General features: G+C 64.2%; 50 protein-coding genes and 1 pseudogene (1 of these 51 running past the window's edge). 17 read left to right on the top strand and 34 right to left on the bottom strand.

From position 1 onward, the window contains the following. Positions 1–162, bottom strand: partial view of a DNA oxidative demethylase AlkB gene (alkB, locus tag MSKU9_RS14250; RefSeq protein ID WP_141262052.1) — the start only. It extends 495 nt beyond the left edge of the window; the window shows 162 of its 657 coding nt (coding positions 1–162); it begins with the start codon at positions 160–162; its stop codon lies off the left edge, out of view. Positions 163–293: 131 nt separating this feature from the next. Then, positions 294–1,055 (bottom strand): DUF2076 domain-containing protein, encoded by a 762-nt coding sequence (locus MSKU9_RS14245; protein ID WP_141262051.1) that lies wholly within the window; start codon positions 1,053–1,055, stop codon positions 294–296. A gap of 210 nt (positions 1,056–1,265) precedes the next feature. Here MSKU9_RS14245 and MSKU9_RS14240 point away from each other — a divergent pair, with 210 nt between their 5' ends. Both MSKU9_RS14240 and glyS read left to right on the top strand, forming a co-directional pair. After that, complete coding sequence (locus MSKU9_RS14240; RefSeq protein WP_141262050.1) at positions 1,266–2,156, top strand: glycine--tRNA ligase subunit alpha; 891 nt, start codon at positions 1,266–1,268, stop codon at positions 2,154–2,156. Between the two features lie 6 nt (positions 2,157–2,162). Beyond that, positions 2,163–4,223 (top strand): glycine--tRNA ligase subunit beta, encoded by a 2,061-nt coding sequence (glyS, locus tag MSKU9_RS14235; protein WP_141262049.1) that lies wholly within the window; start codon positions 2,163–2,165, stop codon positions 4,221–4,223. Positions 4,224–4,332: 109 nt separating this feature from the next. Here glyS and MSKU9_RS14230 read toward each other — a convergent pair whose 3' ends face one another. The 6 genes from MSKU9_RS14230 to MSKU9_RS14205 form a co-directional block, all read right to left on the bottom strand. Next, complete coding sequence (locus MSKU9_RS14230) at positions 4,333–4,725, bottom strand: DUF3293 domain-containing protein (protein WP_141262048.1); 393 nt, start codon at positions 4,723–4,725, stop codon at positions 4,333–4,335. Further along, positions 4,725–5,879, bottom strand: coding sequence for a rod shape-determining protein RodA (rodA, locus tag MSKU9_RS14225; RefSeq protein ID WP_141262047.1), 1,155 nt, complete (start codon positions 5,877–5,879; stop codon positions 4,725–4,727). The genes MSKU9_RS14230 and rodA overlap by 1 nt, the downstream gene beginning before the upstream one ends. 61 nt (positions 5,880–5,940) lie before the next feature. Continuing rightward, positions 5,941–7,860: a penicillin-binding protein 2 gene (gene mrdA, locus MSKU9_RS14220; protein ID WP_141262046.1), complete on the bottom strand. Its 1,920-nt coding sequence runs from the start codon at positions 7,858–7,860 to the stop codon at positions 5,941–5,943. A 36-nt stretch (positions 7,861–7,896) separates the two neighbouring features. Next, on the bottom strand, positions 7,897–8,463 hold the full coding sequence (locus MSKU9_RS14215; RefSeq protein ID WP_141262045.1) for a rod shape-determining protein: 567 nt from the start codon (positions 8,461–8,463) through the stop codon (positions 7,897–7,899). After that, a complete protein-coding gene (gene mreC / locus MSKU9_RS14210; protein ID WP_141262044.1) occupies positions 8,460–9,374 on the bottom strand; it encodes a rod shape-determining protein MreC in 915 nt (304 codons plus the stop codon). Before mreC ends, MSKU9_RS14215 begins: the two co-directional genes overlap by 4 nt. A gap of 144 nt (positions 9,375–9,518) precedes the next feature. After that, on the bottom strand, positions 9,519–10,565 hold the full coding sequence (locus tag MSKU9_RS14205; protein WP_010515049.1) for a rod shape-determining protein: 1,047 nt from the start codon (positions 10,563–10,565) through the stop codon (positions 9,519–9,521). 305 nt (positions 10,566–10,870) lie between these two features. On the opposite strand from MSKU9_RS14205, the gene MSKU9_RS14200 reads away from it, so the two are divergent. After that, positions 10,871–11,395, top strand: coding sequence for a hypothetical protein (locus MSKU9_RS14200; protein WP_141262043.1), 525 nt, complete (start codon positions 10,871–10,873; stop codon positions 11,393–11,395). Between the two features lie 100 nt (positions 11,396–11,495). On the opposite strand, the gene MSKU9_RS14195 is transcribed toward MSKU9_RS14200, so the two are convergent. The 3 genes from MSKU9_RS14195 to MSKU9_RS18610 all read right to left on the bottom strand — a co-directional run bounded on the left by MSKU9_RS14195 (position 11,496) and on the right by MSKU9_RS18610 (position 14,838). After that, entirely contained in the window at positions 11,496–13,070 is a 1,575-nt protein-coding gene (locus MSKU9_RS14195; RefSeq protein WP_141262042.1) for a 2-isopropylmalate synthase, read from the bottom strand. A 348-nt stretch (positions 13,071–13,418) separates the two neighbouring features. Continuing rightward, positions 13,419–14,360: an N-acetylmuramoyl-L-alanine amidase family protein gene (locus MSKU9_RS14190; RefSeq protein ID WP_141262041.1), complete on the bottom strand. Its 942-nt coding sequence runs from the start codon at positions 14,358–14,360 to the stop codon at positions 13,419–13,421. Further along, positions 14,332–14,838 carry a hypothetical protein gene (locus MSKU9_RS18610; protein WP_227001095.1) on the bottom strand — a complete coding sequence of 169 codons (507 nt, stop codon included), beginning with the start codon at positions 14,836–14,838 and terminating at the stop codon, positions 14,332–14,334. Before MSKU9_RS18610 ends, MSKU9_RS14190 begins: the two co-directional genes overlap by 29 nt. 183 nt (positions 14,839–15,021) lie before the next feature. Between MSKU9_RS18610 and MSKU9_RS14175 the strand changes: the two genes are divergently transcribed. Next, complete coding sequence (locus MSKU9_RS14175; protein WP_141262040.1) at positions 15,022–17,949, top strand: Rne/Rng family ribonuclease; 2,928 nt, start codon at positions 15,022–15,024, stop codon at positions 17,947–17,949. A gap of 249 nt (positions 17,950–18,198) precedes the next feature. Here the strand turns inward: MSKU9_RS14175 and MSKU9_RS14170 are convergent, their stop codons facing one another. The 4 genes from MSKU9_RS14170 to MSKU9_RS14155 all read right to left on the bottom strand — a co-directional run bounded on the left by MSKU9_RS14170 (position 18,199) and on the right by MSKU9_RS14155 (position 23,103). Further along, positions 18,199–19,704, bottom strand: coding sequence for an ATP-binding protein (locus tag MSKU9_RS14170; RefSeq protein WP_141262039.1), 1,506 nt, complete (start codon positions 19,702–19,704; stop codon positions 18,199–18,201). Beyond that, positions 19,701–20,957 (bottom strand): TIGR03862 family flavoprotein, encoded by a 1,257-nt coding sequence (locus MSKU9_RS14165; RefSeq protein WP_141262038.1) that lies wholly within the window; start codon positions 20,955–20,957, stop codon positions 19,701–19,703. Before MSKU9_RS14165 ends, MSKU9_RS14170 begins: the two co-directional genes overlap by 4 nt. Further along, a complete protein-coding gene (gene cysE / locus MSKU9_RS14160; protein WP_227002512.1) occupies positions 20,957–21,766 on the bottom strand; it encodes a serine O-acetyltransferase in 810 nt (269 codons plus the stop codon). Before cysE ends, MSKU9_RS14165 begins: the two co-directional genes overlap by 1 nt. A 104-nt stretch (positions 21,767–21,870) precedes the next feature. Beyond that, positions 21,871–23,103 (bottom strand): UbiH/UbiF/VisC/COQ6 family ubiquinone biosynthesis hydroxylase, encoded by a 1,233-nt coding sequence (locus tag MSKU9_RS14155; protein WP_141262036.1) that lies wholly within the window; start codon positions 23,101–23,103, stop codon positions 21,871–21,873. Between the two features lie 205 nt (positions 23,104–23,308). Here MSKU9_RS14155 and MSKU9_RS14150 point away from each other — a divergent pair, with 205 nt between their 5' ends. Beyond that, on the top strand, positions 23,309–23,647 hold the full coding sequence (locus tag MSKU9_RS14150) for a P-II family nitrogen regulator (protein ID WP_010507216.1): 339 nt from the start codon (positions 23,309–23,311) through the stop codon (positions 23,645–23,647). Positions 23,648–23,691: 44 nt separating this feature from the next. Then, complete coding sequence (locus tag MSKU9_RS14145; RefSeq protein ID WP_141262035.1) at positions 23,692–24,174, top strand: hypothetical protein; 483 nt, start codon at positions 23,692–23,694, stop codon at positions 24,172–24,174. Between the two features lie 105 nt (positions 24,175–24,279). On the opposite strand, the gene MSKU9_RS14140 is transcribed toward MSKU9_RS14145, so the two are convergent. Genes MSKU9_RS14140 through MSKU9_RS14130 form a run of 3 tightly spaced genes read right to left on the bottom strand, consistent with a single transcriptional unit; the run spans position 24,280 to position 27,203 of the window. After that, entirely contained in the window at positions 24,280–25,236 is a 957-nt protein-coding gene (locus MSKU9_RS14140; protein WP_141262034.1) for an aspartyl protease family protein, read from the bottom strand. 8 nt (positions 25,237–25,244) lie between these two features. Further along, positions 25,245–26,201, bottom strand: a complete 957-nt coding sequence (gene pip / locus MSKU9_RS14135) for a prolyl aminopeptidase (protein ID WP_141262033.1) — start codon at positions 26,199–26,201, stop codon at positions 25,245–25,247. 12 nt (positions 26,202–26,213) lie between these two features. Next, entirely contained in the window at positions 26,214–27,203 is a 990-nt protein-coding gene (locus tag MSKU9_RS14130) for a tyrosine recombinase XerC (RefSeq protein WP_141262032.1), read from the bottom strand. Positions 27,204–27,468: 265 nt separating this feature from the next. On the opposite strand from MSKU9_RS14130, the gene MSKU9_RS14125 reads away from it, so the two are divergent. Then, on the top strand, positions 27,469–29,718 hold the full coding sequence (locus tag MSKU9_RS14125; RefSeq protein WP_141262031.1) for a primosomal protein N': 2,250 nt from the start codon (positions 27,469–27,471) through the stop codon (positions 29,716–29,718). 107 nt (positions 29,719–29,825) lie between these two features. Here the strand turns inward: MSKU9_RS14125 and MSKU9_RS14120 are convergent, their stop codons facing one another. After that, complete coding sequence (locus MSKU9_RS14120) at positions 29,826–31,511, bottom strand: NAD(P)/FAD-dependent oxidoreductase (RefSeq protein WP_141262030.1); 1,686 nt, start codon at positions 31,509–31,511, stop codon at positions 29,826–29,828. 149 nt (positions 31,512–31,660) lie between these two features. Here MSKU9_RS14120 and MSKU9_RS14115 point away from each other — a divergent pair, with 149 nt between their 5' ends. The 3 genes from MSKU9_RS14115 to MSKU9_RS14105 all read left to right on the top strand — a co-directional run bounded on the left by MSKU9_RS14115 (position 31,661) and on the right by MSKU9_RS14105 (position 35,215). Then, a complete protein-coding gene (locus tag MSKU9_RS14115; protein ID WP_141262029.1) occupies positions 31,661–32,728 on the top strand; it encodes a cation diffusion facilitator family transporter in 1,068 nt (355 codons plus the stop codon). Positions 32,729–32,751: 23 nt separating this feature from the next. Further along, the gene (locus MSKU9_RS14110; protein WP_141262028.1) at positions 32,752–33,654 is read left to right on the top strand and encodes a cation diffusion facilitator family transporter; all 903 of its coding nucleotides are present in this window, start codon (positions 32,752–32,754) and stop codon (positions 33,652–33,654) included. A gap of 205 nt (positions 33,655–33,859) precedes the next feature. Continuing rightward, positions 33,860–35,215: a chloride channel protein gene (locus tag MSKU9_RS14105; RefSeq protein ID WP_141262027.1), complete on the top strand. Its 1,356-nt coding sequence runs from the start codon at positions 33,860–33,862 to the stop codon at positions 35,213–35,215. Here MSKU9_RS14105 and MSKU9_RS14100 read toward each other — a convergent pair. The 9 genes from MSKU9_RS14100 to MSKU9_RS14060 form a co-directional block, all read right to left on the bottom strand. Continuing rightward, the gene (locus MSKU9_RS14100) at positions 35,198–36,235 is read right to left on the bottom strand and encodes a glycosyltransferase (RefSeq protein ID WP_141262026.1); all 1,038 of its coding nucleotides are present in this window, start codon (positions 36,233–36,235) and stop codon (positions 35,198–35,200) included. The two genes, MSKU9_RS14105 and MSKU9_RS14100, sit on opposite strands and share 18 nt — an antisense overlap. 119 nt (positions 36,236–36,354) lie before the next feature. Next, entirely contained in the window at positions 36,355–37,419 is a 1,065-nt protein-coding gene (locus MSKU9_RS14095) for a WD40 repeat domain-containing protein (protein WP_141262025.1), read from the bottom strand. Beyond that, a complete protein-coding gene (locus MSKU9_RS14090; RefSeq protein ID WP_141262024.1) occupies positions 37,416–38,417 on the bottom strand; it encodes a CobW family GTP-binding protein in 1,002 nt (333 codons plus the stop codon). Before MSKU9_RS14090 ends, MSKU9_RS14095 begins: the two co-directional genes overlap by 4 nt. 120 nt (positions 38,418–38,537) lie before the next feature. Next, on the bottom strand, positions 38,538–39,635 hold the full coding sequence (locus MSKU9_RS14085; protein WP_141262205.1) for a glycosyltransferase family 4 protein: 1,098 nt from the start codon (positions 39,633–39,635) through the stop codon (positions 38,538–38,540). A gap of 15 nt (positions 39,636–39,650) precedes the next feature. Next, the gene (locus MSKU9_RS14080; protein WP_141262023.1) at positions 39,651–40,319 is read right to left on the bottom strand and encodes a glutathione S-transferase family protein; all 669 of its coding nucleotides are present in this window, start codon (positions 40,317–40,319) and stop codon (positions 39,651–39,653) included. After that, positions 40,316–41,425, bottom strand: a complete 1,110-nt coding sequence (gene mnmA, locus MSKU9_RS14075) for a tRNA 2-thiouridine(34) synthase MnmA (RefSeq protein ID WP_141262022.1) — start codon at positions 41,423–41,425, stop codon at positions 40,316–40,318. The genes MSKU9_RS14080 and mnmA overlap by 4 nt, the downstream gene beginning before the upstream one ends. A gap of 120 nt (positions 41,426–41,545) precedes the next feature. Further along, a complete protein-coding gene (locus MSKU9_RS14070) occupies positions 41,546–41,860 on the bottom strand; it encodes a ferredoxin family 2Fe-2S iron-sulfur cluster binding protein (RefSeq protein ID WP_025437399.1) in 315 nt (104 codons plus the stop codon). A gap of 35 nt (positions 41,861–41,895) precedes the next feature. Beyond that, positions 41,896–43,083, bottom strand: a complete 1,188-nt coding sequence (locus MSKU9_RS14065; protein ID WP_141262021.1) for a cysteine desulfurase family protein — start codon at positions 43,081–43,083, stop codon at positions 41,896–41,898. Beyond that, a complete protein-coding gene (locus tag MSKU9_RS14060; protein ID WP_141262020.1) occupies positions 43,080–44,216 on the bottom strand; it encodes a cysteine desulfurase family protein in 1,137 nt (378 codons plus the stop codon). Before MSKU9_RS14060 ends, MSKU9_RS14065 begins: the two co-directional genes overlap by 4 nt. A 573-nt stretch (positions 44,217–44,789) precedes the next feature. On the opposite strand from MSKU9_RS14060, the gene MSKU9_RS14055 reads away from it, so the two are divergent. The 3 genes from MSKU9_RS14055 to MSKU9_RS14045 all read left to right on the top strand — a co-directional run bounded on the left by MSKU9_RS14055 (position 44,790) and on the right by MSKU9_RS14045 (position 47,344). Then, a complete protein-coding gene (locus MSKU9_RS14055; protein WP_141262019.1) occupies positions 44,790–45,455 on the top strand; it encodes an alpha/beta hydrolase in 666 nt (221 codons plus the stop codon). Between the two features lie 118 nt (positions 45,456–45,573). Further along, complete coding sequence (gene tyrS, locus MSKU9_RS14050; RefSeq protein WP_141262204.1) at positions 45,574–46,821, top strand: tyrosine--tRNA ligase; 1,248 nt, start codon at positions 45,574–45,576, stop codon at positions 46,819–46,821. Between the two features lies 1 nt (position 46,822). Further along, positions 46,823–47,344 carry a DUF4186 domain-containing protein gene (locus MSKU9_RS14045; RefSeq protein WP_141262018.1) on the top strand — a complete coding sequence of 174 codons (522 nt, stop codon included), beginning with the start codon at positions 46,823–46,825 and terminating at the stop codon, positions 47,342–47,344. Here MSKU9_RS14045 and MSKU9_RS14040 read toward each other — a convergent pair. Next, positions 47,307–47,645 carry a Rieske (2Fe-2S) protein gene (locus MSKU9_RS14040; protein ID WP_141262017.1) on the bottom strand — a complete coding sequence of 113 codons (339 nt, stop codon included), beginning with the start codon at positions 47,643–47,645 and terminating at the stop codon, positions 47,307–47,309. The genes MSKU9_RS14045 and MSKU9_RS14040 overlap by 38 nt on opposite strands. A 126-nt stretch (positions 47,646–47,771) precedes the next feature. Here MSKU9_RS14040 and MSKU9_RS14035 point away from each other — a divergent pair, with 126 nt between their 5' ends. After that, positions 47,772–49,019, top strand: coding sequence for an aminopeptidase (locus MSKU9_RS14035; protein WP_141262016.1), 1,248 nt, complete (start codon positions 47,772–47,774; stop codon positions 49,017–49,019). Further along, the gene (locus tag MSKU9_RS14030) at positions 49,016–49,564 is read left to right on the top strand and encodes a hypothetical protein (protein ID WP_141262015.1); all 549 of its coding nucleotides are present in this window, start codon (positions 49,016–49,018) and stop codon (positions 49,562–49,564) included. The genes MSKU9_RS14035 and MSKU9_RS14030 overlap by 4 nt, the downstream gene beginning before the upstream one ends. 119 nt (positions 49,565–49,683) lie before the next feature. Here MSKU9_RS14030 and MSKU9_RS14025 read toward each other — a convergent pair whose 3' ends face one another. The 4 genes from MSKU9_RS14025 to MSKU9_RS14010 are packed head-to-tail and all read right to left on the bottom strand — an operon-like array spanning position 49,684 to position 54,612. Further along, on the bottom strand, positions 49,684–50,832 hold the full coding sequence (locus MSKU9_RS14025) for a glycosyltransferase family 4 protein (RefSeq protein ID WP_141262014.1): 1,149 nt from the start codon (positions 50,830–50,832) through the stop codon (positions 49,684–49,686). Beyond that, positions 50,829–52,502, bottom strand: a complete 1,674-nt coding sequence (locus MSKU9_RS14020) for a heparinase II/III family protein (protein WP_141262013.1) — start codon at positions 52,500–52,502, stop codon at positions 50,829–50,831. Before MSKU9_RS14020 ends, MSKU9_RS14025 begins: the two co-directional genes overlap by 4 nt. A gap of 37 nt (positions 52,503–52,539) precedes the next feature. Continuing rightward, positions 52,540–53,217: a ribulose-phosphate 3-epimerase gene (gene rpe, locus MSKU9_RS14015; RefSeq protein ID WP_141262012.1), complete on the bottom strand. Its 678-nt coding sequence runs from the start codon at positions 53,215–53,217 to the stop codon at positions 52,540–52,542. Positions 53,218–53,277: 60 nt separating this feature from the next. Beyond that, the gene (locus MSKU9_RS14010) at positions 53,278–54,612 is read right to left on the bottom strand and encodes an RsmB/NOP family class I SAM-dependent RNA methyltransferase (protein WP_193557713.1); all 1,335 of its coding nucleotides are present in this window, start codon (positions 54,610–54,612) and stop codon (positions 53,278–53,280) included. Between the two features lie 70 nt (positions 54,613–54,682). Between MSKU9_RS14010 and MSKU9_RS14005 the strand changes: the two genes are divergently transcribed. Then, positions 54,683–55,366 carry a YggS family pyridoxal phosphate-dependent enzyme gene (locus MSKU9_RS14005; RefSeq protein WP_141262010.1) on the top strand — a complete coding sequence of 228 codons (684 nt, stop codon included), beginning with the start codon at positions 54,683–54,685 and terminating at the stop codon, positions 55,364–55,366. 126 nt (positions 55,367–55,492) lie between these two features. Continuing rightward, entirely contained in the window at positions 55,493–57,496 is a 2,004-nt protein-coding gene (locus MSKU9_RS14000) for a potassium transporter Kup (RefSeq protein ID WP_141262009.1), read from the top strand. Positions 57,497–57,554: 58 nt separating this feature from the next. On the opposite strand, the pseudogene MSKU9_RS18130 reads toward MSKU9_RS14000, so the two are convergent. Further along, positions 57,555–57,671: pseudogene (locus tag MSKU9_RS18130) on the bottom strand (IS5/IS1182 family transposase); the annotation flags it as partial.

The following is a 57,671-nucleotide window of genomic DNA, read 5'->3' as shown; positions in this document are numbered from 1 at the left end:
GCGTCGGAAAGGGGAAAGCCGTGCAATCTGCTTTATACCCGCCAGCATATCCGTCGCCTGCATGGCCGCATGGCCACGCAGCACAGCGGCCCCCGTATCAAGCACCTCATGCTTCGGAACAGGAGAAAGCGGCAGGTCGAGCATGAATTCCCGCTGTGTCATGCCCTGCTCCCCCTCTGCCCTGCTAAGGTTCAAAAACAAACCACTGATAAAAAAAGTTTCAGGAAATACCACTGAAAGAAAAAGGGGCACCCATGATGGATGCCCCTTCCCAATCGCGCCATGGGCGCCGGTCAGAAGCTGTTATCGTCGCCCGCGTCGAAACCGCCCCCATCAAATCCGCCGCTATCATCGCCGCCACCAGCGTCAAAGCCGGGGTCGGCGCTGGTGCCACCACCGGCGAACGGGTCGGCACCGCCGGTGCCCGCCGTGCTGTCGCCATAGTAGTTGTTGATCGTCTCACTCCCCGGCTGCGGCATGCCACTGGCGAATCCGCCCGCGTCATGATGACCGCTGAACAGGCCCGTCAGCGCATTGCCCATCATCATGCCACCAGCGACGCCCGCCGCCGTGGTCAGGGCCGACCCAAGGAAGCCCGAACCGCGCGCGGGGAACATGCCCGGCTGCATACCCGGCGGATAGACCGGCTGCGGCGGCGGAGCAGAGGGTGCTGCACCTCCCCAGCCCGGCGGGGGGGCGGCCTGCTGCGCGCGCTGCCCGCCACCGAACATGCCGCTGAGGAACCCGCCGCCCGATGATGGCTGGGACTGGGCCTGCTGCTGAAGCTGCTGGATCTGCTGCTGCGCCTGCTGCACCTGCCACTGAAGCTGGCGGATCTGGTTCTGCGCCTCCGCCAGCGCGGCTTCCTGCACCACGGCAGTCTGGGTGATGCGGTAGCGGGCTTCAGGATATTTCTGGAACATCTCCCCGATATACTGGTCGGCCTGCGGGTCGATTGGCGGAAGGGCGTTTGCCGTCTGGGGCACGCTGCCGGGGGCATTGCCCCCGACGCGGGCAAAAAACTGTGTGATCAGCTGGCGTTCCTGGTCATTCATCCTGTCTGTCCTGCCTTGGGCTGGGAATACCGTTTCCCTGCCGATGTGGGTCGTGCGCGTGCAATAAGCAAGGGCGGATCCTGCCATACAGGGTCGATCCGGGCTCAGGGCACGCCCTACCTTCCGGTCGGGGCCGCATAACGGTATGCTGTCCGGCGATTTTGCGCCAGATGGTGCATACCTGTCCCCGTTTTGCGGAGCATCTTGTTCATGGACCCGGCCCCTGTGCCCCGATCACCCACATCTTCCCGCCCGCTGTCGTTTCAGGGGCTGATCCTGAAACTACACCAGTTCTGGTCCGATCAGGGCTGCGCCATTCTCCAGCCCTACGACACCGAAGTGGGCGCGGGCACCCTGTCGCCGCACACCACGCTGCGCGCGCTTGGCCCGAAACCGTGGAAGGCGGCCTATGTCCAGCCCTGCCGCCGCCCGTCCGATGGCCGCTATGGCGAAAACCCGAATCGGCTGCAGCACTATTACCAGTATCAGGTACTGCTCAAGCCTACGCCGGAAGACAGCCAGAAGCTGCTGCTGGACAGCTATCGCGCCATTGGCATCGACCCGCTGGAACACGATATCCGCTTTGTCGAGGATGACTGGGAAAACCCCACCATCGGCGCATGGGGACTGGGCTGGGAAGTCTGGTGCGACGGGATGGAGGTGACGCAGTTCACCTATTTCCAGCAGGTTGGCGGCATTCCCACCGTCATGCCTTCGACCGAACTGACCTACGGGCTGGAACGGCTGGCGATGTACGTGCAGGGAATCGAGAATGTCTATGACCTCGATTTCAACGGGCAGGGTCTGAAATACGGCGATGTGTTCCTGCGCGCGGAACAGGATTATTCCCGCCACAACTTCGAGGCGGCGGATGTGGAGATGCTGCACCGTCACTTCATCGACGCCGAGCGCGAATCCAACGCCCTGGCCGAAGCGGGGCTGGCCCAGCCCGCCTATGACCAGTGCCTGAAGGCCAGTCACCTGTTCAACCTGCTCGATGCACGCGGCGTGATCAGCGTCAGCGAACGGGCATCCTATATCGGCCGCGTACGCGCGCTGGCCAAACGCTGCTGCGAAGCGTGGCTGGCGGGCGAGGAATAAGAGATCATGCCCGAACTTCTTATCGAACTCTTTTCCGAGGAAATCCCCGCCCGCATGCAGGCGCGCGCGGCAGCCGACCTCGAACGCCTGGTGTGTGAGGCGCTCAGTCCCCTCAACCCGCGCAATACTACGGCATTTGCCAGCCCGCGCCGTATCGCACTGTCGCTGACGGTGGATGCAACGGTGCCCGGCGGCACGGTGAATGAACGCGGCCCGCGTGAAAGTGCCCCGGAAAAGGCACTGGCAGGCTTCATGCGCAAGCATGGGGTGGACCGTGACGCGCTGGTGGCGGAAAATGGCTTCTGGGTAATGCATCGTGAGATCGCTCCCATCCCGGCGGCCCAGCAGGTGGCCAGCGTCCTGCCCGGCCTGCTGCGCCGTTTCCCGTGGCCCAAATCCATGCGCTGGGGTGTTGGCAGCGCCTTTACATGGGTGCGCCCGCTACGCCGGATCGTATGCATCCTTGATGGTGCGGTCGTGGACTTCACGCTGGCGGAAGGCGAGGATAACGGCCATGGCCTGAAGGCTGGCAACCTGACCGAAGGCCACCGTTTCACCGCGCCCGGCGCGTTTGCCGTCAGCAGCACGAAAGAATGGCTGGATGGCCTGCGCGCCCATCAGGTCGAGCCCGACGCCGCCGCACGGCGCACCATCATTGCCGAAGGTGTGGCACGCCTTGCGGCCGAGGAAGGGCTGAGCGTCGTGACCGATCCCGGCCTGATTGACGAAGTCGCGGGCCTGACCGAATGGCCGGTGCCATTTCTGGGCCAGATCGACGACGAATTCATGACCCTGCCACCCGAAGTAATGCAGGTTTCCATGCGCGTGAACCAGCGCTACTTCGCGCTGCGCAATACCGATGGCTCTGCGGCGCCCCGCTTTGCCTTCGTCGCCAACCTGCTGCCCCGTGATGGCGGTGCGCTGACCATCGCGGGCAATGAACGCGTGCTGCGCGCGCGTTTTGCCGATGCACGGCATTTCTGGGATCTTGACCGCGCCCGCACGCTGGAAAGCCGCGTGCCCGCGCTGGACAGGATCGTGTTCCATGCATCGCTTGGCAGTCAGGGTGCGCGCGTGCAGCGCATTGTTCGCCTTGCCGGGCTACTGGCCCCGCTGACAGGTGCCGACACGGCACAGGCCGAACGCGCGGCACTGCTGTGCAAAGCGGACCTGACCACCGGCATGGTAGGGGAATTCCCGGAACTGCAGGGTATCATGGGGGGCTATTACGCCCGTCATGATGGGGAAGCGGATGCGGTAGCCGATGCCATTGGCGCGCATTACATGCCCCGTGGCCCGCAGGACGACGTGCCCCGTGCCCCGGTTTCGGTCACGGTCGCTCTGGCGGACAAGATCGACATGCTGGCCGCCTTCTTTGCCGTGGGTGAAAAGCCGGGTGGGTCGGGCGACCCTTACGCCCTGCGTCGCGCGGCGCTGGGGGTAATCCGCATCATCCGTGAAAACGGGCTGCGGCTGGATCTGGCCAAGGTATTCTGGGAAGCGGCACAGGGCCTGCCCGAAGCCCTGCGCCTTGCACCCGATCTGGACGTTCTGCCAGAATTCGTGGCTGACCGCCTGCGCGTGCAGCTGCGTGGCGAAGGCGCGCGGCATGACATCCTTGCTGCCGTATCGGTTGGCAACACGGATACGGACATCGTGCGCCTGCTGGCGCGTGCAAAAGCCATTGCCGACATGCTGGAGACCGAGGACGGGCGCAACATGCTGGCGGCGACCAAGCGCGCAGCCAATATCCTGCGCATCGAGGACCGCAAGGACGGCCCGCATGAGGGCACGCCCAATCCGGCGCTGTACACCCAGGCCGAGGAAAAGGTGCTGGCCGAGCAGTTGCAGAAAACCATACCGGCCGTCGAACAGGCCATCGCACAGGAACGCTACGAAGATGCGATGCGTGACGTGGCGACCCTGCGCCCGGCCCTTGACCAGTTCTTTGACAAGGTCACTGTGAACGACACCGATCCCGCCGTACGCGCCAACCGCCTGCGCCTGCTGTCGGAACTGTGCCGCATGACGGTGCTGATCGCCGATTTCAGCCAGATTGAAGGCTGATACCAACTGATAAAAATAAAGTAGTAAAAGTTTTTGGGTGCCGCATTTTTTCAAAAAGGCGGCATTTTTTTAAGCTTTTTGCAAAAAGCTTAACCAAAAACTTCTTTCCTTACGCCAGATACACCAGCCGCGCGGGTCGCGTGCCATGCAGCACGACCACCGCATTCTGCCGGAACAGGCGCGCAAGCCGCAACCCGCGCGCCAGCGGCACCCGCACCGCGTAAAGCGGTTCGGACCATCGACCTGACCGCCCTTCGCCCAATGCATGGGGCACGCCACGCAGATGGCGGGCCAGTTCGCGCATCATCCGCCGGTTCCAGCCATCCGCACGCAGTCGCCCACCGGGATTACATGCGCTCAGCAGCACGATGTCACCTTTCGGCGCCCTGCCCCGCCAACGGGGCGGCTGGTCAATACGGATAACCGGCAGGCCATGCGCATGGTACGTACTCAGCCGATAGGCACGGTGAACAGCGGCCGTAGGCGGGACAATGCCCGTCATCAGTCCCTGTTCTCCACCGTTTCGCCAAATGTATCGTTGCGATGCACCCATGCGGACATGAGCAGCCCGAAACCGAACATGACCATCAGCATGGCCGAACCGCCATAGGAAATCAGCGGCAGCGGCACGCCCCCCACGGGGATCGCACCCATCACCATGGACAGGTTGACCGCGCAGTACAGGAAGAAATTGACTGAAATGCCCAGCCCCAGCAGTCGCCCGAACTGGTTGCGGCTGCGCATGGCGATCAGCATGCCGCCAAAAACCAGCAGCAGCAGCATGCCGATAACGGTAATGCCACCGACATAACCCCATTCCTCGGCAATCATGGTGAAGATGAAGTCGGTCTGCTTTTCAGGCAGGAAATTCAGCTGCCCCTGCGTGCCATGCAGGTAGCCCTGCCCCCACATGCCCCCCGACCCCAGCGCAATCTTGGACTGGATGATGTTGTAGCCCGCCCCCAGCGGGTCACTTTCGGGATGCAGGAAGGTCGTGACACGCGCCTTCTGGTAATCATGCAGGTGGCCATAGGCAATCTTGGCCAGAAACGGCATGGGCAGGATAAGCAGCGCGATCTGCCACAGCCGCATACCTGCGGCAAAGAACATGCTGGCCCCCACCGTGCCAATGATGACGGCGGTGCCAAGGTTTGGCTCCTTGAGCACAAGGGCGACCGGCACAAGCACCATAAGGGCGGGCGGCAGCAGAAACAGCGGATTGCCCATGCGGCGGTAACTGATCTTGTGAAACCATGCCGCCAGCATGAGGACGAGGGCGATCTTGGCCAGTTCCGATGGCTGCACCTGCAGCCCCCCCAGCATGAGCCACCGCTCCGCCCCCTTGCCTACATGCCCCATGCGCAGCACGGCAACGAGCAGGATGAGCGAGAAGATGTAAAGCGGCCACGCCATGCGTACCAGTATGCCGGGACTCATCAATGAAATGCCCAGCATCATGACCACGCCAAAGCAGAAGCGGATGGATTGCGGCCCCGCGAACGGACGCGACGTGCCCCCGCCCGCGGAATACAGCGCCCCATAACCCACAACCGCCAGTGCGCAGATCAGCAGCACATACAGCCAGTTGACCTGCCACAGCTTGGTCAGGATCTGGAAATTGGGTTCGGCGCGCAGCAGGCGCTTCTGGAATTTCATTCCATTCTCCACAACAGGCACGGCAATGGCATGGCCCCAAGCGGGGTCACCGGCGGGTGGGTCAGTCCACCTCGGCCTGCGCCACTTCCTGCCCCGGCGGTTCACGGTGGTTGACCGGATCACGACGCAGGGTATCGGTCATGATATCACGCGCAAGGGGGGCGGCGACATCCGCACCCGCATTGCCATGCTCGATCACCACCGCCGTGGCGTAGCGCGGTGCGTCATACGGGGCATAGCAGATGAACAGCGCATGCGGGCGATATTCCCATGGCAGGTTGGCGGAATTGAAGTGCCCGCTTTCGCGCATCGCGCGCGAGACGCGACGCACCTGCGCCGACCCGGTCTTGCCCGCCATCTGCACGCCCGGAATGTCCAGCCGGGCCTTGGGGGCCGTGCCGCCTTCCTCATTCACCACGGCGAACATGCCCGCACGGATGTCCTGAAAGAAGTGGTCAGGCATGTCCATGCCCGACGCATGGCCAAGATCGGTCAGCGCCGCCGTGCGCCCCGCGATGGAACGGATCAGGTGCGGCTGCACCTCACGCCCAGTGGCGATGCGTGAGGCATAGGTCGCCAGTTGCAGCGGCGTGACCTGCACGAATCCCTGCCCGATGCCACTGACAATGGTATCACCGCCATTCCAGTGGTGCCCGTGCCTGCGCCGCCACGTCGGCGTTGGGATCAGGCCCTGGCGCACATGGGGCAGTTCGATTTCGGGCAGCTTCGCCCCCAGCCCGAACAGTTCGGACGTGGCCGCGATCGCGTCCATGCCGGTGCGGCGCGCGACTTCGTAAAAGAAGACGTCACAGGAATACTTGAGGCCCTGCCGCAGGTTGATCGACCCATGCCCATAGCGTGACCAGCAGTGGAAGCGCGTGCCGCCCACATCAATGTAGCCGGGGCAGGAAATCCGGTCGGATGGCGACAGCGTGCCCGCGCGCAGCGCCGCCATGGCCACGGCGGGCTTGAAGGTGGAACCGGGCGGGTACAGCCCCGATACCGCCTTGTTGATCAGCGGGGTCTGGCTGTTGTTGGTCCATTCGATCCACTGGGCCTGGCTTACGCCACTATCGAACAGCGAGGGGTCGAAGGACGGGTTGCTGACCATGGCCAGCACTTCGCCATTGCGGCAGTCCATCACCACTGCACTGGCCGACTGGTCGGCAATGCGGCCAAGCACCTGCTGCTGCAGGCCGCTGTCGATGGTCAGGGCGATCTCGTCACCTGCCAGTCCCTCGTCACGGTCCAGTTCGGCCATGACTCGGCCAACGGCGTTGACCTCCATCTCGACCGAACCAACCTGCCCGCGCAGGTTGCCGTCCTGTGTCTGCTCGATCCCCGAACGGCCGACACGCATACCCGGCAGCGCCAGTTCGGCATTATGCACCACGTCCTTTTCCGCGGGCGGGGCGACATAACCCACCACATGCGCCAGCAGCGGGCCAAAGGGATAGACGCGCGTCGTGCCCACATCGATCAGCACGCCGGGCAGCGAGGGCATGTTCAGTTCCAGCCGCGCCATGTCATCCCATGACAGGAAATCACGCAGCATGATCGGGATGAACCGCCGCTTGTGCCGCAGTTCATGCTCGATACGCGTAAGGTCACGCGGTTCCAGCGGCACAAGCTGGCCAAAACGTTCCAGCGTCCCGGCAATGTCGGTGGTTTCTTCCGCCAGCAGAAGCGCACGCCAGTTGATGCGGTTGGACGCGACCGAAATGCCGAAACGGTCCGTGATCCGCCCGCGTGGCGGCGCGAAGAAGCGTTTGCTCAGACGGTTGTTTTCCGCAAGCTTCGCATAATGGCTGCCGTTGAGAACCTGAAGCCCGTACAGGCGTTCCCCCAATGCCCCCAGCACCGCGCCCTGTGCCGCCATAAGCACAAGCGCACGACGGGTGAATACGCCACGGGAAGGGTTCTTGCCTTCCTCGGGACGGGACATGAGCCGGTTGCCGGATTTCTTCTTACGAAACTTCATTCATTTATCCGGCGCGGAGGCACGATCGCATCCGCTTCAGGAAGGGTCCGCGTTGTTGACGACAAAACGGTAGGTCCAGACAAACCCCGTATACAGGACAGGAAAACTGCCGAAGGCCAGGACTGTCTCGAAAACAAAGGGGAGAAACTCCACAATATGCAATGCCAGTGCGGAACACAGTACCCATTGTAGCGCCGTAACGCCCACCATCACCACGCCAAACACAAACCAGAGTACAAAAAAATTGACCCGTGCCAGTGTGTAACGTCCCGACAGCGCGATCCCATGCACGATCAGCATCGTAAGCAGCATGACCCCCGCAGGTCCGAAGCTGAGGATATCCACCCATATGCCCAGCATGAACACGGCGATAGAGGGCATGAGCACCGGCACGAAAACCGACCACAGGAAAATCGCCGCCATGATGATGGCGGGCATCAGCTCCACCTGTCCCGGCAGGTTAAGCGGTGCGGACAGCACCAGCGCCACGAAAAACACGAACAGGCACGGCACGCTGCTGCGCATGCCATGATCGATGCGGTAACCCAGCCCTGAACGCGGGTGGATACCGGGCCGGATGGGGGGCGGCGTGAAGTTTTTCATCCATGCAGCCCCTGATCGGGACGGGACTGGAACTGTGATGGCAGGGACATGGTCCGCCCGACATTGGGCAGTGGCACGCGGCCCGGGGCATCGGGCGGGGACACGGTATCCTCATAATCGAATATGCGCAGGATATCGATATGATCCAGCGCCGCCGCCGGTACCACCACCGGCTGCCCCGGCCGCACGTAATGCACATGCCCCACCGGCAGGCCCGCCGGCAGGCTTTCGATTTCCCCGTTGGTCACGACACGTTCCCCTTCGATCGGGACGTTATCCTGCGGATAGAAGATGATGCGCGGCAGGGCGGTATTGTCCCCCGCCATGATCGCCGCCGCATGGCTGGATTCCAGCGTGACCGGCAGGCGACTGGACGAATCGGTAATCAGCAGCACGCGGACAGAACGCTTGCCGACTTCGGTCACCCGGCCCACCAGCCCCGATCCATCCAGCGCGATCCCCCCCTTGCGGACCGCCGTGTCGGGATTGATCGCCAGCAGGACAGCGCGGGCGTACAGCCCACTGGTGTCACGTACCACACGCCCAGTGACAAAGGCGGGCGCGTTATCGGGAATCCAGTGCAGGTTTGATTTCAGCGCGGCATTTTCATCCGCCAGCGCTGCCGCCACGTCATACCAGTGGCGCAGCGACACGTTTTCGGCGCGCAGGCGGATATTCTCGGCCTCAAGGTTGCGGATATCCTGCAGATTGCCTGACAGCCAGCGCAGCTTCGCCTGTGGCCACGCCACCAGCCCGTAGGCCGGGGCCAGCAGGTCAGCGGTCTGCATGCGCAGTTTCTCAATCAGTGGACGGTCCGCCTTGCCCAGCAGGATCACGCCACAGGCCACAAGAATAAGCGCGGGCAGCACCAGCTTGCCAAGCGCCTGACGGAACTGGATGGAAACAGGCATCACCTTACCCTTCCACGCGCAACGGTTACGTCACGCCTGCCGGGCCGTCCAATACTGCCTGGTCGCCGGACCTGCATCGTCCTGCGTCTCCCCCATCCGCACGCTGCCCTCCCTACGCAGCAGGCAGCGCACCTGTCCCGTTCGTCAGTACATACTTGTCAGTACGTTGCGCAGGCGCTTCATTTCCTCAAGCGCGCGGCCGGTGCCCATCGCCACACAGGACAGCGCGTCCTCACCCACCGTAACCGGCAGGCCGGTTTCACGCCGCAGCACTTCATCCAGACGGTAAAGCAGCGCCCCGCCACCGGTCAGGACAATACCCTTGTCCACGATATCGGCTGCCAGTTCCGGGGGCGTATTTTCCAGCGCGGTGGTCACCGCATCCAGGATCTGGCTGACCGGCTCGGCCAGGCTGTCGGCAATCTGCGCCTGCGACACCACGACTTCACGCGGGACACCGTTGATCAGGTCACGTCCCTTGACCTCACGCCACGGACCCGGGTCATCCGGGTCATCCGGCGGCATGGCGGAGCCAAGGTGGATCTTGATCTGCTCGGCCGAGCTTTCACCGATCAGCAGGTTGTGGTTGCGGCGGATGTAGGAAATGATCGCCTCATCCATCTTGTCGCCACCCACCCGCACGGACCGGGCGTACACGATGCCACCAAGCGAGATCACGGCTACTTCCGTCGTGCCACCGCCGATATCGACGATCATGCTGCCCGAAGGCTCGGTCACCGGCAGGCCCGCACCTATGGCGGCGGCCATGGGTTCCTCGATCAGGAAAACCTTGCGCGCGCCAGCACTTTCGGCACTTTCCTGAATGGCGCGGCGTTCCACCGCGGTCGAGCCTGATGGCACACAGACGATGATGAGCGGGCTGGCAAACATGCGGCGGTTATGCACCTTGCGGATGAAATGCTTGATCATTTCTTCCGCAACTTCAAAATCCGCAATCACGCCATCACGCAGGGGGCGGATGGCCGTGATGTTGCCGGGGGTACGGCCAACCATCTGCTTGGCTTCCTCACCGACCGCAAGAACCTGCTTCTTGCCCCGTACCTCTGCCAGCGCGACGACCGACGGTTCATTCAGGACGATACCACGTCCCTTGACGTAAACCAGCGTATTCGCCGTGCCGAGGTCGATCGCCATGTCAGCGGAAAGCAGACCCAGTACACGAGCAAACATCCAGAACTCCCGACATCAACACCAGACAGGACTGTCCCACATCCCGACCGGCAGTGCATGCCCTGATGACATGCCTTGCGTACTGTCGAAAACCGTCTGGATCAGCTTGAGGGATTACCGGCGCAGACAGGGAGGGGCAAGGGGCCAGACAATTTTAATTTGTTAAAATCTTCACACTTTTGGCGATTGTTACAAAATGCCCCGCTTTCGTCATGGCCAAACCATCTATGCCATACCATTTTGTAGCGACAGGCGGCTGGGGTGTCATCGTGCCACCCATGTCCGCAATACCGGAAAAGACATACATGAAAACGACATTTCCCCGCATGACCTTCCGCCCGACGGTACTCCTTGCCGCGGGGCTGTGCCTTGGTCTTGGCGCGTGCGAGGACACCCGTGACCCCGGCCAGCGCGCCATTGGCGGCGGCCTGCTGGGGGCTGGGGGCGGTGCACTGATTGGCGGCCTGGCCGGTGGCGGACGGGGGGCGGCCATTGGCGCACTTGCCGGTGGCGCAGGCGGGGCGGCGATCGGGGCGGCAACGACGCCGCCACGCCGCCCCCGTGCCGAAGCCCCGTCCACCATATGCCCTGACGGACGCGTACTGCCGCCGGGCTATTCACCCCAGTCCTGCCCGCAGCGCGCCGCCTATCCCGCACAGCAGGGCGGATATGGCTATGCCCAGCCCAGCTATCCCCAGCAGGGCGGGTATTACGGCCAGCAGCAGGGTGGCTATTATGGCCAGTCTGGCGGATACGGTCAGGAAGGCTACCCGCAGCAGGGCGTCTACCCGCAGGAAGGTGCCTATCCCGAAGGATACGGCGGGTACTGAACACCCCCACCTGCCCCGACAGCAAAACACCCCGCCACGGACCATTCCGTGACGGGGTGTTTTTTCATCAATGCGGCGGGATTACCCGCGCCCGCGGAGATCAGGCATCCAGGGCCGCGGGTTCGGCACGGTCACGCTTGACCAGCAGCTTGTTCAGCGCATGGACATAGGCCCGCACGGCGGACACCAGCGTATCGGCATCCGCACCCTGACCATCCACCAGCTTGCCACCTTCTTCCAGCCGGACCGAGGTCCGCGCCTGCGCATCGCTGCCTTCGGTCACGGCACCAACGGAATAAAGCTGCAGCGTGGCGTCATGGGTGACGATGGCGCGGATGGCATTGAACGCGGCGTCAACCGGCCCCTGCCCTTCGGCGCGACCTTCCTCACGCTTCCCGTCGACCTCCAGCACCAGATCGGCGGTGGCGGGGCGGCGGGAACCGGCGGTCACATCCAGCGAAACGAAGCGGATGCGGGCGTGATCGCGTACTTCATCATCAACCAGGGCCACCAGATCCTCGTCGTAGATGACCTTCTTGCGGTCAGCCAGATCCTTGAAGCGTGAGAACGCTTCGTTGAACTGCGCTTCTTCCAGGTTGTCGTAGCCCATCGCCTTCAGCTTGTCGCGGAAGGCGGCGCGCCCCGAATGCTTGCCCAGCACCAGCGATGACCGGGTCCAGCCAACGCTTTCAGGCGTCATGATTTCATAGGTGGCGGCGTTTTTCAGGATACCGTCCTGATGGATGCCACTTTCATGCGCGAACGCGTTGCGGCCCACGATGGCCTTGTTGGGCTGCACGTCAAAGCCGGTAATGGTGGCCAGCATGCGCGAGGTGCGCAGCAGGCGTTCGGTATGGATGCCGGTGGTGAACGGCAGCACGTCATGGCGCGTGCGCAGCACCATGATGATTTCCTCCAGCGCCGCATTGCCCGCGCGTTCGCCAATGCCGTTGATGGTGCATTCCACCTGCCGCGCGCCCGCCTTCAGCGCCGCGACCGTGTTGGCCACACCCAGCCCCAGATCATTGTGGTTGTGGGTGGAGAAAATGACGCCATCCGCACCCGGCACGCGGGCGCGCAGGTCGGCAAAGATGCGGGCCATGTCCTCGGGCGTGGAATAACCCACGGTATCGGGAATATTGATGGTGGTCGCACCCGCGCGGATGGCGGTTTCCACACAGCGGCACAGGAAATCGGGATCGGTCCGCGAACCGTCTTCCGCCGACCACTCCACGTCATCGGTAAACTGGCGGGCAGCCCGGTTACCGGCCTCGATCACCTCCAGAACCGTTTCGGGCTCCATGCGCAGCTTGTATTTCATGTGCAGCGGCGAGGTGGAGATGAAATTGTGGATACGCCCGCGCTTCGCCGGCCTGATCGCCTCACCTGCACTGGCGATGTCGTTCTTGCCCCCGCTGCGCGCCAGTGCGCACACGACGGTGTTCTTCACCTTCTGCGCGATCTGGTGGACGCTGTCGAAATCTCCCCTGGACGCCACGGGAAAACCCGCCTCCATCACGTCCACGCCCAGTTCCTCCAGCGCTTCGGCCATGCGCAGCTTTTCCGCGAGGTTCATGGAAAAACCGGGCGACTGTTCCCCATCACGCAGGGTGGTGTCGAAAATGATGACGCGGCTGGGGTCGATACGGCCAAAGGAAGGATGGTCGATGCTCATGGTAATAACCTCGGACTTGGTCCTGTTGTGTGACGGGAGGCGGCACGGCTGTCACGTGCCCCTGTCATATTCGTGTTCGCAAACCGGCGTGAGACGGCCTGATCAATCCCCTGGGCGCGCCGGCACGCAGCCGGCCCTGATCGCTCAGGGGCGGATAAGTCGAAGACGAAGAAGCCCGGCACCGGCACATGCGCGCGTGGACAGGTGCGCATGTGCGCCCGTTCCAGCCCCAGCAATGTGCGCTATCGTTACCATGGCGCGCACAATACAGGCCCAAACCCTGATTGCAACCGTAAAAGCACGCCCGCACCATCACGCGGATGGACGGACGGACCGCCATGCGCCATTTCAGCCCGTGGCATGGGTCACCATGCTGTCGGTCGCGAAATAGCGGTCGATCGCCTGCACCATCGCCCCCGCCACCACCATGCGGTGGGCCGCCTGCCGCAGGGCTGCCTCGTCCATATGGTTGGACATGAACCCCATCTCCACCAGCACGGAAGGGATATCGGCCGATTTCAGCACCACGAACGAGGCATGCCGCGACGGGTGCTGCAACAGCCCGATGCGCGGACGGAAGGATGTGACGATACTGCTGGCCATGTGGGCGGCGCCGTGGCGCGTTTCCTCGGTCACGAGGCTGGCGAGGATTTCCTGCACTTCGGGCGAATCCGCGTGCACCTGCGGGCCGCCATAGCGGTCGGCGCTGTTTTCCGTCTGCGCCAGCATGGCGGTCTGCCGGTCCGACGCCTTTGACGACAGGGTATAGACACTGGCCCCGCGCACGGCGCGGTTGGTCAGGGCATCGGCATGCATGGATATGAACAGCGACGCCTTGTGGGTATGGGCGATGTCCACCCTGCCTTCCAGCGGGATGAAACGGTCATCCGCGCGGGTCATCGCAACACGGTAGCGCCCGCTGGCTTCCAGCTGGCGCTGCAGTTCGCTGGCCGCTGCTTCCGCCACATGCTTTTCATATGTCCCGGAAACGCCGATCGCGCCGGGGTCCTTGCCGCCATGGCCGGGGTCCAGCATGACCAGCGGCTTCGGCGGGGCGGCCCGACCGACAATGGCGGGAGCATGCAGCGGCGCATGCGCCACGTGGGCGGCATGATGTGTGGCCCCGGCGTGGACCGGGACATGCGCCGCAACCCGCGCCAGTGCCGTCGTGGGCGCAAGCCCCGCCAGGCCGCCCACCAGCATGCGCCGCGTCAGATCGGGCACGCCTGCACCATCGTGCCGTGACATTGACTGCAGGGCATCATTTCCATCCGGCCGGCCTTTGAGCATGCATCTTGTTCCGGTCAAAACAGTTACGGGTCTGTCCGCTTTCCTTATCACCGTACGGGCTGGCAGTCAGCGGGATAAACGCAAGGCCCCTTGCAGGAATGGATTCATTGCGCCATGCTGCCCAGCCGTGATGGACCACGCCAAGTCCGGCTGCCTTGCGGGCATGTCCGAAACGGCCCGATGCCAGCAGGCATGACTTTCTCCATCCGGCATGCATCATGCATGCGCGGCATACGCTTACCGGCCTTTCATACCGGCCACGCCACGGCGTGGGGGCAGATGCCACGCACGACCTGACGCTGCCGCGCCGGTGTTCCCCATCGACAGGAAACCGGATGGCATACCAGTCGATACGGAAGGTCCCGCCCCGGCAATCAGGCCGGGCCGCGCCCTCCCCAGCCATGACCGAGGATGGATTGAACACCACGCGGGTTTCCGCCGCACATGCGATGACACCATGCCCCGCTGCGGGCGGCACGAATACGCCGCATCCGCAGGGCAGACATGGCCTGTCCGCCCGCGCGCCGCGCGGTGGTGTTCCGTCCGGGTCCGGTCGCCTGTTTTTTTATGTTTCTGTCCGTTCCCCCTGCCTCCCCCTGCCGCCACGGATCGCGCGCGCAGCCCGGATGCCGGAACGTGACATACCGGAGTGCGCCTATTTATGAGCAAACGCATGCTGATCGACACGACCCACGCGGAAGAAACCCGCGTGGTCGTGATGGATGGTAACCACCTGGAAGATTACGATGTTGAAGCTGCATCCAAGAAGCAGCTCAAGGGCAACATCTATCTGGCCAAGGTTATCCGCGTGGAACCCAGCCTGCAGGCTGCGTTCGTGGATTACGGCGGCAACCGCCACGGGTTCCTCGCCTTTAGCGAAATCCACCCCGACTATTACCAGATACCCGTAGCCGACCGCGAAAAGCTGCTGGCGCTGCAGGAAGAGGAACGCCGCGCGGAAGAAGAACGCCGCGCGCGTGATGACGAGGAAGAAGACGCCCCCCGCGCCGAGGACGAGGCCGACGCCCCGACCGGCGAGGAAGGCGACGAGCCCGAAACCGTGGGCGGTGAAAACGACACCGGCGACGAAGCACAGGCCCAGCGCCGCATCGCGCGCTTCCTGCGCAACTACAAGATCCAGGAAGTCATCCGCCGCCGCCAGATCCTGCTGGTGCAGGTGGTCAAGGAAGAACGCGGCAACAAGGGTGCCGCGCTGACCACATACGTATCGCTGGCGGGCCGTTACTGCGTGCTGATGCCCAACTCGCTGCGTGGCGGGGGCGTATCACGCAAGATCACGTCGGTTACCGACCGCCGTCGCCTGCGTGACATCATTACCGAACTGCAGATCCCGCGCGGCATGGCCATGATCGTGCGCACCGCCGGCGCCCAGCGCCCGCGCGCCGAAATCATGCGCGACTGCGAATACCTGCTGCGCCTGTGGGACGACATCCGCCAGCACACGCTGGAATCGGTCGCACCCGCGCTGATCTATGAAGAAGCCAGCCTGATCAAGCGCGCCATCCGCGACATCTATACGCGCGAAGTGGGCGAAATCCTGATCGATGGCGAGCCGGGCTGGAAGTCCGCGCGTGAGTTCATGCGCATGCTCATGCCCCAGAACGCGCAGAAGGTGCGGCTGTGGCAGGACCATGAACAGACCCTGTTCTCCCATTACAAGGTGGAGGGACTGCTGGATTCCATGCTTTCGCCGTCCGTGCAGCTGAAGTCAGGTGGCTATCTGGTCATCAACCAGACCGAGGCGCTGGTTGCGATCGACGTGAACTCGGGCCGCGCCACGCGTGAGCGCAATATCGAGGAAACTGCGCTGCGCACCAACCTCGAAGCCGCCGAGGAAGTCGCCCGCCAGCTGCGCCTGCGCGATCTGGCCGGCCTGATCGTCATCGACTTCATCGACATGGAAAGCCGCAAGCACAATGGCATGGTCGAGCGGAAGCTGAAGGACGCGCTGCGCACCGACCGCGCGCGCATCCAGGTGGGCCAGATCTCGCATTTCGGCCTGCTGGAAATGTCGCGCCAGCGCCTTCGTCCCTCCATTGCCGAATCCGCCTTCATGCCCTGCCCGCACTGTCAGGGCACCGGCATCGTGCGCGGGATCGAAAGCTCGGCGCTGCATGTGCTGCGCGCGATCGAGGAAGAGGGCATGCAGCGTAAGGCCGCGGAAATTTCCGTGGGCGTCGCACCGGAAATCGCCTTCTACATCCTCAACCACAAGCGCAGCTGGCTGTCAGAAATCGAAACCCGGCACAAGATGCAGGTTGCCTTCGCACCCGACGCTGCCCTGCAGCCGCAGGAATGCAAGATCGAGCGCGTGCGCCAGCAGACGGCCCGCTTTGACGCGCCCGTAGTCGAACAGGCCCCGGCTGAAACCAGTCATGTGCGTGAAATCCAGATCCAGGCCGAACCGCCCGTGACCGACGCCGCCCCCGAGGCCCCGACCAGCACGGAAGAGGACGAGGATATCGCGTCAGGCACCGACCATCGTCGCCGTCGTCGCCGTCGTCGCCGTCGTGGCAATGGCACCGCAGCGCAGGGCACCCAGACACAGGCAACCGAGGATACGGCACAGGAAGCACCCGCTCCGGTCGCAGCCTCCACACCCGCGCCTGAACCCGCACCGCGTGAAGCCTATCGTGGTCCTACCCCGGCCGATCCGTATGGCGATGCGATCATCGACATCTTTGACGTGATCGAACAGACGACCGCACCCAGCGAAGTGGTTGTGGAAGCCGATCCGGTCGTGGTCGAAGTGGAAGAAGCTGCTCCGGTGGCCGAGGAAGAAAGCGCCAAGCCGCGCCGTACGCGTCGCCGCACGCGCCGTCGCGCCACCCCGGTGGAAAACGAGGCGGCACCGGCAGCACAGGAAGCCGAGGCCACACCCGCCCCGGTCGCCGAGGCAGCAACCCCTGTCGTGGAACCCGAAGCCGCCCCCGCACCTGCGGAACCGGCAGCGGAAGAAGCGACCAAGCCACGCCGCCGCCGTGCTGGCACGACCACCACGCGCCGTACCAGCACACGCCGCAAGGCCGCTGATACGGCCGTAGAGGCTGAAACCCCGGTAACGGAAGCCGAAGCGAAACCGGCAGAAGAGCCGGCAACCGAGGAAGCCGCCCCCGCCAAGCCCGCGCGCAAGCGTGCGGCCAGCCGCAGCACGGGCACGACGGCCACCACGCGCCGCCGCACCACCCGCACGGCGGCAAAGGCTGCGGACAAGGCCGAGGAACCGGCGGTGGAAACACCCGCCACGACCGAAGCCGAAGCTACGGTCACGGAAGAAGCCCCCAAGCGTCGTCGCACCACGCGCCGCAAGAAGGCTGAACCCGCGACGGAAGCGGCCCCTGTGGAAACCGTAACCGAAACGGCGGAAACCGCACCGGAAAAGGCTGCAAAGCCGGCCCCGAAAAAACGGACCACAACCCGCAAGACGGCCACGACCACGACGGCGACCCGTCGGCGCCGCAAGAAGGCCGATGAGGGAACCGAACCCACGGCGGATACCGCCCCCGCCCCGATCGACGTGGACGCCACCCCGACCACGCACCGTCGGACGGGATGGTGGAAGCGCTGAGCAGCCTCAGCCCGCCAAAAACAGAAAACCCTGCCTTCGCAAGAAGGCAGGGTTTTTTATTGGCCCGGCATCCCTGCCGGAAACCGGTCCATCGCTTCATACGCACGACAGGCAGCAGGCTTTGGCTTGGCCTGATAAGGCTTTTTCAAAACAACATATTGATAAAAATACAAGTTTCCGGGTATCGCCTTTTCCAAAAAGGCAGGGTTCTTCGAAACTTCCTGAAAAAAGCTTCACCAAAAACTTTTATTATTTTTCACCATTTCCATCCGGCATCGCAGGGGCGGTTTCCCAGCCCGGGCCGATAATGGCGGCGCTACGGCGGCCCAGCCCGTCATTACGCAGGACGATCATGTTCTGCTCCTCCAGATAGGCCAGTTGCCGCCGGGCGCGACCCAGCGAATGGGTGCCATAGGTACGGGCAATCAGGCTGTCGGACGGGCAGGGCTCGCCATGCAGGGCGGCGCGGGCAATCAGCAGGAAAATACCCTGTACATCATCAGGCAGCACGCCTGCCATCTGTTCAGCCTGCCGCCACTGCCCGCTTTCCGCGGTCTGGGCGTCTACCCCGGCCTTGGCCACCGCCAGCAGGCGGCGGAAGCGCGGCATGTCCAGCGCGTCGCGTCCCATACCCTCGATCCGGCAGCGGACAAGGAAATCCTGATACAGCACATGCACGGGACGAAAACCCGCATCCTCGTCGCGCAGGATATCACTCAGGATCTCGATGAAACGCAGCCTCTGGGCCGCCGCGTCCACGGGTGGGCCATCCGGTTCTTCTTCCACTGTGTCCACGGTCGCGGTTTCGGCGTGGGCGGCAAGCTGGGACAGGATATCGGGTGGCGGACTGAAGCTGCGCGCAGGGCGGGCGGGGATTTCGCGTTCAGGCACGGGGGTCAGGATCAGTTCACGGATCTCATCACCCGCAGGTACCGGCTCGAACGGCATGAGTGTGGGACCGGCCGAGCGGCTTTCGGTTTCCACCGGGCCGATCTTCACCGCCAGCGGCCTGCGCGATACGGCGGGGCCAAGGGCCACGAAATATCCCCGCTCCAGATCGCGGAAACTCTCGGCCTGCCGCCGTTCCATACCCAGCAGATCGGCAGCACGCATCATGTCGATATCGAGAAAGGTGCGGCCCATGAGGAAGTTCGAGGCTTCGGCCGCGACATTCTTCGCCAGCTTGGCCAGGCGCTGGGTCGCAATCACCCCGGCCAGTCCCCGCTTGCGCCCACGGCACATGAGGTTGGTCATGGCGCCCAGTGATGCCCGACGTGCCTCGTCCGATACCTCGCCCGCCGCCGCCGGCGCAAAAAGCTGGGCTTCATCCACCACGACCAGCACGGGGTACCAGTAATCGCGCGGCACCTCGAACATACCGCCGAGGAAGGCGGCGGCACGACGCATCTGCACCTCCGCGTCCACGCCTTCAAGGTTCAGCACGACGGAGGCCCGGTGCATGCGCATCCGCTCACCCGCCGCCTGCAGGGCGGCTTCGGTATGTTCGGCCGCATCAATGACCAGATGGCCGTAACGTTCGGCTATGCTGACAAAATCGCCTTCGGGGTCAATGATCGCCTGCTGCACCATACGCGCGGACTGTTCCAGCAGGCGGCGCAGCAGGTGCGACTTGCCCGACCCGGAATTGCCCTGCACCAACAGGCGGGTAGACAGCAGTTCCGCCAGATCCATCGTCACGGGGGCATCCGTCGCCATGGCCCCGCGCCGTTCACCAATCGTGATTGCAACACTCATGGCGCTGACGGATACCGCCCGCGCTGCGAGTCACGCAACCATTCCCATGCGCCTTGCCCCGCCATGCGGCCGGTCGCAACACAGCCCTGCAACAGGTACCCGCCGGTAGGCGCCTCCCAGTCCAGCATTTCACCGGCGGCGAAAACGCCGGGCAGCGCGCGCAGCATGAAGTGATCATCCAGCGCGGACCACGCGATTCCCCCCGCCACCGAAATGGCATGGTCCAGTGCCGCCGGCGCACGCAGCACCACTGGCACGGCCTTGACCAGACGGGCAAGGGCTGCGGAATCACGCGGCGGTGGTCCTTCCTCCCCTTCACGCAGCAGGGCAACAGCCACGGGCGGCAATCGCAGCGCCTTGCGCAATGTGTTGGACAGACTTTCACGCGAGCGCACGCGGGCGATGCGGGTGGCGATTTCCGCCACATCCAGCGCAGGCCGCAGGTCGATATGGACCTGCGCATGGCCGTCACGGGCAATCCGGTCGCGAATCGCAGCCGACAGGGCATAGACCGCGCCGCCTTCAATCCCCGTGCCAGTCACCACGGCCTCACCCCGCACCGTGTCAGCGCCATCCAGCGTAAGCGCAATGCCCCGCAGCGGCGTGCCGGCAAAGCGGGCGGTGAACGGATCACTCCACCCGGTTACGAAGCCACAATTGGCAGGGGCAAAGGACGTGACATCAACACCCAGCCCCAGCAGACGTTCCCGCCATGCGCCATCCGATCCCAGCCGCGCCCAGCTTGCGCCACCCAACGCCAGTACCGTGGCGTTAACCCGCCACGACGCCGGACCACCGGGGCCTGATACAAGCAGCCTGCCATCCACGTCCCACCCATCCCAGCGGTGGCGCGTCAGCAGCCGCACGCCGCCTGCGGCAAGCCGCGCCAGCCATGCCCGCAACAGCGGCGATGCCTTCATGGCGCGGGGAAAGATACGTCCGCTGCTACCGGTAAAGCAGGGCTGGCCCAGTCCTTCGGCCCACCGCACCATGTCCTGCGGGGTAAAGGCCCGCAGGGCGCGTTCCATCATCGGGCGGGCATTACCGTAACGGGCGGCAAAAGCATCAGCCGGTTCGGAATGGGTCAGGTTGAGGCCGCCCCGCCCGGCCATGAGCAGCTTGCGCCCCATGGTAGGCATCTGTTCCACCACGCTGACGCCACACCCGTGAGCGGACAGGATTTCGGCTGCGGCAAGGCCCGCGGGGCCGCCGCCAATGACCGCCACATGTGGCCTGAAAACGAATTCGGTCATCAGATGATATAATCGATCGGCGGCAGCATCTGGTCCATGGTGAAGGCTGGCAGGCTGGAATGCCGCGTGCCCACGATACGGGCTGGATTACCCACCACGGTGGTATAGGCCGGCACGGATTCCAGCACGATGGAGCCAGCGCCAACCTTCGCCCCCTCGCCGATTTCGATATTGCCCAGGATCTTGGCCCCGGCCCCGATCAGCACGCCACGGCGCACCTTGGGGTGGCGGTCGCCCACGTTTTTGCCGGTACCGCCCAGGGTCACGCCCTGCAGCAGGGACACGTCATCTTCCAGAACCGAGGTCTCGCCTATGACGATACCCGTGCCGTGATCCAGCAGGATACGCCGTCCCAGCCGTGCCGCGGGATGGATGTCGACGGCGAACAGTTCAGAACACCGGCTTTGCAGGTGCAGGGCAAGGTAGCTTCGGTTGTTGTGCCACAGCCAGTGCGCCACGCGGTAGCTCTGCACCGCGTGATACCCCTTGAAGAACAGAAAAGGGGTGACGTAATTGGCCGTGGCCGGGTCACGTTCACGAATGGCCACAAGGTCCGCCGCCGCCGCACTGACGATATCGGGGTCGGCGTCGAATACCTCGCTCACCAGTTCGGCCAGTGCGTCATCCGCCACCGAACGGTCCCCCAGCTTGCGCCCGATCAGGGCGGCCAGCGCACAGCGGAAGGACGCATGGTTGCGGATGCCGGTAGCCAGCAGCCCCTTGACCAGCGGGTCATTGCACCCGCACGCGCCGTTCACGATTTCCTGCCACAGCGCAATGGGGTCCACATGCCCCAGTGTTGGCGGCATGACGGGGCGTGTGCGTGTATCCATGGGAATGCCAGCAGGCTGCTTTTCAGACATAAGCCATCCGTTCCGGCCCTTGGGGCCTGTTAATCGTCGCGATCTCCGTTTTACAGGCCCATGGCGTGCCGGGCAAAGCTGCGGCGCAGCGGGGTGATGCGGTTGACGGTCGCAAGCCCCACGTCACGCGCCAGACGCAGGACCGGGTTATCATTGCCGAACAGGCGTTCCAGCGCATCGGTCGCCACCAGCATGAGCATGTTGGCGGGACGGCAGCGGGCCTGATACGTGCGCAGCACATCCGCAGCCCCCACATCCCCGCCGCCTGCATGCACGCGGCCCAGGATATCAGCCATGGCAATCACGTCACGGAAACCGAGGTTCAGCCCCTGCCCCGCGATGGGGTGGATACCATGCGCCGCATCCCCCACCAGGGCGAGACGCGTATCAATATAACGCTGCGCGTACTGCGCGGAAAGCGGATAGACCCACCGCCGCCCCACCGGGTTGATGGCACCCAGCCAGTCATCGCCCATGCGACGGCGGATTTCGTGTGCAAACGCGTCATGTGGCAGGTCGGCCAGACGGTGGGCGACCTTCTCGCTTTCGGTCCAGACAAGGGCGGACAGGTTGGGATGTTCGGCCGTTCCCGCCATGGGCAGTTGCGCGAACGGACCGGCGGGCAGGAAATGTTCCAGCGCGCGGCCTTCATGCGGGCGTTCATGGGCCACGGCGCACACGATGCCACACTGGTTGTAGGGCAGGCGTGTAACCGTAATGCGGGCCTGGTCACGCAGCGGGCTGCGCCGTCCTTCGGCCGCGACCACCAGGCGTGCGTGGATGACACGACCGCTGGTGGTGCGGATCACCGCGCCATCGGGGCTGCGCGTCACGACCCCTTCGTCAGGGGCGAAAACATGCAGGCCGGGCGTTGCGTGCAATGACGCATTCAGCGCCACGCGCAGGGCACGCGCCTCGATCATGGCACCGAAGGGCTGGTCGGCATCGCCACGCCCGAATTCAAGGAACAGGCGAGAGGGCGGCTGCCCCGGCCTGCCATCGGTCACGCGGATTTCGCGTATGTCGCACGATTCCATGGGCAGGCGCTGCCACACGCCGGCTTCTTCCAGCAGGCGGCGCGAACCTGCGGCGATGGCATAGGCGCGGCCATCGAAGGCGGGATGTTCCATCGGCGGCAGGGCCGCACGGTCGATGATCGCCACCTTCATGCCATCAGCGGCAAGACGGCAGGCAAGTGTCGCACCCACCGGTCCCGCCCCCACGATGCAGACATCGACCTCAAGAGGTCCGGGCGCGGTGTGGGATGGCATGTTCGCGGTCATTTCGTTTCCTGTTCTGGCCCGTGCGGGCAGGGACGGCAAGCCTGCCGGATTTACGCCCCTCCACGGGGCAGGCACAAGCGCGCTTAACACATCAGGTAAGCCAAGGCGGATGACATGCATCACCCGATCAGGGTATAGATGGGATGTTACTTTATCTTTCACACACGGTCAGCCCGGCCGGACAGCAGAATGGAGACGCGGTGAGATGAAGCTTGTCACAGCCATCATCAAGCCTTTCAAGCTCGACGATGTGCGTGAGGCCCTGACCCCGTTGGGGATACAGGGGCTGACCGTATCGGAAGTCAAGGGCTTTGGCCGACAGAAAGGCCAGACCGAAATCTATCGCGGGGCGGAATACCACGTCAGCTTCCTGCCCAAGATCAAGATCGAGGTCGCCGTGACCGACGATCTGGTGGAACAGGCGGTGGAAACGATTCTGGAAGCCGCCCACACTGGCAAGATCGGCGATGGCAAGATCTTCATCTCCCCCCTCGACAGCGTCATCCGCATCCGCACGCGGGAAACGGGCGACAGCGCCCTGTAACCTCTCTTTTTTTTACAACCATCATTTCAGGACCGACCCACTCCATGGCCACATCCTTCCGTTTCAAGGTCGCAACCGCGTCCGTACTCGCCTTCGCACTGTCCACCGGTGCGGCACACGCCCGCGAAACCTCCAAGTCATGCCACCAGAAGTTCACTACAGCCCGCACCGCAGGCACGCTGAACGGGCAGAGCTACAAGGATTTCAAGACCGCCCAGTGCGGTGACGCCGCCAACGCGGATACCAGGACCGCTGAAACGGCTGCCCCCGCAGCCAGCCCCGTCGCAGCACCAGCAGCACCCGCCCCCAAGGCTGCGGCCCCAGCTGCGGCCCCCGTATCCACCAGTGCAACGCTTCCCGACGCCATTTCCGCGAAATACAGCAAAGAAGCTGCGGGCAAGGCCCGCATGCACACCTGCCTTGACCAGTACAACGCCAACAAGGCCGCCAACGCCAATGGCGGCCTGCGCTGGATCCAGAAGGGCGGCGGCTATTACAGCGTATGCAACGCCAAGCTGAAGGGCTGATCCACCCCGATCACCCCCGACGGTTATATCTCGGGCCCGGCAGAGCATGCCGGGCCTGATTTGTTTAGGGACTGCTTGAAAACAGCCTGTTTTTCAATTCATCCCTTATCTGGTGACCTGCCGTGGCGCGGGCCGGATGAAAATCTGGTTCGTGGCATAGGATATCCACACCCGGTGGGTGGCAAACCAGTCCGACCCCAGCAGCATTTCCAGATGTTCGCGCAGGGGGGCCACGGTCAACGTGACATTGCGCTCCAGTTCATGACCGACCTGCAGGCTGTCAAAACGATGCCAGTGATAGATATCCCTGTGCCCGTCCACGCTTGCGGTCACGCCGCCGGGATCGCGGTCAAGCTGTGACTGGCTGACACCAGCGCGACGTGCGACTTCTGGCGAGACAATGCGCGACCGCGCGCCACTGTCCAGCAATGCCGTAACCGGCCTGCCATCCAGCCTGACTTCCAGCAGGAAACGGTTGTCCTGCCTGCGCAGCGGCACGGTTTCATACGGTCCGTCCCATGCCGGTGGCGGCGCGCAGGCCATGGAACCATGCTGAATGTTCCATAATGTCAGCATGCCACCGGGTACATCCATATCCAGATCGAAGCGCGACAGGATATCTCCGCCCAGCAGCCCCGCCACGGGTGGATGGATCATCGGCTGTCCCGGCAGTTCGCCCACCGGCACCGAACGTGCGCCGAAATCGACATTCCCCACCCGCAGGTCCGGCACCAGGGCGTTCGGCGTCGCCTGCGCCGTCCCGCCCGTGCCATGGATGATGGTTTCATGGTCGGGATCAAGCCGCAGCCGCAGGTAACCGACCATGTCAGGTGTCAGCAGGCCGCCATCCGATCCCGTATCCACCAGCGCGCTGAGGTCATGGCCCGCAATGCTTATGACAATGGACAGGTAACCCCCGTCATCACGCAGCGGCACCTGGGCCACGCGTTCATGGTTACACAGACGCGGCACGGTATCCTGTGCTGCCATGGCCGATGTCACCGGCGACCCGTAGCCCAAAAGGGCTGCGGCAATGCCCCATGTCGCAAACCATGTACGCATTCTGGCCACTACGCCAGTCGCCCGGCCATGGTGTCGGTTGCATCCAGCAGGGCGGACAGGATACCCGGCTCGGTCATGGCGTGGGCGGCCGTATCGACAATCCGGAAATCCGCTTCGGGCCACGCGCGGTGCAGGTCCCATGCAGTGCGCATGGGCGTCGTGACATCATACCGTCCCTGCACGATGACGGCGGGAATATCGCGGATACGCCCCACATCACGGACAAGCTGGCCTTCGTCCAGCCATCCGGCATTGATGAAATAATGATTTTCGATACGTGAAAACGCCAGCGCGTAACGCGGGTCGGCATGCTGGATGATGGTATCGGACGCAGGACGCAGGGTAATGGTGCGCCCTTCCCATACACTCCACGCAATGGCGGCCTTCATCTGCACATCCGCATCAGGACCGGTCAGCTGGCGGTGATAGGCCGCCATCAGGTCGCCACGTTCAGCCGGGGGTATAGGTGCTACAAACTGTTCCCACAGGTCAGGAAACAGCCATGATGCACCGTCCTGATAATACCACAGCAATTCCGCCCGGCGCAGGGTGAAGATACCGCGCAGCACCAGAGCGCTGACATGGTCGGGATGTGTCTGTGCATAGGCCAGCGCCAGCGTGGACCCCCACGACCCGCCGAACACCATCCATTTTTCCGCACCGGTCATGATACGCAGCCGTTCGATATCGGCCACAAGATGCCATGTCGTGTTGTTGACCAGTGATGCATGCGGGGTTGATCGCCCGCAGCCACGCTGGTCGAACAGCAGGATGCGGTATAGCGCGGGGTCGAACATCTGGCGCTGGAAGGCCGAACAGCCGCCGCCGGGACCACCATGCAGGAAGACCACCGGGATGCCATCGGGATTGCCGCACAGCTCCCAGTAAATGCGGTGTCCCTCGCCCGTATCAAGCCAGCCGTGATCGTAGGGGGCGATCGGGGGATAGGGGAACCGCTGGGACATGGGCAATCCTGTTCATCGTGCAGTATCGGGCGGGGTATCGGTGGCATGGGGATGCGCACGTGTCCAGACATCCATAAGCCTGGCTTCGTCCGCCAGCGTATAACGCTGTGTGGTGGACAGGCTGGCATGGCCCAGCAGGTCCTGTATCACGCGCAGGTCGGCGCCACCTTCCATAAGGTGGGTGGCGAAGGAATGCCGCAGCGCATGCGGGGTTGCATGGTCGGGCAGACCCGCCATGTGTCGCCATGTCCGCATGGCGCGCTGGGCAATACCCGCCTGCAGGCGGCCACCACGTACGCCCACGAACAGCGGCGCATCGGGCTGCGGCAACGGATGCACGCCCCGCCAGCGCGCAAGGGCCTGCATGACCTGTGGCAGCACGGGCACCATGCGCTCCTTGCCACCTTTGCCGCGTATGCGCAGCACGCCGTCGCCTTTCGCGCCATCACCAAGGGTGCGGGCCTGATCCAGATCGCGTACATCCAGCGTCAGGGCTTCGGAAATACGCAGGCCACATCCATACAGCAGCATGAACAGCGCCCCGTCGCGCACCTGCGCCATGGGGGTACGGGCGATGTCCGATACCCCTTCGGGCACCTCCAGCGCCTGTGCCTGTGGCAGCGGGCGGGGCAGCGGGCGGCGCGTGCGCGGCGTTGCCAGCAGGCCCGGCGCGGGGTTATCGACACCATGGTAGCGCGCAAGATAACGGTAAAAGGACCGCAGCGCCGAAACCCGGCGTGCCCGTGTCCGCGCGGCACGATCCTGCGTGGTGGGGCGGCGGCCGCTCAGAGCCATGGCATGTTCATGGGCAAGCCACGCACGCAGGTCGGCCAGCGACAGGCCCGCCAGCGTCCCCATATCCGGTTCCGCGCCCAGATGCATGGTCAGGAACGCAAGAAACCGGTCCAGATCCCCCCGATAGGCCGTAAGCGTCAGGGCAGAGGCACGGCGTTCGGTTTCCATCCATTGCAGGAAGGCGTCACGTGCTTCGGTTGCCGTCATGTCCTGCACCCTTTCATCCTGCTGCCATGTAACCCGGAACTTTCTTGAAAAACGCGATGATAAAAATAACAAAAGTGTCCAGACACCACCTTTTTTCAACAAGATACTGTTTTTCCAAGCTTTCTGGAAAAAGCTTCACCAAAAACTTCCTCATGATTGCAGGATGTCTGAAAGACAGACCTTTCACACAGTTTCTTATGACGGTGTGTGCGCCATGCGCAAATGATGGACAAGACACGGACGATGCCTGACGGTAGAAAAACACATGCCGCATCGCAATCCTTCACAACCGGACCTGCTGCCCACCCCTGTTGATGGTCGGGTGCGGGTCATGCTGACCCTGCCTTTTGCCGGGCCGCTGGACTACCTGCTACCGCCCCGTCTGGCCGATGTGCGCCCTGGTGACATCGTAAGCGTCCCACTGGGGCGCCGCACCGAAACGGGCGTGGTATGGGACGCGACATCCCGCCTGCCGCCCGAATTTACCCCCCCACCCCAAAAGGAAGTGGCGACAGCGCGCCTGAAACCCGTGGCAGCCCGTCTTGACCTGCCGCCCCTGCCCGCGCAGTTGAGACAGTTCGTGGACTGGGTGGCGGCCTATACCCTGTCGCCGCCGGGCATGGTGCTGGCCATGGCGTTACGGGCCAATGCGCTGGCCCCGCTGCCGCGTCCTGCCTCCGGGTGGGTAGCTGCCCCGGCGCTGCCTGCGGACCTGCGCCTGACGCCCACAAGGCGGAAAGTGCTGGATACCGCTGCCGAAGGCCCGCCCTTGACCACCACGGAACTGGCCCGCCGGGCAGGCGTGGGCGCTGCCGTCATACGCGGACTGGCGCAGGCGGGCGCATTGCAGGCGATTGAAATCGCCCCGCCACCGCCCTTCAGCATTCCCGATCCCACGCACTGCCCCCCGGTGCTGGAGGGCGATCAGGCGGCGGTCGCCACCGAACTGCGCGCCCGCGTGGCGGAAGATGGCTTTTCCATCACCCTGCTGGAAGGGGTAACCGGGTCCGGCAAGACCGAGATTTACATGGAAGCCATAGCCGCCTGTATCGCCGCCGGACGGCAGGCGTTGGTGCTGCTGCCGGAAATTGCGCTGTCGGCCCAGTGGACCGGGCGGTTTGCCCGCCGCTTTGGCGCGGAACCCGCCCTGTGGCATTCCGACCTTGGATCGCGCCTGCGCCGGGTAACATGGCGGGCGGTAGCCGACGGCACGGCACGGGTGGTGGTCGGCGCGCGGTCGGCGCTGTTCCTGCCCTTTCACCAGCTTGGCCTGATTATTGTTGATGAGGAGCACGAAACCGCCTTCAAACAGGAAGATGGCGTGACCTACCACGCCCGCGACATGGCGGTGGTCCGCGCGCGCATGAGCAGCGCGCCCGTCGTGCTGGTCTCGGCTACCCCCAGTCTTGAAAGTCTCGCCAATGTCGGCGCGGGCCGTTACCGGCACCTGAAGCTGGGCGCACGCCACGGTAATGCCAGCATGCCCGATGTGGAAACGCTGGACATGCGCGCGGACCCGCCTGAACGCGGGCTGTTCCTGTCGCCTGTGCTGACGGATGCGATCAATGATGCGATCGGGCGCGGGGAACAGGCGATGCTGTTCCTCAACCGCCGGGGCTACGCGCCGCTGACGCTGTGCCGCACCTGTGGCCACCGCATGCAGTGCCCCAACTGCACCGCGTGGCTGGTGGAACACCGCGCGCGCCATATCCTGACCTGCCACCATTGCGGGTATGACGAACCCATTCCCCAGACCTGCCCCAAATGCGCCGATGCCGACAGTCTGACCCCCATCGGCCCCGGCGTGGAGCGGATAACCGAAGAAGCACGCGCCACCTTCCCCGATGCGCGGATACTGGTCATGGCCAGCGATACGCTCAATGGTCCCGCGGCCACCGCCGCCGCCGTCGAGCGCATAGCACGGCGCGAGATCGACCTTGTGATCGGCACGCAGATCGTGGCCAAGGGCTGGCATTTCCCGCACCTGACGCTGGTGGGAATCGTAGATGCAGATCTGGGCCTGGGCGGTGGCGACCTGCGCGCATCCGAACGCACGGTGCAGCTGTTGCATCAGGTCGCAGGCCGCGCGGGCCGTGCCGAGGCACCGGGCCGCGTGCTGCTGCAAAGCTACGTGCCTGACCACCCGGTCATGCAGGCGCTGGTATCGGGCGATTTCGCAAGCTTCATGGAACAGGAAGCCGAACAGCGCCGTCCCGGCTTCTGGCCACCTTATGGCCGGCTGGCGGCCCTGATCGTCAGTGCCGAAATGCCCGATGCGGCAGACCTGACCGCGCGTGCGCTGGGCCAGAATGCGCCCCGGATGGATGGCGTGCAGGTGCTTGGTCCGGCACCTGCGCCACTGGCCATCCTGCGCGGGCGGCACCGTTTCCGCCTGCTGCTGCGCGCGCGGCGCAATATCGCGGTGCAGCCGATCATGCGTGAATGGCTGTCGCGCGTGAAGCCCGAACGCGGGGCACGGATCGACGTGGATATTGATCCGGTTTCGTTTTTATAAAAAACTGAAAAAAAGAAGTTTTTGGGTGCTGCCTTTTTTTAAAAAAGGCAGCGTTCTCCGAAGCTTTTTTGAAAAAAGCTTCACCCAAAACTTTTATTTGTTTTCATTTACTGCGCATCGGTTGCGTGCGTCATGTCGCGCTGCATGGCCTGCTCAACCGGGCGACCAGCCAGTGACAGGGCCACAGCTTCGGCAATGCGGATACCGTCAATTCCCGCCGACAGGATGCCCCCGGCATAGCCTGCCCCTTCACCCGCCGGGAACAGGCCGCGCATGTTCACGCCCTGCCCGTCCACCCCGCGCGGGATGCGCAGGGGGGAGGACGTGCGTGTTTCCACCCCCGTCATGACGGCATCCCGCATGGAAAAGCCGGGGATCTTCCGCTCGAACGCGGGCAATGCCTCCCGCATGGCGGCCACCGCGAATTCCGGCAGGCAGCGCGCAAGGTCGGTGGGGGTAACACCGGGTTTGTACGATGGCACGACATCGCCCAGCGTGGTGGACGGCCTGCCGTCAAGAAAATCCCCCACCGTCTGCGCCGGGGCGAAATAGGCGCCGCCGCCAGCTTCGAACGCCTTGCGTTCCCACTCACGCTGGAAGGCGATACCGGCCAGCGGGCCTCCGGGATAATCGCGTTCCGGTGTCACGCCCACCACAATGCCCGCATTGGCGTTGCGTTCGGCGCGGGAATACTGGCTCATGCCATTGGTCACCACCTGCCCGACCTCCGACGTGGCTGCAACCACCGTGCCGCCGGGGCACATGCAGAACGAATAGACCCCGCGCCCGTTGGCCGCATGGTGCACCAGCCTGTAATCTGCCGCCCCCAGCAACGGCACGGTTTCGGGCTGGCCATAACGCGCGGTATTGATGACGGATTGCGGGTGTTCGATCCGCACGCCGATCGAAAACGGCTTTGCCACCATGTTCACACCTGCCGTGTGCAGGGATTCAAAGGTGTCACGCGCACTGTGGCCAATGGCCAGCACGACGTGGCCTGCCGCAATTTCATCCCCGTCCGCCAGCCGCAGGCCAGTGATACGCTGGCCACCCGTGCCATCACCCTGTGTCACGAAATCGGTCACGTGCGCGCCAAAACGGTATTCGCCGCCCAGGGCCTCGATCTCGGCACGGATATGTTCCACCATCGAGACAAGGCGGAAGGTGCCGATATGCGGGCGGGAGAGGTAGAGAATTTCCTCCGGCGCGCCCGCGCGCACGAATTCCGTCAGCACCTTGCGCCCGTAATGCCGGGGATCGCTGACCTGGCTGTACAGCTTGCCGTCCGAAAACGTTCCGGCCCCCCCTTCGCCAAACTGCACGTTACTTTCAGGGTTAAGGATGGATTTGCGCCACAGGGCAAAGGTATCGACCGTACGCTCACGCACCACCTTGCCACGCTCCAGCACCAGCGGGCGCAGTCCCATCTGCGCCAGCACCAGTGCCGCCATCAGTCCGCATGGCCCGGCACCGATCACCACCGGGCGCACGAAACCCGCCCCCCGCGCCATGGCGGGTCCATCATCCACCACGAAATGATAGGACGTATCGGGGGCGGGCATGATGTCACGCGCGCCGCCATGCGCCGCAAGGACGCTGGCTTCATCCCGCACGGTGCAGTCCACCGTATAGACCAGCACGATACGGTGCCTGCGGCGGGCGTCATGCCCCCGGCGGAATATGCATATGTCCGTAATATCCGTGACAGGCACGCCCAGCCGTTCGGCCACGGCCTGCGTCAGGGCAGCGTCATCATGGTCGATGGGCAGGCGCAGTTCGGTCAGTCGGATCATCGGGTCGCGTTTCCATGGCAATGGGGCTGTGGCGATGCCATATCACGGTGGCCCCCTGCACAAAATGCGCTAAGTGCTGGTGACGTGCCGCAACCTTCTGCTAGGAAGGCGGCACACTTTCAATCCCACTGCTGAATGGATGCTGCCCCATGGGTGAGTGCCAGCACAATCATGGCGACCATGACAGCCATGACCATAACCACGATCATGGCCATGATACCCACAGCCACAACGGCCATGCGGGCCACGACCATAATGACCATGACCACGCGGACCATGACTGCGGGCATGCCCATGGCGGACTGTTTGGCCACCATCATGTCCACACGCCTGCATCCTATGGCCGGGCGTTTGCCATCGGGATCGCGCTCAACCTTGTCTATGTCATCGGGGAAGCGGCGTGGGGCGTGCGCAGCCATGCGCTGTCGCTGCTGGCGGATGCGGGGCACAACCTGTCGGACGTGCTCGCACTCGGGGCAGCCTGGCTGGCGGAAATCCTGTCGCGCCGTTCCCCCAGCCGCAATTTCACGTACGGGCTGCGCCGGTCGTCCATCCTCGCCGCCCTTGGCAACGCGGTGGCCCTGCTGGTCGTGACCGGCGGCATCATGTGGGAAGCCGTGCTGCGCCTGATCCATCCGCACCCGGTTGCCGGCGTCGCGGTCATGGTGGTGGCGGGCATCGGCATCGCGGTCAACGGGATGACGGCCATGCTGTTCGCAAGCGGCGGGAAAACCGACCTGAACCTGCATGGCGCGTTCCTGCATATGGCGTCGGATGCACTTATGTCGCTGGCAGTAGTAGCCGGTGGGGGGCTGATCCTGATGACGGGATGGCTGCGAATCGACCCCATCATCTGCCTCGTCGTGTCAGTGTCCATTATCGTCGCGACATGGTCGCTGTTGCGGGATTCGCTGGACATGGCGCTGGACCGCGTGCCGCGTGGCATCAACGCAGCCCAGGTGGATGCCTTCCTGCGCACCCTGCCCGGCGTGTGCGACCTGCATGACCTGCATATCTGGCCGATCAGCACCACCGAAACCGCGCTGACGGTCCACCTGGTGCGCAATGCCAGTGAAAACGGCCATGCCCCCGACGGGCTGCTCAACCGCGCCGCGCGTGAACTGCGTGAACGTTTTGGCATCGTCCACCCCACTCTCCAGATCGAAACACTGGGCGATGCCGACCACTGCGTCCTTGCCGACGCCCATACCGTCTAGGTTTCAAGAGTCCCCTGTCCGATATGTTTTCCAACACCAATACCAAGATACGCGCGGCATGGTGCAGCGTTGTGGTCAGCATCATCGCGCTGGGCATGAAATACGCGGCATGGCGGGTGACAGGCAGCATCGCGCTGTATTCCGATGCGATCGAGACGATCATCAACGTGGTTTCCGCCGTGGCGGGGCTGTGGGCGCTGCGGGTGGCCAGCCTGCCGCCCGACCACAACCATACCTATGGGCATTACAAGGCCGAGTACCTGTCCGCCGTGGCGGAAGGGGTGCTGGTGGTCATCACCGCCTTTACCATCGCGCATGAGGCATGGGTGGGCTTTACGCACATGCACCCGCCCGAGGATTCGCTAACGGGCATTTCGCTCAATGGCGGGGCCGGGCTGCTCAATCTGGGGTGGGGGCTGTTTCTCATGCGCATGGGACGTGCGCATCATTCCCCCGCCCTTGTGGCCAGCGGGCACCATGTGCTGTCCGATGTGTGGACGTCGGCAGTGCTGATTGGCGGCTTCATCCTGATCCCGCTGACGGGATGGCTGTGGCTGGACCCGCTGCTGGCCGCGCTGATCGCAGTGAACGTGCTGCGCACGGGATGGGACATGATGCGCACCTCCATCGCGGGGCTTATGGACGAAGCCCCCGATTCCGGGACGCTGGCGGAAATCCGTTCGATCATTTCCCACACAGCCACCGGCGCGATAGAGGCCCATGACATCCGCGCGCGTATCGTGGGCGCCATGACATTCATCGAATTCCACCTTGTGGTGCCGGGCACCATGAGCGTAGAGGATGCCCATCATATCTGCGACCATATCGAGGACGGCCTGCGCGCGGGCGTGGGTGATGCGCTGATCAACATCCACGTCGAACCCGAACGCAAGGCCAAGCACACCGGCGTGCTGGTGCTGCCCTGATCCCCCCGTCCCATGCCCCTGACCGGGCGGCCACGGGCCGGGAAACCACAGACCGGACGTGTCAGGAATGGCCGTCCGGGTTGCGATAAATGCTATCCTTGTCCCGCAACCGGACTGTTCCCGCCCGGTTTTAACTGTCAGTGCCGTTGCTGAAAGTACATTACCGGTAATGCGAACCGACCTTACTGAAATCCGCAGGAAGCATATGCGCCACCTGCGTCGTTCCGCCCGCATCACCACCGAACAGTGGCGGCGCAAGCTGGCGTGCTGGGCGGCGGCCGTGGTGGTCGGCGTGGTCGCGGTGGGCTTCGCCATGGCGGCGGATGCGGCGGCCACGGTGCGTAACCACATCATCGCCATCAGCCCGTGGATCATGCTGGTCCTGACACCGGGGGGACTGGCGCTGTCCACGTGGCTGACACGCACATGGTTCCGGGGCGCGCAGGGCAGCGGCATCCCGCAGACCATCGCCTCCCTGCACCTTGAAAACTTTGCCATCATCGACCGCCTGCTGTCCCTCCGGGTGGCGGCGGGCAAGATCGTGCTGACCACGCTGGGGCTGGTGGCGGGTGGCTCCATCGGGCGTGAGGGGCCGAGCGTGCAGATCGGCGCCGCCATCATGCATGCCTGCGGGCGGTGGCTGAACCTGTCCACCGTCAGCATGCGGCGCGGGCTGATCCTGGCCGGCGGGGCGTCTGGGGTATCGGCTGCGTTCAATACGCCGCTGGCCGGTATCGTGTTCGCGATCGAGGAACTCAGCCATTCCTTCGAACAGCGCACCAGCGGCACCATGCTGACCGGGGTGATCCTGTCGGGTGTGACGGCCATCGCCCTGGTGGGAAACTACAGCTATTTCGGGCATACGGACGTGGTGGTGCCGATTGGCATAAGCTGGATCGCGGTGCCGACCTGCGGCATCCTTGGCGGGATCGGGGGCGGCGTGTTCTCCGCCATCCTGATCCGGGCCACGCGTGGCCTGCCCGGCGGACTGGGACGCTTTGCCCGTAGCAGGCCAGTGGCGTTCGCCGCCACCTGCGGGCTGCTGCTGGCGGTGATCGGCATCGCGTCGGACGGGATCACCTATGGCACCGGTTACGAACAGGCGCATGAAATCATTGAAGGCAAGACGCATTATCCTGCCTCCTTCTTCATCCTGAAGTTCATCGCCACCATCATTTCCTACTGTTCGGGCATTCCGGGTGGACTGTTTGCGCCGTCGCTTGCCATCGGGGCGGGATTTGGGGGCTGGGTCGCGCAGTTCCTGCCGCATACCACGCCGGGGGCGGTGGTACTGCTGGGCACGGTGGCCTATTTTTCCGCCGTGGTGCAGTCGCCGCTGACCGCATCCGTCATCGTGATGGAAATGTGCGACAACCAGCAGGTAACGCTGGCGCTGCTGGCCACGTCGTTCCTGGCCTATGGCGTCTCGCGCATGATCTGTTCACAGCCGCTTTACGCAGCCCTGGCCGAAGCCTTCCTTGACGGCATGGCCACAGCACCCAAGCCCCCGATCGTGACGCCCCGCCCGCCGCCTGCGCCGCCGCTACCTGTCGCGCGCTGACAGCACGCGTTCATACAGCGCAAGCCACTGTTCCGTTACGGCCTGACGGGTAAAACGCGCCTGATAATCCTGCCTGCCGCCCGCCACGATGCGTGCGAACAGCGCCGGGTCATCCAGCACGCACTGTATGGCGGCAGCCAGCGCGGGCGCGTCATCAATCGGCACCAGCATGCCATTATCACCATCACGCACATGCGCCCGGGGACCGGCGGCGGCACACGCCACCAGCGGCACATCCGCCGACCATGCATCCAGAATGACGGTACCAAAAGGTTCATAACGCGACGGCAGCACGCAGATGTCGGCCGCCGCCAGCAACGCCCCGCGATCGGACCGCCAGCCAAGGAAGTGCACCCGGTCCGCAATGCCCAGACGGACCGCCTGTGCTGCAAGCGCGTCCTTCAGTTCCCCTTCCCCCGCCAGCCACACATGACAGCGCGGCAGCAGGGTCAGCCCATCCAGCAGCGTTTCCAGCCCCTTGGCCGGATGCAGCCGCGACAGCACCAGCAGCACCGGCGCATCATCCGGTGTATCCAGCGACCGGCGGGAGACCGGCTGCCGGGCCGTGACAGAGGAAAAGGTAGGCACATAGGCCACCCGGTCTTTCGGCGCGCCGCGTTCGCGCATGGACTGCGCCATGTCGGGCGTGCAGCCCACAAACCAGTCACAATGCGCGAAAGGGCGCAGGTCCTTGTAATTACCAAACCAGCCAATAACCGGGACACCCGTATGCGCGGGCACCAGTTCCGCCGCACGGCGCAGCCAGCAATGGATCAGGTCGGGCTGCATGCGTTCGATCAGGCCCCGCAGCGCATGGCGGATCAGGGGCCGCAGCGGCAGGCGCAGCGGCCATGTCTCCACCGCCATTCCTGCCTTTTGCAGTTCCCTGCCGCGGGGGGCGGCAGGGTGCATGACCACACATTGCATAAGCCCCGCCGCATGCAGGCTGAGCATGACATCAGTGGAATACAGTTCAGCGCCACCATTGCCCCGGGCCGCCATGATATGGAGTACGCGCATAACGCCCCGCAATTCATGAAAAGTTTTTGGTGAAACTTTTTTCAGAAAGCTTCAGCGAACGCCGCCTTTTTGAAAAAAGGCGGCGTCCAGAAAAAACTTTTATTACTTCTTATCCGGCTTTATTTGGCGCTCAGGTCCACCACGCACGCGCGGCCATCTTCCGAGCCAAAGGCAAGGCAACAGCCATCGGGGCTGAATTCCAGCGCCGTTACCGCGCCGGAACCCCCAATGCATACCGGCAGGATACGCTGTGCCCCGGTATCGGCCATCAGCACCGACCCGTCGGCAAACCCCGCCGCCACGATATCGTGGACGGGGTGGCAGGCGACACGGGTGCACATGACACCCGGCAGGCCACCGGCCTCCGCCGGGGGCTTGCCCATCGGACCGCCGCCAAAGAACGGCCACATCACGATCGTGTCCGCCCCGCTGGTCACCAGCCATTTGCCATTGCGGGTAAAGGCCATGGACTGCACCTTGGACGGATAACCGCTCATGCGCATGTTGTGCCCGTCCGACAGCCGCCAGCCATGCAGTTCCGATTCCTGCATGGAGGTCACCAGCGCCTCGCCCGCCGGGTGAATGGCGATGCCGATATGGCTGCCCTTCCATTCCAGCGGCCGCACGGTGTCCACCTTAGCCTGTACAAACCACATCGACGCGCCATTGTAATGCGAAGCCGCGATGCGCTTGCCCTTGGCGTCGAACACGATGCCGCTGACGGTGGAGGGATGATCCAGCACCTTCAGGGTCGTGTGCCCGTCGGCGTCGCGCAGTTCGACCTGCTTGCCCGATGAAAAGGCAATCACGCCGCCCTTGCCGTTGCTCCATGTCGTGATGTGCTCGACCCAGCGGCGACCTTTCGCAAGGTCGCTTACGCTGCCATCAGCAGCCACGCGGCGCAGGGCATTGTCATCGCCACCGGTCAGGAAGCCGGTAGGGGCGGCATCAGGCGCAATGGCAAGGATCGCGCCGTCATGCACGGTCATGACATTCCATGCATCCGACTGTCCCCAGTCGGCCCGGTCCGCCACGGCGATATCGCCCTCACCGGTGGCGAAGGCCACCTGCTGGCTGTCGCGTGAGATGGTGCAGCCGGTGATCTGGCCTTCCAGCTGGCGCATGGCCCCACGGCGTTCCAGCAGCCCGGTGGCGGGGATGGTATCATTCACGGTATCGCTCATTTCGCACGGCAGCTTTCAAAACCGCGGCGAAGCTGCGGACGATTGAGATTGCGGCCAATGAAGACAAGGCGGGAGACACGCGGCTCGCCTTCCTTCCATGGACCGATGAAGCCGCCATCGGCCATCATGTGTACGGCCTGAAAGGCGAAGCGCTGGTCCTCGCCCGCATAATTCAGGATCCCCTTGGCACGCAGGATATCGGCCCCCTGTTCCTGCAGCACCGCGCCGATCCATGCCTGAAACTTGGCCGCGTCCAGCGGTTCTTCCACTTCATAGGACAGGGAGGTCACGTCCGCTTCGTGGGAATGGCTGGTGTCCTCAAGAAAACGCGGCGCATGTTCCAGCGCGCGCTGCAGGTCGAAGCCGCCCTGATCCAGCACATCGGACAGCGGCACGTCGCCGCGCTGCGCACGATGGAGGCGGGCGACGGCGTTGATGGACCGAATGCGCGATTCGATGGTCGCCAGCGCCACTTCATCCACAAGGTCGGTCTTGTTGAGGATGATGACATCGGCAAACGCGATCTGGTTCACCGCTTCAGGGCTTTCATCCAGCGTCTGGATGACGTTGTAGGCATCAACCACCGTAACCACGGCGTCCAGCCGGGTCTTGCCGCGCACGTCCTCGTCAACAAAGAAGGTCTGGGCGACGGGGGCGGGATCGGCCAGGCCGGTTGTCTCGACAATGATGCCGTCAAACTTCGCCCGACGTTTCATGAGGTTGCCGAGAATGCGGATCAGGTCGCCGCGCACGGTGCAGCAGATGCAGCCGTTGTTCATTTCGAACACTTCCTCATCGGCATCTACCACGAGGTCGTTGTCCACGCCGAGTTCACCGAACTCGTTCACCACCACGGCGTATTTGCGGCCATGTTGTGCCGTCAGGATATGGTTGAGCAGCGTCGTCTTGCCAGCGCCCAGGAATCCCGTCAGCACCGTAACCGGTACAAGGGTGTTCTGGGCTGCGGCGTCGGGCGACGCCTGAACGGTATCGGACATGTGGCCTCCGGTCTTTTCAAATTGCCTGCATCATGCGTGGCGTAAGCCTTGTCTGCCCAGATATAGGGCCATGGGGCGGCGTGTCCCATACCCGGCAGCACAGAAAAACGGAAAAGAAGGTCAGGCCCCGCGCCGGTGCAGGGCTGCATCGCGCATAGCCGCCCGGCATGCACGGGCGTGTTCGATACTGAAACGCGCGGCCTGCACCCGACCGCGTGCGGCAAGGTCTTCACGCGCGGGCAGGCTGTCCATCAACCCGGCCATGGCACGGGCCAGCCCCGTTGCGGGTTCGGGCGCATACAGCAGGCCGCCATTGCCCACCACTTCGGGCAGGCCGCCCACCGGGGCCGCGATCAACGCCGCGCCGGCAGCCATGGCTTCCAGCGCCGTCATGCCGAATGGTTCGGGCCAGCGGCTGGGCACGACCACGATGGCAGCCTGCCCCATGGCCGCCAGCACATCCGCATGGGGCCTGTATCCTGCCATGTCCACCCCAGCCGCCGCAGCCCCGGGCCGCAGGTCGGACACGAACGGGGTCAGTGGTGCATCGGCGCGAAAACGGTCGGCGCCGATCATGCTGAAACCCCAGTCAGGATATTGAGGCGCAAGCTGCGCGCAGGCCGCGACAAACAGGTCCGCTCCCTTGTCCGCCACCACGCGCCCGGCAAACAGCACCCGGCGCGCACGCTGCGCCATGGGGGGCACCATTGCAGGCAATATCACGCCATTGGGGGACAGCCCGACCTGTCGGGCGCAGGCTGCGGGCAGACCATCAAGAAACCGGCTACGCACCCAGCCAGATACGCAGGCCACATCCATCAACCGCAGCAGATCGCGGCGCGACAAAGGAGTTTCGGCCCCGCGCATACCCTGCGGGTCATTATGCAGCACCAGCAGCATGCGCTGTCCGGGTCGGTGACGGGCAATGTACCGGGCGGTATCAGGGCGGTTATGGACCTCCACAACGGCGGCACCCATGTCGGCCACCGCGCGCGCAGCAGCCGCGGCATAACGCACGCTGCGACGCCCCGGTGGCCACAATCCGGGTGTGACCGCACGGTATTCATGGTCCGGCAGCAGGGATGGCCCGTCCAGCGGAGGCCCCACGATCACATCCTGCGCCCCCGCAAGGGCTGCCACCTGCAACCCGATCGCCCCCACGGCACCGGGAGAGAATCCTTCACGCGCGGGCAGTACCACCGCCACGCGCCATGGCATGATCATGGACGGGTCTCAGTCAATGTCCTCAAAACGGGACTGCTGCCATTCCTTTGGTTCCTGCAACGCCTTCTGGTACCAGTCATCCACCAGCGGATGGGCGCGCACGGCGGTCATGTAAGCCCGCGATTCCGGTGACGGGCTGATGCCATAGGACAGGAAGCGCGATACGATGGGCGCAAACATGGCATCCGCCATGCCGAACGTCGCACCGAACAGGAAGGGACCATCCTTGCCAAAGTCCAGACGAGCCTCGGTCCAGATGGCGTCAATGCGGGCGATGTCGGCATCAATGTCCGGCGTGGTGCCCGCCGCAAGCGGTCGGTTGTCGCGGCCGATATTCATGGGCATGGCCTGCCGCACCGCGCGGAAGCCTGCATGCATTTCAGCCGAGATGCTGCGGGCATAGGCGCGCTGGCGCACATCACCCGGCCACAGGCCGGGGGCCTGTTCGGCGCAGTATTCACAGATCGCGATGCTTTCCCACACCGCAACGCCGTTATGTTCCAGATAGGGCACCTTGCCATTGGGGGAAATGGTGCGGATGGCCGGGGTTTCCCCGTTATCGGCCAGCGGGATCAGCTGTTCGCGCACGTCCAGCCCCGCCAGACGCACCGCCAGCCACCCGCGCAGCGACCATGACGAATACCGTCGCGTGCCAATGACCAGAATACCATCACTCATGACGCCGCCTTCCCTTCACTTCCGGCCTGCACAGCTTCCGCCCGGCGGATGAAGCCACCGCCCAGCACCCGTGTGCCATCATACATCACGCAGGCCTGTCCCGGTGCGGGCACGGCCCCATCATCCAGTTCCACCCGCGCGCCATTGCCGGCCGCCTGCCATACGGTGGCAGGGCGGGCGGCTTCACGCGCGCGGATCTGCACCGCACAGCGCATGCCCTGTGGTCCCGGCGGGGGCACCAGCCAGTTCATGTCACGCAGCATCAGCGTATGGGCCACGGCCTGCGCCCGCGGGCCAATCACCACGCGCCTGCTGGCGGGCTCGATTCCCACCACCATCTGGCGCGCGCCATCGCGCATGGCGGCGTTGCCCAGCCGCCTGCTCTGCCCCACGGTGTAGCGGGTCACACCTTCGTGCTGGCCCACGACATGGCCGGACTGGTCCACGATTTCACCACCCCCCATTACGTCCGGGCGCAGTTTTTCAACCAGTCCGGCATATGAGCCGTCGGTTACGAAACACAGGTCCTGACTGTCGGGCTTGGCTGCGACCGCCAGGCCAAAGCGTTCGGCTTCCGCCCGCACGGCGGCCTTATCGGGCATGTCACCCAGCGGAAAGCGCAGGAAATCAAGCTGGTCGCGGGTTGTGGCAAACAGGAACCATGACTGGTCACGCCCGGCATCAACGGGGCGGTGCATTTCCACGCCATCCGGCCCGTCCACGCGGCGGACGTAATGACCGGTCGCCATGGCGTCCACCCCAAGGTCGCGCGCCATGCCCAGCAGGTCGGTAAACTTCACGCCCTGATTGCATGCAACGCACGGCACCGGGGTTTCGCCCGCCGCATACGCATCGGCGAAGGTGCCGATGACGCTGTCATGGAAGCGACGTTCGGCATCGATGACGTAATGGGGAATGCCCAGCCGGTCGGCCACCCGCCGGGCGTCGTGAATGTCGCGACCCGCGCAGCATGCACCCTTTTTCGTACTTTCGCGCGAATCATACAGCTGGAGGGTCGCGCCGATCACCTCGTGCCCCTCGTCCACCAGACGGGCGGCAACGACAGAGCTGTCCACCCCGCCGGACATGGCCACAAGAATGCGCATGGCTTGGTTCCACTTCCCAATGACAGGCAATGCCCGCAGGACTATCCGCCCCCGGGCATCGCACGTCAAACATCATGTTGCGCGCATCTTATGACGCGCGGTGTATCATCAGGCCGCCGGTCAGGACGTGCGCGGCAGGCGCACCACCAGACCGTCAAGTGCCTCGGTCATCACGATCTGGCAGCCCAGACGGGATGTCTTTTCCAGACCGAAGGCCAGGTCGAGCATATCTTCCTCGTCCTCGGTCGGCGGTGTCAGCTTCGGCGCCCATTCGGGGTCCACCACCACATGGCATGTGGCGCAGGCCAGCGAGCCTTCGCATGCGCCCTCAAGGTCGATCCCGTTCTTGTGGGCGATTTCCAGAACCGACAGACCCAGCGGGGCCGCAACTTCGCGGCGGGTGCCGTCACGCTCGATGAATGTTATATGCGCCATCTTTGTCATCCTGCCTGCTACCATTCGCCCGTTACTCATGACGAAGAACTGCCATCCGCGCGGCAGCGTGCCACAGCCTGGCACAGGATCGCCGCCGCGCGATCCACGTCGGCGGCTGAGGTATAGCGTCCGACGGCCAGACGCAAGCCTCCGGCGGCCTGAACTCCATCCAGCCCCATGGCCGTCAGCACATAGGATGGCATCATTTCGGCCGAGGAACAGGCCGATCCCGTGGACAGGCACAGCCGTGGCGCTGCCGCCATCAGGTCCAGCGCCCGCACACCATCAAAGCGCAGGTTCAGGTTACCCGCCAGCCGCCCACCTTCCGACATCGCGCCATGGACATGCACACCGTCGCATCCCGCCCTTAACGCCGCCAGCAGCCGGTCACGCAATTGCGCAACCCGCGCGCGTTCCGCGGCGCCTTCGTCACGCGCTATGCGGCATGCCGCCCCGAATCCGATCACAAGCGGCGCGGGCAGCGTGCCCGAACGCAGCCCGCGTTCCTGCCCGCCGCCGGAAAACAGCGGGGTCAGCCGCACGCGCGGCCTGCGACGCACGAACAGCGCCCCCACCCCTTTCGGCCCGTACAGCTTGTGTCCCGACACGGACGCCAGATCGAGATCCCATACCCGCACGTCCACATCCACCTTGCCCACCGCCTGCGCCAGATCACTGTGCAGCAGCGCGCCCGCCCTGCGGACAATCGGCGCAAGGGCCGCGATGTCCTGAACTACCCCGGTCTCGTTATTGGCGGCCATGATGCTGACCAGTAGCGTTGGCACGGACAGCGCTTCGGCCAGCACGGCGGGGTCCAGCGTGCCATCGGGCCGGACCGGCAGGATCACCGGCTCGCACCCTTCACGCGCCAGGTCACGCACCGATTCCAGCACGCATTTATGCTCGGTCGCCAGCGTAATCACCCGCCTGCGCGCATCACCGCGCTCCAGCAGGTGACGCACCGCGCCCTTGATGGCGATGTTGTTGGCCTCCGTCGCACCGGATGTCAGCACGATTTCACGCACGTCCGCACCCAGTATCGCAGCCACGTCGGCACGGGCCTGTTCCACCGCGTCATGCGCCGCACGCCCCGCCGCGTGGTCAAGGCTGTGGGGATTGGCGAAGCTGTCGGTAAACCACGGCATCATTTCCGCCACCACGCGCGGGTCGCACGGCGTGGTGGCCTGATAATCGAGATAAATCAGGTCGGAAGATACAGTCATGCCGCCCCCGCCTGCAGCGCGGGCAACCGGGCGGCCATGGCCGTATAGGCCGCGATGAAGCCATCCACCTGCCCCTGTGTCACCGACCATGGCAGGGACACACGGATTGCGCAGCCTGCGTCATCCCCGAACCCCATGGCATCCAGCACATGTGAACGCGTGACCTTGCCCGATGAACATGCCGACCCGGCAGAGACGCAGTACCCCGCCATATCCAGCGCGATCAACTGCGTCTGCGCCCGCCGCCCGGGCAGCAGCAGGCTGGTGGTATTGGCCAGACGTGGCGCGCTTTCACCGCACACCTGCGCGCCAGCGGCCACCGCCGCCGCCTCGATCCGGTCGCGCCATGTGGCAAGCCTGCCGGCCTGCTGCGCCATGTCCGATACCGCCATTCGGGCTGCGGCAGCCATGCCGGCAATGGCGGGCAGCGCGGGAGTACCGCCGCGCCGTCCCTGTTCCTGCCCCCCCCCGGCCAGAAGCGGGGTCAGGGCATGGAACCGCGACCCGGCCAGCAACAGCGCGCCAGCCCCCTTGGGCCCGCCGAATTTATGGCCTGAGATCGCGATGCTGTCCGCGCCCAGTTCCCCGATGCTGAAGGGAATGCGCCCTGCCGCCTGCACAGCGTCCACATGCACCAGCGCGCCATGGGCATGGCACAATGCTGCGATTTCCCGCACGGGGTTGATGACGCCGGTTTCGTTATTGGCCAGCATGACACAGACCAGCGCGGGCGTACCCCCATCGGCTGCCAGCATACGTTCCAGCGCCCCGTGCTCCAGCACGCCATCGGGCCGCACCGGCACCACCTGCGCCCGCACGGCACCGCGTACGGCGTCGTGTTCGGTCGCCCCCACCAGCACGCGCCTGCCCTGTGCCTGACCGGTGATGGCCAGCACGTTCGCCTCCGTCCCGCCGGAGGTCAGGACACAGTTTTCAGCCGCTACCCCGAACAGGGTGGCCAGATCCTCCCGCGCGGTTTCCAGCACGGCGCGCGCGGCCCGTCCCGCACGGTGAACGGATGACGGATTACCCACCACTCCAGCCGCCGACACCATGGCCGTCAGGGCCTGAGCCCGAAGCGGTTCGGACGCGTTGGCGTCAAGGTAGGTCAAACTGTCGCGTCGGGTGTTCATGCTGTCCAGCCATATGGTTACGCCAAGTCGTTTTGCGAGGTGGATTACGATTTATCTGGCATTTTGTGAATCCACACCGCTATAAGGCAGCGCAACATAATATTTATTGCAACGTGTTATGGTGGGTGTCAGCACCTTTCCCATACCGCTGCCTCAATGTCGCCCGCCCGTGATCCGGGCCATGGCAAGGAGAGCGAACCGACACGACACACCCGGCCCGACACGGAAAACCTTTCCCCCTGCCGGGTGAACACGACGCATTACCATATCTGCCCCCCGCGCAGGGCACGCCTGCCAAAGACGCACTTTATGTCAGGTAGGCAACAGGCCCATTATCTGGCGGGTTGGTATACTTTCGGTCTGGCTGACCAGACCGGATCAATTCTGTTTTTCGTGCCACCACCACCGGACGAATACACGGCGTATTCCTGCTTCCGGCACGGATGACACCGGAAGACAGCATTTTCTCTGCCTGCCGACCTGACGGGGCATCGCCGGTCGGGCGGGCTGTAACAGCAACCTTTCCCGCTGCAATGCCTGGAATGCGCGGGGAAATGCAAATGCGGGATACCTATGCCTGAGGTCATGTTTGCCGGCCCTGATGGCCGCCTGGAAGGTCGATACCATCATTCAAGCGCGCCCAACGCGCCGCTTGCGCTGGTACTTCATCCCCACCCGCTGCATGGCGGGACCATGAATAACCGCATCACCTATGCGATGTACCGCGCGTTCGAGAAAATGGGCTTCTCGGTCATGCGTTACAATTCGCGCGGCGTTGGCCGCTCGCAGGGGCGTTATGACGGTGGCATTGGCGAGATTTCGGATGCTGCAGCAGCCCTTGACTGGATGCAGATGGTCAACCCGAACGCCAGCGGCCTGTGGATCGCGGGATATTCGTTCGGTGCGTTCGTCGGCATGCAGCTGCTCATGCGCCGCCCCGAAATCACGGGCTGGATCAGCGTGGCGCCCCCCGCCAACCACTATGATTTCGGCTTCCTTGCGCCGTGCCCGTGTGGCGGGCTCATGATCGCAGGGGAAAACGACGAACTGGTGCCCGAACCCGCCGTGCGCAAGCTGGTTGACAAGCTGAACACCCAGAAGGGTGTTACCGTGGACTATCGCATATTCAAGGGTGCCGACCACGTCTTCGCCAACCATGCCGATGAGGTGGCCGAGGCGCTGGAAGACCATGTCAGCACGGTCATGAACCGCAAGGCGCTGGCGCTGGCCGCTGACTGACGCCCATAACCCATCCCGGTCGGGCCGGGCTGTTCCATGATGGGCCGTGAACATGCTAGAGGCTGGTCCGCGCCGGGGCGGCCCGGCCAGCGATGCCTATCACAGCGCGGAACAGATCATGCCCAAGAGTGAATTCCTCCGGGAAGCCGAAGCACGCGGCTTCATTTTCCAGTGCACCGACATGGATGCGCTTGACGCCGCCATGCAGGCCGGTCCGGTGGGGGGCTATATCGGTTTCGATCCCACGGCGGACAGCCTGCACGTGGGCAGCCTGATCCAGATCATGATGCTGCGCCTGATGCACCGCCATGGCCACCGCCCCGTGGCTCTGGTGGGGGGCGGCACGGCCAAGATCGGCGATCCCTCCTTCCGGGAGGAAGCGCGCAAGCTCATGACGGTGGAAACCATCGCCACCAACATGCGTGGGGTGGAAGCCTGCCTGAGGCAGTTCCTGCCGCTGGGAACAGGCCCTGCCGACCCCTTGCTGGCCAACAATGCCGACTGGCTGGACAGACTGTCCTACATCGACCTGCTGCGTGATGTGGGCATCCATTTTTCCGTCAACCGCATGCTGTCCTTCGACTCGGTCCGGTCGCGGCTGGAGCGTGAGCAGGGGCTGACGTTCCTGGAGTTCAATTACTCCATCCTGCAGTCCTACGATTTCCGTGAGCTCAACAGCCGTCATGGCGTGACCCTTCAGATGGGGGGATCGGACCAGTGGGGCAACATCGTATCGGGTATCGACCTGGTGCGCAGGATGAATGGCGCGCAGGTATTCGGCCTGACAACGCCACTGCTGACCACAAGTTCCGGCGCAAAGATGGGCAAGACGGCGCAGGGCGCTGTCTGGCTGTCGGCACAACGGCTGCCCATATTCGATTACTGGCAGTTCTGGCGCAATGTGGAAGATGCGGATGTCGGTCGCTTCCTCAAGCTGTTCACCGAACTGCCAATCGGGGAATGTGACCGTCTGGCCGCCCTTGGGGGCGCGGAAATCAATGAAGCGAAAAAAGTCCTCGCCACCGAGGCCACCGCCCTGTGCCACGGCCGTGCCGCCGCCGAAGAAGCCGCCGAGGCCGCACGCCGCACGTTTGAAGAAGGGGCCGTGACCGCGAGCGCCCTGCCCACCGTTCATCTGCCCGCCGCCCTGCTGACCGAAGGCGTGCCCGCCTTCCGCCTGTTTGTGGAAGCCGGTTTTGCCGCAAGCAACGGGGAGGCCCGTCGCCTGATCCGTGGCGGGGGGGCGCGGGTGAATGACGTGGTGGTCAAGGACGAGGCGCAGGTCGTGTCCGACAGTGACCTGATTGACGGGTCGCTCAAGCTGTCATCGGGCCGCAAGCGCCATATCCTGGTCCAGCCGGCCTGAAATGACACGCAGGCGGGCAGGACGGGACAGGGCACAGGCGCAACAGCCCGACCTGTTCGCACCCGCCGCGCCACCGTCCCCTGCCCCACCACAAAGCCCACGCCCGGCCACGCCTGACCTGCTGTCCCTGCCTGCCGTGCCACGGGAATTGTGGGGCCGACTGGCCCATTCACGTTTCCGCGCACGCTTTCACCTTGGGGCAAAGGAACGGGATTATCTGGCAAAGCGGGGACTACCGGAAGTCATGGCGCACGCGGCGGATTTCATCGCCACCCGACTCGCCCCCGCCCACCCGGACAGGGACGGCCGGCAGACCCCGTGGCGGGGACACCCGGTCTTCATTGCCCAGCATGCCACCGGCACCTGCTGCCGGGGCTGTGTTGCCAAATGGCACGCCATGCCTGCGGGCCAGCCACTGGATACGGAACAGCAGGCCTATATCCTGTCGGTCATACAGGAATGGATCAGACATGATGCGGCAGCCCCTACGCCCCAATCCGCGCCCAGACCTGATCCCCGCTGATCCAGCATTCGTATGATTGCGGCATCGGTCCTGCCGCCTCCATCCGGCCACCGGGGGCCTGCGCACGTCCATCGGGGCCGAAGGTCCACATATGCAGCGGGCAGACGATACGGCCATACAGCACGTAACCGGCGGAAAGCCGGGCATTGCCGTGGGGGCAGCGGTCATCCAGCACGGCAGGACGGTCGTCTTCCACCATCCACACCACCAGCGCCCGGCCATCGCATATGACCCGCCGGGGTTCTTCCCGCGCGGCGGATACTGCGCACAGGGGACGGGAACCCGGTAACGTCTGTTTCATTGAACTCATGCCTTCCGCCTGCTTCGCAGTTACCATCTTACGTGAATGGGGTGCGTCGTCTATCGTGCCTGCGCCCTGTCGCAGGCATGCGGCGTACCGGCCAACATTAACAGGATATGATGACGCATGGTTCTTTCCCCCCAGCATGAACATCTTCTGGACCGTCTGGCTGAAGTCGCCGTCCGGGTTGGCGTCAATATCGCACATGGCCAGCAGTTGCTGATTACGGCCCCGCTGGACGCCGTGCCGCTGGTCCGCCGTATAACCGAACATGCCTACAAGGCAGGCGCATCGCTGGTGACGCCATTCTATGCCGATGACGTGGCGACACTGGCCCGCTTCCATCACGCCGCCGACGATACGCTGGATACCGCCGCCGACTGGCTGCAGGATGGCATGGCCAATGCCTACCGCAAGGGGGCCGCGCGCATGGCGATCACGGGGGCCAACCCCGTGCTGCTGGCCAATGAAAACGCCGAACGCGTCTCCCGCGTTGGCCGCGCCGCATCGCGCGCGGGGCGTCCGGCCATGGAACTCATCACCCGCTTCGCCATCAACTGGAACATCGTGGCCTTCGCCACGCCCGCATGGGCGCAGCAGGTCTTTCCCGACCTGTCGGCAGATGCGGCGGTCAGCCGGTTGTGGGATGCGATTTTCCAGGCATCCCGCGTCATGGTGGATGACCCGGTGGCCGAATGGAAAACCCATAACGCCCGCCTGCACAAGCGCGCGACGTGGCTGAACGAACGTCGTTTCGCGGCCCTGCATTTCAGCGGGCCGGACACGGACCTGACCGTGGGACTGGCCGACGGGCATGCATGGGCCGGAGGCGCGGAACCCGCGGGCAACGGCATCATATGCAACCCCAACATCCCGACCGAGGAAGTGTTCACCACCCCCCACGCCCGCAAGGTCAGCGGGACAGTGCGCGCGACCAAGCCGCTGTTCCACCAGGGTACGCTGATTGACGATATCGCCGTACGTTTTGAAGACGGCCGCATTGTCAAAGCCCACGCCCGCACCGGGCAGGATGTGCTCGAACGCATACTGGATACCGATGACGGCGCGCGCAGGCTGGGTGAAGTAGCACTGGTGCCCGCGTCATCCCCCATTTCCGAAAGCGGCATCCTGTTCCGCAACACGCTGTTTGATGAAAATGCGGCAAGCCACATCGCCCTTGGCCAGTCCTATGCCAAATGCATGCTGGACACCGACAACCTGACCGAAGCCCATCTGGCGCAGCAGGGAGCCAATACCAGCTTTATCCATATTGACTGGATGATCGGGTCCAGCAAGATCGATGTGGACGCCATCAACCATGACGGCACCCGCGAACCCCTGATGAGACAGGGCGAATGGAGCAACCAGCCATGACTACTTCCTTCGTGCGCAAGGCGCTTTTGGCCACCACATGCGCCCTTGCCCTGACCCACATGCCTGCTGCCATGCACCCCGCCATGGCCCAGCAGCCCACGCAGCAGATGACGCAGCAGGCCCCCAGCGCCGCACAGCAGGCCGCCATCCAGCATGACATGGAAACCGTGGCGCGGTATAAACTGCCCAGGGATTTCTTCACACGCATGACACCGGTGATGGAACAGATCCGCAATTCGCGCATCTCGCCCCCTGAAACACCGAACATGTCGCTTGAAGACACCATCAGGCGCACGGAAGCCATGCCCCAGCTTGAGCCAATCCTGAAGCAGGGACACATGACGGCGCGTGAATTCGTCATGGGCATCACCACCTTTGGCATGACTGCCGCCGTGATGCAGCACCCCGCGCAGGACAGCAAATCAATGCCGCCGCTGAACCCGGACAATGTCAGCCTGCTCAAGTCCCATACGGCACAGACGCAGGCGCTGATCCAGATCATGGGCGGCGGTGACAGCCAGCAGCAGCAGACCCCGGAGCGTTAAACCGAATTCTGCAGGACAATCTGTTTATAAAACACAGTAAAAGTTTTTTAGGTGCCGCCTCTTTTCGAAAAGGCGGCGTCTTCCTGACGCTTTTTGAAAAAGCTGCACCAAAAACTTCTTTATGACTGGCGGGATATTCCCTGATCTGCAGGACACCCCGCCGTCAGCAGGGCCGTGGTACGCACCATGATGTCGGCCTGCACATACCGCTTCAGCGCACGTATCCGCCCTGCTTCACCCATGCGCTGACGCAACGCGCCATCATGCACCATAAGGTCCAGCGCAGCAGAAAGCCGCGCGACATCGCCCGGTGGCACCAGCAGGCCGGTCTCGCCCGCCACCACCTGCTCGCACGGGCCGGAAATGTCGCTTGCCACCACCGGCAGGCCACACAGCATGGCTTCGATCACGCTCATCGGCAGGCCCTCGAAATGGCTGGGCAGGACGAAGATGTCCGCAGCCGCCATGATCGACGCCACGTCCTCGCGGTATCCAAACATGACCATCCTGGCGCCAGGGGCCGCACGGGCCGCAGCAAAACATGCCCCAAGATCCACGCCGCGGTCACTGGGCAGGCGTGTGCCCACCACCCACAATACCGCGTTATCGGGCAGGCCGCGCATGGCCGCCAGCAGTTCGGGATAGCCTTTTCCCCGCACCAGACGGGAGACGGCCAGGATGACAACCTGCCCAGTTTCCACCCCCATCCGCGCGCGCATTGCCGCGCGCTGTTCGGGCATGGGGTGGAAAATGGCCGGGTCGCGTCCGTTACCAATGGCCGTGGCATGGGGGTGAATATGCAGCCTGCGGGCATCGCGGGCTTCCCTGTCCGACACGGTCAGGTAGATGTCGGTCACCCGTCCCGCCAGCCATTCCAGCGCAAGGGCCATGGCGCGCCGCGCCCCTGATCCCGGCTGGTTGAACAGGAAACCATGGCAGGTATAGGCAATGCAGGGCACACCACACCACCATGCTGCGAAACGAGCCAGCAGGCCGCTTATGGGCATGTGGGCATGGACCATATCAGGCTTTTCCGCCCGGATCAGGCGCACCAGTCCCCGCCACGCCCGCCATTGCGCAAGGGGGGACAGGGTACGTGACATGGGCACGGTTTCGACCCGCAGGCCGTGTGCCCGCACGCCATCCAGCAGGGGGCCATCGGCACAGACCCCGACCACATCATGCCCTGCGTCGCGCAGCGCCTGCATGAGAGGAAAGAGAAACTGGCGTAACGAGAAATCAACATTCGTGATTTCAAGGATCTTCATGCCAGCAGCAGCAGCTTTTCACGCCTGAGCGCCCAGCGCACCACCTGCCGCACCCTGCCCGGCGGCCCATCAGCCTGCGTGATCCGGATGTCGTCGCCGTCCCCTTCCCCGGCCTGCCGGCGCACGGCGGGATCAACGCGCACGACCAGTTGCACGGTAGGCTGCGGGACCTGGCCGCCGGAATAGACGCTGTCCTCGATGGCGACATCACCACCCGCCGCACGGAAGCGCCAGTGCTGTTCACCCGCCTCCAGCAGGATGGAGCCATCCTGCGCATCGACCGCCGTGACCGATGGATGCAGATGCAGACGCAGGACGAAGGCGACCTCGCGCTCGCCTTCCAGCATTTCCTCCCCGCGCAGGACCTCGCCATCCCCACCCAGGTACAGCCTGCGGTAATACGTAACCCCGGCCGAGGGATGGTAGCCATCATGTGACAGGTTCAGCCAGTGCGCGCCCTCGGCTACGGCATGGTCCACGTCCACATGGGCCGGCCTGCGCCGCACCGTCCCATCCGGCCCGAATTCGGACGACGACATGTCTTCCACCACCACGACGGAATGGGCGGCTGTCTGGCGCAGGGCCTCTTTCCACGCTGGCAGCACGCCACCGCCGCAGTTGACGATCAGACGCTGGCGCGCACAGGAAAATTCGAATGAAAGCGTACCCGCATGCGCGTTACGGTCATATTCAGGGGGTGCGGGAATCCCCACATCCACCAGCAGCAGCGACCGCATGGCCTGCATGCGCATGAAACCGCCATCCGGCATGGAATGGGCCACGACGCGGGTACGCGTGGCCTGTGACAGCACCATCTCAATCAGTGTTGCGCTACGTTCATGGCTGCCGTTGAACAGGGCAAGTCCCCCGTCCCCATGCCGCATTGCACGCAGCACGGGACTCATCTTGTCCAGTGCGATGGCCACCGAATGCGGCAGCGCATGCTGCACCGCCTGCATCATGGCCCGCATTTCCGCCAGTTCCCGCACGGCGCGCAACTGCACTTCGGGGCTGCGTTCGATATGCCAGCCATCGGGCAGGATCTGGCTTTCCACCTCGTTATCGATATAGCGGCGGTACCGGGTCAGGAAACCGGTATATTCCGGCATGGCCACGGCCACCGCCAGCAGTCCCTTCAGCGCGGTCAGGGACTGCCAGCCATGCCGTTCGGGCGGCATGAGGGCGGCAATGGTGCGCCCTTCGACCAGGATGCGGGCCATGAGACGCTGGCGGAAGGAATCGCTGGCCGACGCGGCAAAGAAATCGTAATGCCCCAGCCACGCCGCGACACGTGCGCCAATCACGCCGCATTCCAGCGCCAGCGGATCCTGCGCGGGATGGTGCAGCCAGTCATCAACCAGCGCGCGCGCCTTCAGCCGCGCGGCATCGGTGCCCACCGCGCGCAGGTCACGCAACCAGCGGAAACTGAGCAGCCCTTCGCGAAAAGCGGGCTCGAAATCAGGCGAATTCCACTGCCCGGGCCCTACGGGGTGGGTATAGCCCGCCCATGTCAGGCTGCCACGGGCAAGCTGCGCACCCGCCGCCGGGTCGCCCGGCCACAGGTCACGCACGTTATGGACGGGTGCGACAGGCAGGCGCCTGCCCCCCCCCAGCAGGGGCATCCGCGCAAAGGACAGGCGCGCGCCCCGCGCCAGACGCTTCAGCGGCATGGGGCCTTATCCCTCCGATACATCAGGGACCATACCCTCACGCCGGGTTATGCGTCCCGGTCCGTAGGTTCTTTATGGCGGCGGCGTAATCATCCTGCCCGTACACGGCCGTGCCTGCGACCAGCATGTCAGCGCCAGCGGCAACAGCCAGCGGCGCGGTCTGTGGCGTGATACCGCCATCGACCCCGATGCGGATGTCACGTCCCGTCGCATCCGCCATGCGGCGCAGGGTCTCGATCTTGCGCAGCTGGCTGGTCAGGAATTTCTGGCCACCAAAACCGGGGTTGACCGTCATGACCAGGATCATGTCCACCAGGTCCAGCACCTCACCCACCGCTTCGGGCGGGGTGGCTGGACAGATGGCGATACCGGGCTTCACCCCATGATCACGCACATGCTGGAGCGAACGGTGGGTATGGGGACCGGCTTCCACATGCAGATGGATATGGTCGGCCCCGGCCTTCGCGAAGGCTTCGATATACGGATCGACAGGTGCAATCATCAGGTGCACGTCAAACGGCAGCTTCGATTTCGGACGAAGCGCCTTGATCAGTTGCGGCCCCATGGACAGGTTGGGCACGAAATGCCCATCCATGACATCCAGATGCAGCCAGTCCGCGCCAGCATGTTCGACAGCGGCGACTTCTTCCGCCATGCGGGAGAAATCGGCCGACAGGACGCTGGGGGCAATAAGGGGTGTTTCGAGAGCAGCCATGCCTGTTTTTTAACAGCAATCAATGACTAACGCGAATCTTTCCTCATTCACCCCGTCCGGTCAGGCGCGACGGAATCGCGCGGCGAAGAAGCCGTCCATCCCACCATGATCCGCCAGCATGCCCGGATGGGTGCGCAGCCAGCCCTCCGGCGTGCGGGCCTGCGGCAGGAAGGCCAGTTCCTCTGGCGTAAAGGGATCGGGGACCAGCCCCATCGCAGCTGCGGCCAGCGCACGCTGTTCCCCTTCTTCGGGTTGCAGCGAGCATACTGCATAGACCACGCGTCCGCCCGGTCGCAGCATATCGCGGCTGGCTGCCAGCAGCCGGTCCTGTCCTTCGGTCATGGTGGTGATGTCGCGCGGACGTTTGATCCACATGGCGTCGGGATGGCGGCGGATGGTGCCGGTGGCCGAACACGGCGCATCCAGCAGGATTGCGTCCAGCGGGGCATCTGGCCGCCACTGCGCCGCGTCTTCATGGATCACCTTCACGCCCGACAGCCCAAGGCGTGCCAGATTCGCACGCAGGCGTTCGATACGGCGGCCTTCTCGTTCAATGGCGAACACCTCCGCCCCTGTAAAGGCCAGCTGGGCGGTCTTGCCACCCGGCGCCGCGCACAGATCGGCCACGCGTTCCCCCGGCTGTGCGGCCAGCAGCCGCGCGGGCAGGCTGGCCGCCATGTCCTGCACCCAGAATGCCCCTTCGGCAAAGCCGGGCAGGTCCACGACCTTCACCGCCCCTGCCGCAAAGCGCACGCTGCCACCCGGCATGACCTCGCCACCCGGCGGGGCTTCGGCGTCGGGGCGGATGGTCAGGTCCAGCGGCGGCTCATGACCCAGCGCACGGGCGATGGGACGCGCAAGCTTCCCCCACGACTGCCACAGCCACGGCGGCACATCCAGCCGCGCCTGGTCCAGCCCCTCCAGCGCCTGCGTCCCGCCTGCGGCCACGCGCCGCAGCACCGCGTTGACCAATCCTGCGAACGGCACCAGCCCCCGCCTGCGCGCAAGGGCGACGGATGTCGCCACGGCGGCATGTGCGGGCGTATCAAGGAACAGGAGCTGCGCCACCCCGATCAGCAGCACCACGCGCACCGGTTCGGGCGGTTCACGCTTCAGGAAAGGGGACAGCACTTCATTCGCGGTGCCCATGTGCCGCAGCACGGTGGCGGCCAGCCTGTGGCCGGCAGCACGGTCACGCGGTTCCGCCGTGCGGGCGGCGACCGAGTGATCCAGTGACGTATCAAGCATGCGGCGATGGACGATCACGCCCTCGATGATATCGAAAGCGATGTCCCGCGTGGGATCAGGGGCGACCTTGCCACCGCGCCGGTCGGGGCGGCCTTTATCGGGACGGCGGCCAGCGGGGCGGGGTGACGGGGACGGGGAAGGCTTCATGTAATCCTGACCTGAAAGCTGCGACATGCGGGGGCTTGACCGGGGAGGTATTCAGGCCAAGCCTAGAGCCATGTCAACATCCACATCCATAGCGGATGCCCTGACGGGTATCCATGCCCGCATCGCCGCCAGTGCACAGGCGGCGGGCCGCGACCCTTCCACCATTGAACTCGTGGCTGTTTCCAAGTTCCATCCACAGGCCAGCGTCATCGCGGCGCTGGAGGCGGGACAGCGGATATTCGGTGAAAACCGCGTGCAGGAAGCCGCCGCGAAATTCCCTGACCTGCGCGAACGCTGGCCCGACCTGCGGCTGCACATCATCGGTGGGCTGCAGACCAACAAGGCGCTGGAGGCTGTCAGGATCGCGGACATGATCGAAAGTCTGGACCGCCCTTCCCTGGCGGACGCGATTGCGCGCGCGGGTGAGAAGGCAGGCCGCCTGCCCGACCTGCTGGTGCAGGTGAACACCGGCGACGAGACCCAGAAATCGGGCGTGAGGCTGGAAGAAGCCGATGCCTTCATCACCGCCAGCATGACACGCTTTGGCGACAGGGTGCGTGGCCTCATGTGCATCCCGCCGCATGACCAGGATCCGACACCGCATTTCCGGCTGCTGGCGGACATGGCGGCGCGGCACGGGCTGCCGGTGGTATCCATGGGCATGTCGGCCGATTTCGAACGCGCGATTGCCTGTGGCGCGACACTGGTGCGGGTGGGCAGTGCGATTTTCGGTGCCCGTCCGGCCCATGCCTGAACGTGTCTGAATGGCACCTGAGCGGAGACGGCCCTTGCTGCGCATGGGGCGAGACGGTAATGCGAAACTATCCGGTCGCGATGTGATGCCGGTTTTCTGTCTTCATTGCCGCGGAGCCGTCACGACATGACGCAACCCACGGGGCCTTCTGCCCCCGGATCCCCGACGACGCCGGATGGCGCAGGTCATCCCGCAACTGCCGTGGACAACAAGGCCACGACCGCGCCCAAGATTACCGAATATGGCGCGGACCAGCACGAACACGCGGCCAATCCCGTGGGCTTCGCCGCCCTGCTGGGCGTGCTGGGCGTGGTGTTTGGTGATATCGGCACAAGCCCGATTTACGCCCTGCGTTCGACCATCATGGTCGTATCGCAGCACCACAGGATCGAGCCGTGGGAGGTGCTGGGCGTCCTGAGCCTGATCATCTGGTCGCTGCTGCTGATCGTGACGGTGAAATACGTCATCCTGATCATGCGCGCCGATCATAATGGCGAAGGCGGGATCATCTCGCTCATGTCCCTTGCCCAACGTGTCGCGCCCAGCAACCGGCTGCGCATCGCACTGGGCATGGTTGGCATTGGCGGGGCCTGCCTGTTCTTTGGCGATGGCATGATCACCCCCGCCATTTCCGTGCTTTCGGCGGTAGAAGGGCTGGAGGTCAGCTTCCCCGCTGCCCGTGACCTTGTCATCCCCATCGCGCTGATGGTGCTGGTCGGACTGTTTTCGGTCCAGTGCTACGGCACGGGCAAGGTGGGCACCATATTCGGGCCGATCATGCTGGTGTGGTTCAGCCTGCTGGGCATACTGGGGGGGCTGCAGATCCTGCATCACCCCGCCGTACTGCTGGCCATATCGCCCACCTATGCGGTGCAGTTCATCGTCTATCACGGGTGGCTGTCGTTCATTGCCCTGGGGTCGGTCGTGCTGTCGGTCACGGGGGCGGAAGCACTATATGCCGACATGGGGCATTTCGGCCGCCAGCCCATCCGGTATGCATGGCTGTTCTGCGTGCTGCCGTGCCTTGCGCTGAATTATCTGGGCCAGGGCGCGCTGATCATTTCGGACCCCAAGGCGCTGGCCAACCCGTTCTTCCTGCTGGGCCCGCACTGGCTGCAGGTGCCGATGATCATCCTGTCCACCTTTGCCACCGTCATTGCCAGCCAGGCAGGCATTTCGGGCGGGTTCTCGCTGTGCCGCCAGATCATCCAGCTGGGCTACCTGCCGCGCATGCGCGTCACCCACACCAATGCGGAAGAAGAAGGCCAGATCTACCTGCCGGAATTCAACCGCTTCCTGATGGTCGGTGCCCTGCTGCTGGTGCTGGCCTTCCGCAGTTCGGACGCGCTGGCTTCGGCCTATGGCATTGCGGTGACGGGCACGTTCATGTGCACCTGCGTTCTGGCGATGGTGGTGTTCCGCAGGCTGTACCACTGGTCACGCGCCGCCTCGATCGCGACATTCGGCGGCTTCTTCCTGCTGGATACGACATTCTTCGCATCCAACGCGCTCAAGATCCCGCAGGGCGGCTGGGTGCCGGTGCTGCTGGGCATCGTGCTGACGCTTATGATGACAACGTGGAAAAAGGGTCGCCAGCTGATCATGAACCGGCAGAAGCAGGACAGCATGCCGATGAACTCGTTCCTGGCCCGCCTGCCACAATCACGCATCATCCGCGTGCCGGGCACGGCGGTGTACATGACCGGGAACCCGGATTTCGTGCCTGCCTGCCTGCTGCACAACCTCAAGCACAACAAGGTGCTGCACGACCACGTGCTGTTCGTGACCGTGCAGACGCTGGACCAGCCCGAAGCCGACCACGGCCACCGTGTGGCGTTGCAGGAACTGGCCCCCGACATCTACCGGATCATCCTGCGCTACGGTTTCATGGAAATGCCCAACCTGCCCCGCGCGCTGGAGGACCTGAAGGCCAGCGGGCTGGATTTCGATGCGTTGCAGGCATCCTATTTCACCAGCCGCGAACTGCTTGTACGCTCGTCCGTGCCCAAGCTGTCGCGGTGGCGGATGTCGCTGTTCCTGTTCATGGCACGCAACGCGACGCCGGCTACGGAATTCTTCCGTATTCCACCCGACCGCGTGGTGGAGCTGGGCGTGCGGCTGGCGATCTGACATTCCTGAACAGAATAAAAGTTTTTGGGTGCCGTCTTTTTCCAGGGCCTGTTGGGAATTATCTTGAATTGATGATTGCGCCAACGAGATAGATCATGGCTTCGAATGATCTGTCTGTTTTTTCGCTGCGCATGGCGATGCGCTTGAACTCCTTGAGCTTGCAGAAGAAGTTCTC

Origin of the sequence: Komagataeibacter diospyri, from assembly GCF_006538165.1 — a bacterium.
Taxonomy (GTDB): domain Bacteria; phylum Pseudomonadota; class Alphaproteobacteria; order Acetobacterales; family Acetobacteraceae; genus Komagataeibacter; species Komagataeibacter diospyri.
The sequence above is the reverse complement of the archived record's forward strand: the minus strand, read 5'-3'. Positions and strand labels throughout refer to the sequence as shown.

Coding starts and splice junctions, on each gene's coding strand:
- MSKU9_RS14085 (WP_141262205.1), bottom strand. CDS start 39,635: ATGCCATGGCGCGTGGCGGTGGTACTGCCCGCGCGTGAAGGATTCTCT.
- MSKU9_RS14060 (WP_141262020.1), bottom strand. CDS start 44,216: ATGAACACCCGACGCGACAGTTTGACCTACCTTGACGCCAACGCGTCC.
- MSKU9_RS14005 (WP_141262010.1), top strand. CDS start 54,683: ATGTCAACATCCACATCCATAGCGGATGCCCTGACGGGTATCCATGCC.
- MSKU9_RS14065 (WP_141262021.1), bottom strand. CDS start 43,083: ATGACTGTATCTTCCGACCTGATTTATCTCGATTATCAGGCCACCACG.
- MSKU9_RS14100 (WP_141262026.1), bottom strand. CDS start 36,235: ATGCGCGTACTCCATATCATGGCGGCCCGGGGCAATGGTGGCGCTGAA.
- MSKU9_RS14010 (WP_193557713.1), bottom strand. CDS start 54,612: ATGAAGCCTTCCCCGTCCCCGTCACCCCGCCCCGCTGGCCGCCGTCCC.
- MSKU9_RS14190 (WP_141262041.1), bottom strand. CDS start 14,360: ATGCTCAAAGGCCGGCCGGATGGAAATGATGCCCTGCAGTCAATGTCA.
- cysE (WP_227002512.1), bottom strand. CDS start 21,766: ATGCCGCCAACACTGGGGCATGTGGACCCCATTGCGCTGTGGCAGGAA.
- mnmA (WP_141262022.1), bottom strand. CDS start 41,425: ATGCGCATTCTTGTGGCCATGTCCGGCGGGGTGGACAGCTCTGTCGTT.
- MSKU9_RS14095 (WP_141262025.1), bottom strand. CDS start 37,419: ATGAGCGATACCGTGAATGATACCATCCCCGCCACCGGGCTGCTGGAA.
- mreC (WP_141262044.1), bottom strand. CDS start 9,374: ATGCCTGTTTCCATCCAGTTCCGTCAGGCGCTTGGCAAGCTGGTGCTG.
- MSKU9_RS14105 (WP_141262027.1), top strand. CDS start 33,860: ATGCGCCACCTGCGTCGTTCCGCCCGCATCACCACCGAACAGTGGCGG.
- MSKU9_RS14125 (WP_141262031.1), top strand. CDS start 27,469: ATGCCGCATCGCAATCCTTCACAACCGGACCTGCTGCCCACCCCTGTT.
- MSKU9_RS14175 (WP_141262040.1), top strand. CDS start 15,022: ATGAGCAAACGCATGCTGATCGACACGACCCACGCGGAAGAAACCCGC.
- rodA (WP_141262047.1), bottom strand. CDS start 5,879: ATGAAATTCCAGAAGCGCCTGCTGCGCGCCGAACCCAATTTCCAGATC.
- mrdA (WP_141262046.1), bottom strand. CDS start 7,860: ATGAAGTTTCGTAAGAAGAAATCCGGCAACCGGCTCATGTCCCGTCCC.
- MSKU9_RS14035 (WP_141262016.1), top strand. CDS start 47,772: ATGGTTCTTTCCCCCCAGCATGAACATCTTCTGGACCGTCTGGCTGAA.
- MSKU9_RS14155 (WP_141262036.1), bottom strand. CDS start 23,103: ATGACCGCGAACATGCCATCCCACACCGCGCCCGGACCTCTTGAGGTC.
- MSKU9_RS14200 (WP_141262043.1), top strand. CDS start 10,871: ATGAAAACGACATTTCCCCGCATGACCTTCCGCCCGACGGTACTCCTT.
- pip (WP_141262033.1), bottom strand. CDS start 26,201: ATGTCCCAGCGGTTCCCCTATCCCCCGATCGCCCCCTACGATCACGGC.
- MSKU9_RS14215 (WP_141262045.1), bottom strand. CDS start 8,463: ATGAAAAACTTCACGCCGCCCCCCATCCGGCCCGGTATCCACCCGCGT.
- MSKU9_RS14000 (WP_141262009.1), top strand. CDS start 55,493: ATGACGCAACCCACGGGGCCTTCTGCCCCCGGATCCCCGACGACGCCG.
- rpe (WP_141262012.1), bottom strand. CDS start 53,217: ATGGCTGCTCTCGAAACACCCCTTATTGCCCCCAGCGTCCTGTCGGCC.
- MSKU9_RS14070 (WP_025437399.1), bottom strand. CDS start 41,860: ATGGCGCATATAACATTCATCGAGCGTGACGGCACCCGCCGCGAAGTT.
- MSKU9_RS14025 (WP_141262014.1), bottom strand. CDS start 50,832: ATGAAGATCCTTGAAATCACGAATGTTGATTTCTCGTTACGCCAGTTT.
- glyS (WP_141262049.1), top strand. CDS start 2,163: ATGCCCGAACTTCTTATCGAACTCTTTTCCGAGGAAATCCCCGCCCGC.
- MSKU9_RS14040 (WP_141262017.1), bottom strand. CDS start 47,645: ATGAAACAGACGTTACCGGGTTCCCGTCCCCTGTGCGCAGTATCCGCC.
- MSKU9_RS14130 (WP_141262032.1), bottom strand. CDS start 27,203: ATGACGGCAACCGAAGCACGTGACGCCTTCCTGCAATGGATGGAAACC.
- MSKU9_RS14195 (WP_141262042.1), bottom strand. CDS start 13,070: ATGAGCATCGACCATCCTTCCTTTGGCCGTATCGACCCCAGCCGCGTC.
- MSKU9_RS14140 (WP_141262034.1), bottom strand. CDS start 25,236: ATGCGTACATGGTTTGCGACATGGGGCATTGCCGCAGCCCTTTTGGGC.
- MSKU9_RS14240 (WP_141262050.1), top strand. CDS start 1,266: ATGGACCCGGCCCCTGTGCCCCGATCACCCACATCTTCCCGCCCGCTG.
- MSKU9_RS14145 (WP_141262035.1), top strand. CDS start 23,692: ATGGCCACATCCTTCCGTTTCAAGGTCGCAACCGCGTCCGTACTCGCC.
- MSKU9_RS14205 (WP_010515049.1), bottom strand. CDS start 10,565: ATGTTTGCTCGTGTACTGGGTCTGCTTTCCGCTGACATGGCGATCGAC.
- MSKU9_RS14170 (WP_141262039.1), bottom strand. CDS start 19,704: ATGAGTGTTGCAATCACGATTGGTGAACGGCGCGGGGCCATGGCGACG.
- MSKU9_RS14165 (WP_141262038.1), bottom strand. CDS start 20,957: ATGACCGAATTCGTTTTCAGGCCACATGTGGCGGTCATTGGCGGCGGC.
- MSKU9_RS14045 (WP_141262018.1), top strand. CDS start 46,823: ATGACACGCAGGCGGGCAGGACGGGACAGGGCACAGGCGCAACAGCCC.
- MSKU9_RS14245 (WP_141262051.1), bottom strand. CDS start 1,055: ATGAATGACCAGGAACGCCAGCTGATCACACAGTTTTTTGCCCGCGTC.
- MSKU9_RS14120 (WP_141262030.1), bottom strand. CDS start 31,511: ATGATCCGACTGACCGAACTGCGCCTGCCCATCGACCATGATGACGCT.
- MSKU9_RS14230 (WP_141262048.1), bottom strand. CDS start 4,725: ATGACGGGCATTGTCCCGCCTACGGCCGCTGTTCACCGTGCCTATCGG.
- MSKU9_RS14020 (WP_141262013.1), bottom strand. CDS start 52,502: ATGCCGCTGAAGCGTCTGGCGCGGGGCGCGCGCCTGTCCTTTGCGCGG.
- MSKU9_RS14030 (WP_141262015.1), top strand. CDS start 49,016: ATGACTACTTCCTTCGTGCGCAAGGCGCTTTTGGCCACCACATGCGCC.
- MSKU9_RS14080 (WP_141262023.1), bottom strand. CDS start 40,319: ATGAGTGATGGTATTCTGGTCATTGGCACGCGACGGTATTCGTCATGG.
- MSKU9_RS14055 (WP_141262019.1), top strand. CDS start 44,790: ATGCCTGAGGTCATGTTTGCCGGCCCTGATGGCCGCCTGGAAGGTCGA.
- MSKU9_RS14115 (WP_141262029.1), top strand. CDS start 31,661: ATGGGTGAGTGCCAGCACAATCATGGCGACCATGACAGCCATGACCAT.
- tyrS (WP_141262204.1), top strand. CDS start 45,574: ATGCCCAAGAGTGAATTCCTCCGGGAAGCCGAAGCACGCGGCTTCATT.
- MSKU9_RS14110 (WP_141262028.1), top strand. CDS start 32,752: ATGTTTTCCAACACCAATACCAAGATACGCGCGGCATGGTGCAGCGTT.
- MSKU9_RS14150 (WP_010507216.1), top strand. CDS start 23,309: ATGAAGCTTGTCACAGCCATCATCAAGCCTTTCAAGCTCGACGATGTG.
- MSKU9_RS14090 (WP_141262024.1), bottom strand. CDS start 38,417: ATGTCCGATACCGTTCAGGCGTCGCCCGACGCCGCAGCCCAGAACACC.